The sequence below is a fragment of the Streptomyces sp. NPDC048516 genome (assembly GCF_043199875.1).
In the GTDB taxonomy this organism is placed as follows: domain Bacteria; phylum Actinomycetota; class Actinomycetes; order Streptomycetales; family Streptomycetaceae; genus Streptomyces.
This window is the reverse complement of record NZ_JBICWS010000003.1, coordinates 286,526-342,245: the sequence shown is the minus strand read 5'-3', so window position 1 is coordinate 342,245 and position 55,720 is coordinate 286,526. Positions and strand designations below refer to the sequence as shown.

At 72.6% G+C, this 55,720-nt stretch carries 49 protein-coding genes and 4 tRNA genes (2 of these 53 cut by a window edge); 19 read left to right on the top strand and 34 right to left on the bottom strand.

The annotated features are described in order from the left end of the window. Together ACGFR7_RS08670 and ACGFR7_RS08665 are read right to left on the bottom strand one after the other, a co-directional pair. Positions 1-386, bottom strand: the 5' end (the start) of a protein-coding gene (locus tag ACGFR7_RS08670; protein WP_393314924.1) for a glycosyltransferase family 2 protein. The gene continues 1,705 nt to the left of window position 1, outside the view; only the first 386 of its 2,091 coding nucleotides appear in the window; the start codon lies at positions 384-386; its stop codon lies off the left edge, out of view. Between the two features lie 1,244 nt (positions 387-1,630). Then, a tRNA-Lys gene (locus tag ACGFR7_RS08665) sits at positions 1,631-1,704 on the bottom strand. A 457-nt stretch (positions 1,705-2,161) separates the two neighbouring features. Here ACGFR7_RS08665 and ACGFR7_RS08660 point away from each other — a divergent pair. The 4 genes from ACGFR7_RS08660 (at position 2,162) to ACGFR7_RS08645 (ending at position 6,973) form a co-directional block, all read left to right on the top strand. Beyond that, positions 2,162-2,581 carry an SsgA family sporulation/cell division regulator gene (locus ACGFR7_RS08660; protein ID WP_393314921.1) on the top strand — a complete coding sequence of 140 codons (420 nt, stop codon included), beginning with the start codon at positions 2,162-2,164 and terminating at the stop codon, positions 2,579-2,581. Between the two features lie 488 nt (positions 2,582-3,069). Beyond that, positions 3,070-4,053, top strand: a complete 984-nt coding sequence (locus ACGFR7_RS08655; protein WP_393314918.1) for a hypothetical protein — start codon at positions 3,070-3,072, stop codon at positions 4,051-4,053. Between the two features lie 365 nt (positions 4,054-4,418). After that, entirely contained in the window at positions 4,419-5,012 is a 594-nt protein-coding gene (locus ACGFR7_RS08650) for a lytic polysaccharide monooxygenase (protein WP_393314915.1), read from the top strand. Positions 5,013-5,200: 188 nt separating this feature from the next. After that, entirely contained in the window at positions 5,201-6,973 is a 1,773-nt protein-coding gene (locus ACGFR7_RS08645; protein WP_393314912.1) for an AMP-binding protein, read from the top strand. Between the two features lie 152 nt (positions 6,974-7,125). Here ACGFR7_RS08645 and ACGFR7_RS08640 read toward each other — a convergent pair. From ACGFR7_RS08640 to ehuB, 6 genes are all read right to left on the bottom strand, one after another. Beyond that, positions 7,126-7,199: transfer RNA gene (locus tag ACGFR7_RS08640), tRNA-Lys, on the bottom strand. A 74-nt stretch (positions 7,200-7,273) separates the two neighbouring features. Next, positions 7,274-8,032 (bottom strand): IclR family transcriptional regulator C-terminal domain-containing protein, encoded by a 759-nt coding sequence (locus ACGFR7_RS08635; RefSeq protein WP_350251106.1) that lies wholly within the window; start codon positions 8,030-8,032, stop codon positions 7,274-7,276. A gap of 482 nt (positions 8,033-8,514) precedes the next feature. Beyond that, a complete protein-coding gene (gene ehuA / locus ACGFR7_RS08630; protein ID WP_393314909.1) occupies positions 8,515-9,357 on the bottom strand; it encodes an ectoine/hydroxyectoine ABC transporter ATP-binding protein EhuA in 843 nt (280 codons plus the stop codon). Then, the gene (gene ehuD, locus ACGFR7_RS08625; RefSeq protein WP_393315362.1) at positions 9,347-9,964 is read right to left on the bottom strand and encodes an ectoine/hydroxyectoine ABC transporter permease subunit EhuD; all 618 of its coding nucleotides are present in this window, start codon (positions 9,962-9,964) and stop codon (positions 9,347-9,349) included. Before ehuD ends, ehuA begins: the two co-directional genes overlap by 11 nt. Positions 9,965-9,996: 32 nt before the next feature. After that, positions 9,997-10,728, bottom strand: coding sequence for an ectoine/hydroxyectoine ABC transporter permease subunit EhuC (gene ehuC / locus ACGFR7_RS08620; RefSeq protein WP_393314906.1), 732 nt, complete (start codon positions 10,726-10,728; stop codon positions 9,997-9,999). Next, complete coding sequence (gene ehuB, locus ACGFR7_RS08615) at positions 10,725-11,663, bottom strand: ectoine/hydroxyectoine ABC transporter substrate-binding protein EhuB (protein ID WP_393314903.1); 939 nt, start codon at positions 11,661-11,663, stop codon at positions 10,725-10,727. The genes ehuC and ehuB overlap by 4 nt, the downstream gene beginning before the upstream one ends. 110 nt (positions 11,664-11,773) lie before the next feature. Between ehuB and ACGFR7_RS08610 the strand changes: the two genes are divergently transcribed. Further along, positions 11,774-12,274: a DUF3830 family protein gene (locus tag ACGFR7_RS08610; RefSeq protein WP_393314900.1), complete on the top strand. Its 501-nt coding sequence runs from the start codon at positions 11,774-11,776 to the stop codon at positions 12,272-12,274. 93 nt (positions 12,275-12,367) lie between these two features. Here the strand turns inward: ACGFR7_RS08610 and ACGFR7_RS08605 are convergent, their stop codons facing one another. Then, positions 12,368-13,789 (bottom strand): amidase, encoded by a 1,422-nt coding sequence (locus tag ACGFR7_RS08605; RefSeq protein WP_393314898.1) that lies wholly within the window; start codon positions 13,787-13,789, stop codon positions 12,368-12,370. 79 nt (positions 13,790-13,868) lie between these two features. Continuing rightward, positions 13,869-14,834, bottom strand: coding sequence for a D-2-hydroxyacid dehydrogenase (locus ACGFR7_RS08600; RefSeq protein WP_393314895.1), 966 nt, complete (start codon positions 14,832-14,834; stop codon positions 13,869-13,871). A gap of 208 nt (positions 14,835-15,042) precedes the next feature. On the opposite strand from ACGFR7_RS08600, the gene ACGFR7_RS08595 reads away from it, so the two are divergent. The 3 genes from ACGFR7_RS08595 to ACGFR7_RS08585 all read left to right on the top strand — a co-directional run bounded on the left by ACGFR7_RS08595 (position 15,043) and on the right by ACGFR7_RS08585 (position 18,146). Next, a complete protein-coding gene (locus ACGFR7_RS08595; protein ID WP_393314892.1) occupies positions 15,043-15,957 on the top strand; it encodes a decarboxylase in 915 nt (304 codons plus the stop codon). A gap of 193 nt (positions 15,958-16,150) precedes the next feature. Beyond that, the gene (locus ACGFR7_RS08590; RefSeq protein WP_393314889.1) at positions 16,151-16,876 is read left to right on the top strand and encodes a decarboxylase; all 726 of its coding nucleotides are present in this window, start codon (positions 16,151-16,153) and stop codon (positions 16,874-16,876) included. A 136-nt stretch (positions 16,877-17,012) separates the two neighbouring features. Further along, positions 17,013-18,146, top strand: coding sequence for an LLM class flavin-dependent oxidoreductase (locus tag ACGFR7_RS08585; RefSeq protein WP_393314886.1), 1,134 nt, complete (start codon positions 17,013-17,015; stop codon positions 18,144-18,146). A gap of 55 nt (positions 18,147-18,201) precedes the next feature. On the opposite strand, the gene ACGFR7_RS08580 is transcribed toward ACGFR7_RS08585, so the two are convergent. Then, positions 18,202-20,016, bottom strand: a complete 1,815-nt coding sequence (locus tag ACGFR7_RS08580; protein WP_393314883.1) for a putative bifunctional diguanylate cyclase/phosphodiesterase — start codon at positions 20,014-20,016, stop codon at positions 18,202-18,204. Between the two features lie 360 nt (positions 20,017-20,376). On the opposite strand from ACGFR7_RS08580, the gene ACGFR7_RS08575 reads away from it, so the two are divergent. Beyond that, positions 20,377-21,618 (top strand): M6 family metalloprotease domain-containing protein, encoded by a 1,242-nt coding sequence (locus ACGFR7_RS08575; RefSeq protein ID WP_393315361.1) that lies wholly within the window; start codon positions 20,377-20,379, stop codon positions 21,616-21,618. A gap of 102 nt (positions 21,619-21,720) precedes the next feature. Here the strand turns inward: ACGFR7_RS08575 and ACGFR7_RS08570 are convergent. The 6 genes from ACGFR7_RS08570 to ACGFR7_RS08545 form a co-directional block, all read right to left on the bottom strand. Beyond that, a tRNA-Lys gene (locus ACGFR7_RS08570) sits at positions 21,721-21,794 on the bottom strand. Between the two features lie 56 nt (positions 21,795-21,850). Then, positions 21,851-22,498 (bottom strand): bifunctional DNA primase/polymerase, encoded by a 648-nt coding sequence (locus ACGFR7_RS08565; RefSeq protein WP_393314880.1) that lies wholly within the window; start codon positions 22,496-22,498, stop codon positions 21,851-21,853. Positions 22,499-22,682: 184 nt separating this feature from the next. After that, positions 22,683-23,066, bottom strand: a complete 384-nt coding sequence (locus tag ACGFR7_RS08560; RefSeq protein WP_393314877.1) for a hypothetical protein — start codon at positions 23,064-23,066, stop codon at positions 22,683-22,685. A 185-nt stretch (positions 23,067-23,251) separates the two neighbouring features. Continuing rightward, positions 23,252-24,649: an AAA domain-containing protein gene (locus tag ACGFR7_RS08555; protein ID WP_393314874.1), complete on the bottom strand. Its 1,398-nt coding sequence runs from the start codon at positions 24,647-24,649 to the stop codon at positions 23,252-23,254. Positions 24,650-24,689: 40 nt separating this feature from the next. Further along, complete coding sequence (locus tag ACGFR7_RS08550; RefSeq protein ID WP_393314871.1) at positions 24,690-26,258, bottom strand: hypothetical protein; 1,569 nt, start codon at positions 26,256-26,258, stop codon at positions 24,690-24,692. Continuing rightward, entirely contained in the window at positions 26,249-27,607 is a 1,359-nt protein-coding gene (locus ACGFR7_RS08545; RefSeq protein ID WP_393314868.1) for a hypothetical protein, read from the bottom strand. Before ACGFR7_RS08545 ends, ACGFR7_RS08550 begins: the two co-directional genes overlap by 10 nt. 389 nt (positions 27,608-27,996) lie before the next feature. Between ACGFR7_RS08545 and ACGFR7_RS08540 the strand changes: the two genes are divergently transcribed. Continuing rightward, positions 27,997-28,590, top strand: a complete 594-nt coding sequence (locus tag ACGFR7_RS08540) for a histidine phosphatase family protein (RefSeq protein WP_393314865.1) — start codon at positions 27,997-27,999, stop codon at positions 28,588-28,590. Between the two features lie 209 nt (positions 28,591-28,799). Here the strand turns inward: ACGFR7_RS08540 and ACGFR7_RS08535 are convergent, their stop codons facing one another. After that, the gene (locus ACGFR7_RS08535) at positions 28,800-30,326 is read right to left on the bottom strand and encodes a tetratricopeptide repeat protein (protein ID WP_393314862.1); all 1,527 of its coding nucleotides are present in this window, start codon (positions 30,324-30,326) and stop codon (positions 28,800-28,802) included. A 245-nt stretch (positions 30,327-30,571) separates the two neighbouring features. Here ACGFR7_RS08535 and ACGFR7_RS08530 point away from each other — a divergent pair, with 245 nt between their 5' ends. Then, entirely contained in the window at positions 30,572-31,018 is a 447-nt protein-coding gene (locus ACGFR7_RS08530; RefSeq protein WP_393314859.1) for a hypothetical protein, read from the top strand. 24 nt (positions 31,019-31,042) lie between these two features. Here ACGFR7_RS08530 and ACGFR7_RS08525 read toward each other — a convergent pair whose 3' ends face one another. From ACGFR7_RS08525 to ACGFR7_RS08505, 5 genes are all read right to left on the bottom strand, one after another. Continuing rightward, a complete protein-coding gene (locus ACGFR7_RS08525; RefSeq protein WP_393314856.1) occupies positions 31,043-32,302 on the bottom strand; it encodes an NAD(P)-binding domain-containing protein in 1,260 nt (419 codons plus the stop codon). 103 nt (positions 32,303-32,405) lie between these two features. After that, positions 32,406-33,815, bottom strand: coding sequence for a glycosyltransferase (locus ACGFR7_RS08520; protein ID WP_393314853.1), 1,410 nt, complete (start codon positions 33,813-33,815; stop codon positions 32,406-32,408). A gap of 271 nt (positions 33,816-34,086) precedes the next feature. Next, positions 34,087-35,631, bottom strand: a complete 1,545-nt coding sequence (locus tag ACGFR7_RS08515; protein ID WP_393314850.1) for a sugar transferase — start codon at positions 35,629-35,631, stop codon at positions 34,087-34,089. After that, positions 35,628-36,815 (bottom strand): glycosyltransferase, encoded by a 1,188-nt coding sequence (locus ACGFR7_RS08510; protein ID WP_393314848.1) that lies wholly within the window; start codon positions 36,813-36,815, stop codon positions 35,628-35,630. Before ACGFR7_RS08510 ends, ACGFR7_RS08515 begins: the two co-directional genes overlap by 4 nt. 63 nt (positions 36,816-36,878) lie before the next feature. Further along, positions 36,879-37,151, bottom strand: coding sequence for a hypothetical protein (locus tag ACGFR7_RS08505; RefSeq protein ID WP_393314845.1), 273 nt, complete (start codon positions 37,149-37,151; stop codon positions 36,879-36,881). Between the two features lie 429 nt (positions 37,152-37,580). Here ACGFR7_RS08505 and ACGFR7_RS08500 point away from each other — a divergent pair, with 429 nt between their 5' ends. Beyond that, the gene (locus ACGFR7_RS08500) at positions 37,581-37,898 is read left to right on the top strand and encodes a chaplin (RefSeq protein WP_393314842.1); all 318 of its coding nucleotides are present in this window, start codon (positions 37,581-37,583) and stop codon (positions 37,896-37,898) included. 187 nt (positions 37,899-38,085) lie between these two features. Beyond that, complete coding sequence (locus tag ACGFR7_RS08495; protein WP_393314840.1) at positions 38,086-38,946, top strand: spermidine synthase; 861 nt, start codon at positions 38,086-38,088, stop codon at positions 38,944-38,946. Positions 38,947-39,029: 83 nt separating this feature from the next. Here ACGFR7_RS08495 and ACGFR7_RS08490 read toward each other — a convergent pair whose 3' ends face one another. After that, on the bottom strand, positions 39,030-39,596 hold the full coding sequence (locus tag ACGFR7_RS08490; protein ID WP_393314837.1) for a hypothetical protein: 567 nt from the start codon (positions 39,594-39,596) through the stop codon (positions 39,030-39,032). A 118-nt stretch (positions 39,597-39,714) separates the two neighbouring features. Between ACGFR7_RS08490 and ACGFR7_RS08485 the strand changes: the two genes are divergently transcribed. From ACGFR7_RS08485 to ACGFR7_RS08475, 3 genes are all read left to right on the top strand, one after another. Then, positions 39,715-40,407 carry a response regulator transcription factor gene (locus ACGFR7_RS08485; protein WP_393314834.1) on the top strand — a complete coding sequence of 231 codons (693 nt, stop codon included), beginning with the start codon at positions 39,715-39,717 and terminating at the stop codon, positions 40,405-40,407. Continuing rightward, complete coding sequence (locus ACGFR7_RS08480; protein ID WP_393314831.1) at positions 40,404-41,837, top strand: sensor histidine kinase; 1,434 nt, start codon at positions 40,404-40,406, stop codon at positions 41,835-41,837. Before ACGFR7_RS08485 ends, ACGFR7_RS08480 begins: the two co-directional genes overlap by 4 nt. Before the next feature lie 181 nt (positions 41,838-42,018). Further along, positions 42,019-43,074, top strand: coding sequence for a chitinase (locus tag ACGFR7_RS08475; protein ID WP_393314828.1), 1,056 nt, complete (start codon positions 42,019-42,021; stop codon positions 43,072-43,074). Between the two features lie 224 nt (positions 43,075-43,298). Here ACGFR7_RS08475 and ACGFR7_RS08470 read toward each other — a convergent pair whose 3' ends face one another. Next, positions 43,299-44,210, bottom strand: coding sequence for a helix-turn-helix domain-containing protein (locus ACGFR7_RS08470; protein WP_393314825.1), 912 nt, complete (start codon positions 44,208-44,210; stop codon positions 43,299-43,301). A gap of 122 nt (positions 44,211-44,332) precedes the next feature. Between ACGFR7_RS08470 and ACGFR7_RS08465 the strand changes: the two genes are divergently transcribed. Continuing rightward, positions 44,333-44,983 carry an NAD(P)-dependent oxidoreductase gene (locus tag ACGFR7_RS08465; protein ID WP_393314822.1) on the top strand — a complete coding sequence of 217 codons (651 nt, stop codon included), beginning with the start codon at positions 44,333-44,335 and terminating at the stop codon, positions 44,981-44,983. A 126-nt stretch (positions 44,984-45,109) separates the two neighbouring features. Here ACGFR7_RS08465 and ACGFR7_RS08460 read toward each other — a convergent pair. From ACGFR7_RS08460 to ACGFR7_RS08445, 4 genes are all read right to left on the bottom strand, one after another. Further along, positions 45,110-45,185 (bottom strand) — tRNA-His (locus tag ACGFR7_RS08460). Between the two features lie 162 nt (positions 45,186-45,347). Then, positions 45,348-45,965: an oligoribonuclease gene (gene orn / locus ACGFR7_RS08455; protein ID WP_393314819.1), complete on the bottom strand. Its 618-nt coding sequence runs from the start codon at positions 45,963-45,965 to the stop codon at positions 45,348-45,350. Positions 45,966-45,970: 5 nt separating this feature from the next. Further along, on the bottom strand, positions 45,971-47,257 hold the full coding sequence (locus tag ACGFR7_RS08450) for a helix-turn-helix domain-containing protein (protein WP_393314816.1): 1,287 nt from the start codon (positions 47,255-47,257) through the stop codon (positions 45,971-45,973). A 349-nt stretch (positions 47,258-47,606) separates the two neighbouring features. Then, positions 47,607-47,879, bottom strand: coding sequence for a hypothetical protein (locus tag ACGFR7_RS08445; RefSeq protein WP_393314814.1), 273 nt, complete (start codon positions 47,877-47,879; stop codon positions 47,607-47,609). Between the two features lie 400 nt (positions 47,880-48,279). On the opposite strand from ACGFR7_RS08445, the gene ACGFR7_RS08440 reads away from it, so the two are divergent. Then, positions 48,280-48,801 (top strand): universal stress protein, encoded by a 522-nt coding sequence (locus tag ACGFR7_RS08440; RefSeq protein WP_018093093.1) that lies wholly within the window; start codon positions 48,280-48,282, stop codon positions 48,799-48,801. Positions 48,802-49,281: 480 nt separating this feature from the next. On the opposite strand, the gene glmS is transcribed toward ACGFR7_RS08440, so the two are convergent. Together glmS and ACGFR7_RS08430 are read right to left on the bottom strand one after the other, a co-directional pair. Continuing rightward, a complete protein-coding gene (gene glmS, locus ACGFR7_RS08435; protein WP_393314811.1) occupies positions 49,282-51,111 on the bottom strand; it encodes a glutamine--fructose-6-phosphate transaminase (isomerizing) in 1,830 nt (609 codons plus the stop codon). A gap of 66 nt (positions 51,112-51,177) precedes the next feature. Then, entirely contained in the window at positions 51,178-51,468 is a 291-nt protein-coding gene (locus ACGFR7_RS08430) for a hypothetical protein (protein WP_393314808.1), read from the bottom strand. Positions 51,469-51,657: 189 nt separating this feature from the next. Here ACGFR7_RS08430 and ACGFR7_RS08425 point away from each other — a divergent pair, with 189 nt between their 5' ends. Next, entirely contained in the window at positions 51,658-53,262 is a 1,605-nt protein-coding gene (locus ACGFR7_RS08425) for a beta-N-acetylhexosaminidase (RefSeq protein WP_393314805.1), read from the top strand. Between the two features lie 220 nt (positions 53,263-53,482). On the opposite strand, the gene ACGFR7_RS08420 is transcribed toward ACGFR7_RS08425, so the two are convergent. The 3 genes in view from ACGFR7_RS08420 to ACGFR7_RS08410 are tightly spaced (at most 5 nt apart) and all read right to left on the bottom strand, a layout consistent with a single transcriptional unit that may run on beyond the window. Then, positions 53,483-54,643, bottom strand: coding sequence for an acyl-CoA dehydrogenase family protein (locus tag ACGFR7_RS08420; RefSeq protein WP_393314802.1), 1,161 nt, complete (start codon positions 54,641-54,643; stop codon positions 53,483-53,485). A 5-nt stretch (positions 54,644-54,648) separates the two neighbouring features. Continuing rightward, positions 54,649-55,590: a hydroxymethylglutaryl-CoA lyase gene (locus ACGFR7_RS08415; RefSeq protein WP_393314799.1), complete on the bottom strand. Its 942-nt coding sequence runs from the start codon at positions 55,588-55,590 to the stop codon at positions 54,649-54,651. Beyond that, positions 55,587-55,720: the 3' end of an acetyl/propionyl/methylcrotonyl-CoA carboxylase subunit alpha gene (locus ACGFR7_RS08410; protein ID WP_393314796.1), read on the bottom strand. The gene runs 1,882 nt beyond the window's last position; only the last 134 of its 2,016 coding nucleotides appear in the window; its start codon lies off the right edge, out of view; it ends in the stop codon at positions 55,587-55,589. Before ACGFR7_RS08410 ends, ACGFR7_RS08415 begins: the two co-directional genes overlap by 4 nt.

Below are 55,720 nucleotides of genomic sequence, written 5' to 3'. Positions count from 1 at the left end.
TCGATCAGCCCGATCGAGACCAGCATGACGACGTCCAGCGCCGGAAGGAAGTCGTAGGCGGGGTAGTCGCGTTCGGTCCAGTGGTTCGGCTGCATCAGCCAGACCAGCAGCCCGAACGAGACCAGCGGCGCGGCGCCGAGCAGCAGGGCCGCCCGTATGCGGTGCGGTTCGTCCGCGAGCAGCGAGCGGTAGCGGACCTTGTACGGCTTGTCCGGGTCGGGCCGGGTGAGCGGCCCGGCCAGCCGGCTGTAGTGCTCGTAGTCATAGCGCGGCAGCGGTTTGCGCTGGGTCCGCCGCTGCCGGTGCTGGCGTGGCACGCGTAGGCGCGTCGTGGCCGACGGGTCGTACGGGCGCTGCGGCCGGGAGCCGTCAGGCGGCGACGTCATGAATCCATCCCCCCGCACGCAACGTTGGCTGCGTGCCGTCTGTACTGATGGCCCGAGTCCGCGGTCCCCCGCGACCGACTCGGGCGCTTTGCTGTCGGCCGCCTGCACCGTCGGGCGGTTGGCAGCCGTCCTCCGGTTGCGTATGCAACGCTGCCGCGATCCTGCCAAGCGGCGATTTCCCCGTGTTCACATCACGCCATCCGGCGTGCCCGACTGTTCTCGCTCGGCTGGTTGCGGCCCTCATTTCGCCGAGTTATCAGGTCAGGTTCCCTAACCGCCGTCGTGATGGCAAGAGTTGTCCAGGGAATTGTGTACAAGAGTGCGCAAGATGGGGTCGCGTGTGGCGCAGGGCGCATCACTTTGATACGGGACTGGTGTCAATTCTCCCGCTGTCAACGGATATCGGGGCAATTGCCGAGGCGTCCTCGCTCTGGGTGTCCGGCAGAATCCCGTGCGTAAAGGGGGTGCTCCGGACCGATATTTCCCCGATCGATCCGCCGTCAATCGGTAAAGGTGTGCGGCGCGCCAAGGGATTCGCGGGCGGGGCGCGACGAGGGGCGCGGAGGCCGCCATTCCCCCAACAAACAGCCTGTTCAGGGGACTTGGAGTCCCGGATGTCCGGCAGGGATCGACGTTTGCGGGAATTTACCGGCCGGGCGGTCGAGGGGTGGATCCATGACGGGTTCGGCCCGTTTGCCGACTCTGATGAAGTTACCTCCGAGTATGCCGATTTGGCCGAAGGTGTGGCTACTTCCCGGAGGGAAGGCAAAGGCATCCCCGCTCGCTCGGTCTCTTGGTGCCCCTCGTCGAGGGAGTGCCGGAAGCGCCTTCCGTGGATGACGGCGCCGCGATTTCCGGAGCCCTGTCGCGACGGCGCCGTGGCCGCCTCGGCCGGCTCGAACGCCTTGGCTGCCGGGATGTCCGCCGCCGGTGGAGGCGGGATCCAGGGGTGGGGGCTCGGAGAGGCGTAAGCGGCGGAGTGGCGAGCCTGTGACGAAAGGCCGGGGTGCCGCCGCCGGGGCGAATCTGTGTGCGATCGGTTCATTACCGTTTGTGATCGCAAGGAAATCGACTGCCGCCGTACGGGGGCAGGGGGCAGGGGGCAGGGGAGAGGGGAGAGGGGAGAGGGGAGAGGGGAGAGGGGAGAGGGGAGAGGGGAGAGGGGAGAGGGGAGAGGGATGGTCATCCGTCCGGTCGACCCCATGACTGAGGCCCCCCGCATGGCGAGGGGCCTCAGTCCTACGTGCGCCGCCAGGGACTCGAACCCCGGACCCGCTGATTAAGAGTCAGCTGCTCTAACCAACTGAGCTAGCGGCGCGCGCTGACCTGGAGAACTTTACACGAACGCGAGGTGTGCTCCGTACCCCCGACCGCTGCGCTCACGCGCTCGGGTCATGTGATCCCGGCCACTCGCGGTATCGCCCGGCGGTTTCGCCGTACCTCATCAGGGGGTCGCCTCATAGGGGACAAAAGACCCTTGGTCGGGGGGCCTTCGATTCAGGGTCCGCCCGCATTGGTCCGCAAAGATCGATTTCATCGACTCCATGGCGGTAGGCCATCAGTTGCCCCGTCAACATGCGATATCTCCTGCCGGTTGAGAGGCTGAAGCGAACGTCGGGACGAAAGAACGGAGCGCGCCCGGAGAGTGTCGGCCATGGCGTCCGTCACTCCTCCTCTCCCTCTTGCAACCCCACCCTCCACAGCAACGTCTGCCAGGACGCGCGCCCCGGACCGGGTCCCCGGGACTCGCCCCTCCGTCGGAAAGGTTGATCGTCGTGGTGTCGACAGCCAAGCGCACCCTTGAGATGCAGCTCCTCCTCGGGCCGGACGAAGCGGTTCCGGTGGCCGGCCGGTTCAGCTATCGCAGCGACCGCCCCTACGAGGTCGAGGTCGCGTTCATCAGCCGTGGCCAGAAGGTGGCCACCTGGCTGTTCGCCCGTGATCTGCTGCTGGCGGGGCTGTACGACGAGGCAGGTGAGGGGGACGTACGCGTGTGGTCCTTCCGCCGACCGGGCGCATCACGGCGGGTACACATCGAGCTGTCCACCGATGACAGTGTGTGTGAGCTGTCGGTGCGCGCGATCGAGCTGACCGCCTGGCTGGAGCAGACCACGGCGATCGTCCCGCCCGGCCATGAGGACCGCTATCTCGACATGGACACTCACCTGGCCCGGCTGTTCGCCGGGAAGTGCTGAGGGGGGACAGGGCGATCATGATCACGACTTCGACTTCGACGACGACTTCCACTTCCACTTCGACTGCAACTGCGACCACGGCCGGGGCTGCGAGCACGGCCACGGTCACGACCGCGGCCACGACCGCGGCCCCCACCGCGACTGCTCCAGGGGCCGTGAGTGCGACCGGTGCTGCGGCGGTGCCCGCGGCCCGGTCCACGGCCACGGCTACGAGCGGGGGCGGGGTGCCGGCCGGAACTGCGGGCGTGGCGCCGGCCGCTCCCGGCGCCGGCATACCGCCCGCCGGTGTGCCCGGCTCGTCCGCCGCGACGCCGGTGAGCCCCGGAACGCCGGCCCCGACACCGGACTCCGCCCGCGGCATACCGTCGGCCACCCCGAGCGCCCCGGCCACCCCAGGCGCTTCCGCCGCCTCCGCCGAACCTGCCTCCGCCTCCCCGCACGACCCCTGTGCCCACGGCTTTCTGCCCGAGCGGCCGCCCGTCCGTTCCATGATCGGAACCTGGACCCGGCTGGACGCCATGGCGCGCGCGGCCGCGGTCGCGCCCGACCGCACGGCCGCCATCGCACTCGTCGAACGAGCCCACCGTGCCGAGGAGTTGTCCGCCCTGCGGCAACGCGTCTCCCGCCTCTCCCTGCGCAACGCGGAGGCCGCCGCCCTGCGGATCGCGGTGATCGCGGTCTCCTGCGGCTGGGGTGGGCTCGACCCGCAGGCTCCGGCCGCTCGCGAGGTCGCCGACGAGGCGTTTCTCGATCTGTGGGCGGCGATCGCCCACCGTATCGATCACGATCAGTTCGTCGCCCTGCCCACCCTCGCGCTCCACAACTGGGTCCCCGAACGCAAGCCCCGCCGCCATATCCCCATAGACCAACTGGCCCGCACCGAAGCGCTCGTGCCGATCGTCCGCTGGGCCCCGGAGGGTCAGCCGCTCAGCCGTCTGGACCGGTTGATGCTGGCCGCGACCCGTCTGGAGGCGCACGGGATCTGGCTCTTCCGGCTCGCCGAAACCCTCGCGGGCCGGTCACCCGACGACTCCTCCACCCCGACGGCGCTGCGCCGCCTGGTCCGTGTCCAGCATGCGCTGCGCGCCCAGCTCCTCGCCGAGGCGGCGGAACTGGCGGCCGCGCCGGCCACACCGCAGCAGCGTGCGGTGCTCGGCGCGCTCGCCGAACAGGGCGCTCTGGAGCCGCCGGTCCTCCAGGCGGCCGAAGCGGTGCTGGGCATCGGCGGACGCCGTATGGGTGAGGGCAGGCGCCAGCTGCTGCGACGCCATCTCCCGGCACAGCACCGTGCCTGGCTCAGCGCGATGGACCGCCACTGTGCACCCGTACGGACCCTCGCCCACCGCGGCGGCCCCGATGCCGCCGTCTACCGCGAGGCCCAGGAGTCCCTGATCGCCCTCCGCCGTACCTATACGGCCCTCGTCCAGGTCGCCGCCCGCCCCACCGCGCCCCCGCTCACAGCGGCAGCCTGAGACCTGGCTTGACCTGACCTGGCCTGACCTCCCCTGACCTGCCTGGCTTCACCGTGACCTGGCCTGACCTGACCGGACACCTCCTGACCGGACACCTCCTGACCGGACACCTCCTGACCCGGCTTGCTGCGTCCGGCGCGCCGCTCCCGGCAAGAGCGGCCGGGCGTCCCGGCGCGGTCGCCCCGCCCCGCCGCGGGTCCGTTACGCACCAACCCGAGACAGCTCCGCACCCACTTGCGTGATTGGTCTGGACATGCCAATGGTGCAGTCCTACTCTGCTACTTGGTCTAGACCGCAGAGTCGGCACCGCAGTGCACTGCATTTCTCCCGGCACGGAACTCCCCCACGTTCTTCAGGAGCGAAGCATGCGCAAAAAGATCAGTGCGGCCGTGATCGGCCTCGGCGTCCTCGGTGTCTCCCTCCTCTCGACGGGCAGCGCCTCCAGTCACGGCTACAGCGACGCGCCACCCAGCCGGCAGGCGCTCTGCGCCCAGGGCACCGTCAAGGATTGCGGCGCGATCCAGTACGAACCGCAGAGCGTCGAGGGCCCCAAGGGCTTCCCGGCCGCCGGCCCGGCGGACGGCCGGATCTGTTCCGGCGGGCACGAGAACTTCGCCCAGCTGGACGACCCGCGCGGCGGAAAGTGGCCGGGCATCAAGCTCTCGCCCGGGCAGGGCTACACCTTCACCTGGCGGCTGACGGCGCGCCACTCCACCACGGACTTCGAGTACTTCATCACCAAGGACGGCTACGACCCCAGCAAGCCGCTCACCCGCGCCGACCTGGAACCCCAGCCGTTCATGGCGGTCCCGATGGGCGGCGCCCGGCCGGGCGAAACCGTTCAGCACCAGGGCACCGTCCCCACCCAGAAGTCCGGCCGCCACATCATCCTCGGCGTCTGGAACATCGCCGACACGGGCAACGCCTTCTACGCCTGCTCGGACGTCGACCTCTCCTGACGCCCTGACGCCCTGACGCCCTGACGCCCTGACGTCCTGACGTCCTGACGCCCGGACGCCCTGACGTCCTGACGTCCAACCGGGCCTCCCCGTTCCTCCCGGGGGAGGTCCGGCCGCCCCCTTCCCCTCCTGGGGAGGCCCGGCCCGCCCCTCCCCACCTGACGCCACGTCAGCTACCCTCCGACGCCATGGCAGCCAACGGCACCATCGGTCAGGGACGTTCCGGCGCCGCCACCGTCGCGGAGCTCGTCCAGGCGCAGTGGGGTGATCACCGGGTGGGGGCGAAGTACGAGGACCTGGTGCTCACCCATCACGAGCTGGCGGGCGCCGCCGCCGCGCGGGCGGCACTGCTGGGGGAACTGCTGCCGCGCGGCGCCGAGCCGCACCTCGGGGTGTTGCTCGGCAATGTGCCCGAGTACCCGCTGTGGCTGAGCGCGGCGGCGCTCGCCGGGGCCGCGGTCGTGGGGATCAACCCCACCCGCCGCGGGCCGGAACTCGCCCGCGACATCAGCCATACCGACTGCGCGCTGCTGATCACCGAACGCGCCCTGCTGCCACTGCTCGCCGGCCTGGACCTCCCCGTCCCGCCCGGGCGGATCCTCGTCGTGGACGACCCGGCCTACCGGGACCTGCTCGGGCCGTACGAGGGCACGACACCCGGCGAGATCGCGGCCGGCGGACGCGGACGCGGCGCCGCCGGCACCCCGGCACCCGCCTCCCGGATGCTGCTCTACTTCACCTCCGGCTCCACCGGCGCGCCCAAGGCCGCCCTGTGCACCCAGGGCCGGCTGGCCGCCGCCGGGCACTCGCTGGCCAGGCATTTCGAGGTGCGCCGGGATGACGTCCACTACCTCTGCATGCCGATGTTCCACGGCAATGCGGTGATCGCCGGGTGGGCCCCGGCGCTCGCCGGAGGGGCCGCCGTGGCACTGCGCCGCCGCTTCTCGGCCTCCGCCTTCCTCCCCGATGTGCGCCGCTACGGGGCCACCTACTTCACCTACGTCGGCCGGGCCGTGCAGTACCTGCTCGCCACCCCGTCCGCCCCCGATGACCGGGACCATCCGCTGCGCTGCGGCTTCGGCACGGAGGCGGGCGCCGTCGACGCGGCTCGCTTCGCCGAACGGTTCGGCGTCCGCCTGACCGAGGGGTACGGCTCCTCCGAGGGTGGCGCGGCGATCCGGCGCACCCCGGACACCCCGCCCGGCGCCGTGGGCCGGGCGGCCCCCGGAGACGACCTCGCCGTCGTCGATCCGGAGACCGGTGCCGAGCTGCCGCGCGCCCGCCTCGACCCGGCGGGCCGGCTGCTGAACGGGGGCGAGGCAACAGGGGAGCTGGTCAACCGCGGCCGCAGCTCCTTCGAGGGCTACTGGCGCAATCCCGAGGCGACCGCCGCCCGCACCCGCGGCCGGGGCGAAGGCCGGGTCGGCGCGGGCTGGTACTGGACCGGTGACCTCTTCTTCCGCGACACCGAGGGGTTCTTCCACTTCGCCGGTCGCACGGATGACCGGCTGCGGGTCGACAGCGAGAATCTGGCCGCCGCGGTGATCGAGAACATCCTCGCCCGGTACGCCCCGGCCGCGGGCGTGGCCGTGTACGCGGTACCCGACCCGGTCGCGGGGGACCAGGTCATGGCGGCCCTGGCGCTGCGGGACGGCGCCGTGTTCGACCCGGACGACTTCGCGGCCTTCCTCGCCGCCCAGCCCGATCTCGGGACGAAGATGGCTCCCCGGTTCGTACGGACCATGGAGGCGCTGCCGGTGACCGCCACCCACAAGGTGCATCGTGCCGCCCTGCGGCGGACCGGATTCCGGTGCCCGGAGCCGGTCTGGTGGACCCCGGTAGCCCCGGTAGCCCCGGTCGTCCCCGCCGGCAGCGCATACCGCCGGTTCACCGCCGCGGACCAGGCCGCACTGCTGGCGCTGTACCGCGATCACGACCGGGCCCACCTCCTGGACCGGTGACCCCCGAAGGATGACCCGCCCGGCGATCCCGGGGGCCGGCGATCCTGGAGCCCGGCCAACCGGCCAACCGGTCTACCCCACCCCATCCCACCCCGTCCCGGCACAACAAAAAGTGGGCGTCCCCGGAGAACCGGAAACGCCCACTTGATACGTGCGCCGCCAGGGACTCGAACCCCGGACCCGCTGATTAAGAGTCAGCTGCTCTAACCAACTGAGCTAGCGGCGCGCGCTGACGAAAGAAATACTACCTGGTCGAGAGGGGTGCTCATGACCACGGATGCGGGCCAGGGGCGAAGGACCTCAGATCGCCAGCGACAGCAGTACCGGCGCGGCCTGGCGGTTGAGGGTGTCGGCAGCCTGGCGCAGGCGGTGGGCGTGCTCCAGCGGCATCGAGAGGGCGAGGCAGCCGACCGTCGCGCCGGCGGTGATCGGTACGGCCGCGCAGACCGTGCCGACGGCGTACTCCTGGAGGTCCAGGACCGGAACCGTGGGCGGCTGGCTGTCGAGCTTGTGGAACAGGACCTTCTCGTTGGTGATCGTCCGGGAGGTGAGCCGGGCGGTCTTGTGGCGTGAGAGGTGATCCTTGCGGCCGTCGTGGTCGAGCTGTGCCAGCAGGCACTTACCGACCGCGCTGGCGTGCGCCGTGCGGTGGAATTCGGCCCACTCGTTGACCTTGGGGGCCAGCGGTCCGTCGGCGTAGTGGAGGATCTTCACCTCGCCGTCGATGTACCGGCTGATGTAGACCGCCGCGCCGACCGAGTCGCGCAGGTGGTCGAGGGTGAGCTGGAGCTTGTCGCGCAGCGCCTGGTTGCGGTCGCCGCCCGCTCCCAGGAGCAGGAGCGATTCCCCTACGACGTAAGCGCCGTCGGTGACCTGCTCGACGTAGCCCTCGCGCCGGAGCATCGACAGCATGTGGGCGAGCTGGCCCGGGGACAGCCCCGTTTCGCGGGCGATCTGCGCATCGGTCACACCGTTGGTGTGCCTGGAGATCGTTTCGAGCACGCGAAGGGCGTACTGCACCGAATGGAACGGCGCGGTCGGCTCGGGCTTCAGCGCCACGGTGTCCCCCTAGCAGGTTGTTACCGCTTGCGTCATGACGGTCGTTGGTGGTCTCGGCCGGCGCTTGCGCGACCGATCCCGGACAGCGACGTTGCCCTCACGATAGCGGTCAACGGCCCTCGATGGAGGGGGTCTTGACTGAAAAGAAGCGCGCCTGCCGTTTCTGTACTGGGGCTTGAGCCTTCGGCATATGCCAAGGTCATGATGCCCCCGATGTCCTGGTGCATTACGCCCCACGGCAGTCGTGTGCCCCGGGACGGGGGAGGGGGAGCGCCCCGGAAGGGTACGGAACCGGCCACATCCGTGGCCGGTTCCGCGAGTCGGTCCGAAAGCCGGACGCCGGGCCCCTCGGTACCCGGGGAGCCAAATCCGGCCGTACGACGCCGAGCCGGCTCACGCCAGGCGAACGCGCCTGACCCCGGGAGGGCTGACGGCATCGCGACCGCGCACGACACCGGACTCGGCGCCCAGCGGCCGCCGTTCTACAGCACCGCGCTCAGGAATTCCCGGGTGCGCTCGTGCTCCGGCTCCGTGAAGATCTTTTCCGGGGAGCCGGATTCGATGACCCGGCCCGCGTCGAACATCAGGACGTCGTCGGAGATGTCCCGGGCGAAGTTCATCTCGTGGGTGACGCACAGCATGGTGATGTCCGTGGTGTGCGCGATGTCCCGCAGGACGTCCAGCACCCCGGCCACCAGCTCCGGGTCGAGCGCGGAGGTCACCTCGTCCAGCAGCAGCACCTGCGGGCGCATCGCCAGTGCCCGGGCGATGGCGACCCGCTGCTGCTGGCCGCCGGAGAGCTGGGTGGGGTACTTGTCGAGGTGCGCGGTCAGGCCCACCAGCTCTAGGAGGTCGCGGGCCCGCTCCTCGGCGGCGTCCTTGCTCAGCCCGAGGACGTGCACCGGCGCCTCGGTGATGTTCCGCAGCACCTTCATGTTCGGGAAGAGGTTGAACTGCTGGAACACCATGCCGATGTTCTTGCGGACCTCGCGGATGTGCTTCTCCCCGGCGGGGACGAGCTTGCCGCCCTTTTCCTCGTGGGTCAGATACGCACCGCCGACCTTGATGGTGCCCTCGTCCGGCTTCAGCAGCGTCATCAGCAGCCGCAGAATCGTGGTCTTGCCGGAACCGGAGGGGCCGATGAGGGTGACGTGCTTGCCCGAGGAGACGGTGAAGTCCAGGGAATCCAGGACGGTGTTGGTCCCGAACCGCTTGGTGATCTTGTCGAAGCGGATCAGCTCATTGGCTCCCCCGGACTCCGTCTGGGCGGGGTCCCCGTCCGCCGGGTCGGCCGTTTCTTTCGCAGGGGTGTTGTCAGCGGACAAGGCGACGCTCCAGGGCTCGCAGAAGGAGGGAGGTGGGGTAGGAGATGACCACGAAGAGGATGCCGACGACGGTGATCGGCTCCAGGTAGTCGAAGGTGGTGGCGCTGATGCTGTTCGCCTGGAAGAGCATGTCGGCGACGGTGATACCGGCCAGCAGCGGCGTGTCCTTGAACATCGCGATGACGTAGTTGCCCAGCGCGGGCACCACCCGGCGGAACGCCTGCGGAAGGATCACCGCGGTCCAGGTGCGCCGGCGCGGCAGGCTCAGCGCCGTGGCGGCGTCCCACTGCCCGGGCGGCACCCCGTCGATCCCGGCGCGGTAGACCTCGGAGGTGTACGTCGAGTAGTGCAGGCCCAGGCCGATGACACCGGTGGTCAGCGGCGCGAAGGCCAGACCCCAGCCCGGCAGGACGAAGAACAGGAAGAACAGCTGCACCAGCAGCGGGGTGTTGCGGACGAATTCGACGAAGATGCTGACCGGCCAGGTCACCCAGCGGCTCGGTGCGCGCAGGGCCAGCGCCCACACCAGCCCGAGCGCGAAGGACACCAGCGAGCCGTAGATCGTTGCCTGGACGGTGATCCACAGGCCCTTGAGGATGTCGGGCATGATCTCGCCGACGTAGCTCCATGACCAGTTGTTCACGGCTTTCCTCCGGTGGCCAGTGCCTCGGGGCCCTGCTTCTCGACGGGCAGTTTGCGGGAGAACCAGCCCTCACCCTTGGGCACCGCCCGGCCGACCGAGGCCTTGGCGCGGCGTTCCAGCACCCGCATGATCCGGGTCATCACGAACGCGACCGCGAAATACAGGACGAGGATGATGCCGTAGATCTCGGCGCTCTGGCCCGTGGACAGCCGGGCGAGCTTGGCCTGGAAGGTGAGTTCGCCGATGGACAGCAGCGAGGCCAGCGCGGTGCCCTTGAGCAGTTCGATCAGCAGGTTGTTGAAGGGCGGCATCATCTCGGGGACGGCCTGCGGCAGCATCACCTTCCGCAGCCGCTGCCAGGGCGTGAAGCTCAGCGCGACGGCCGCCTCGCGCTGGGCGGGGGCCACCGCCTGGACGGCGCCACGCACGATCTCGGAGCCGTACGCGCCGTACGACAGGCCCAGCGCCAGGGTGCCGGCCCAGATGCCGACCAGCTGCCAGCCCAGCAGCGGCAGCGCGAAGAACAGCCAGAACATCAGCACCAGGGCCGAGGTGCCGCGGAAGAACTCCACGTAGACCCCGGACAGGAAGCGGACGATCCAGAACCGTGAGGTGCGGGCCAGGCCGATGCCGAAGGCGACGACCGCGGCCAGGGCGGCGCTGTAGACCATCAGCTGGATGGTGATCCACAGACCCTCGAAGAAGAGTTGCCACAGGGCGCCGGTCACTTCTTACAGAGCTCCTTCGCCGTGAGGTCGGTCTGGAACTCCTTGGTGAAGCCGTACGGCCGGGCGATGCGCAGGAGTTCGCCGCTCTTCTTCATCTTGTGCAACTCGCGGTTGAAGGCGTCGCGCAGGTTGGTCTCGCCGATCCGGAAGCCGTAGCCGCCGCCGTCGCGCTGGGGCTTGCCGTCGATCTCCGGGGTGAACGGCCGGGTCATCTCGACCTTGGGGTGGGCGCCGGTCTTCAGCGCCTCGATCATGGTCAGCGCGGTGCCGGCGAAGACGTCGATCCGGCCGGCCTCCAGGGCCTCCATCCCGGCGATCTGGTCGCCATAGGTCTGGATGGTGCTCTTCTTGACGCCGTTGCCGACCGCGTAGTCGATCTCGGCATAACCGATACCGGAACCCATCCGGTAGTGCCCCTTGGCGATATCCGCATAAGTATGGATATTTTTCGGGTTGCCCTTGAGTACGAGGAAGGCGTCCTTGCTCTCGTAATCCGGGTCGGAGAAGAGAACGGCCGCACAGCGGGCCTTGTTGATGAACATACCCGCGACGATCACGTCGTACTGGAAGGAGTGCAGTCCCGGCACCAGTGCGCCGAATTCGACCGGTACCGGCTCGAAATTCTTGATGCCCAGCCGCCGGAAGATCGTCTTGGCGACCGCGGGTGCCTCGCCGGTCAGCTCGCCCTTGTCGTTGATGGAGGCGTAGGGCGGCTCGCTGGCGATGCCCATGCGGACGGTGCCCTTTTTCCGCAGATCCTCCAGTTGGTGTCCGCCTCCGGTCGCGCCGGAGACATCCACCCGGGAGCAGCCCGTGCCCGCTCCCATCGCACCCGCCGTGCCGAGCGCCGCCACCCCCGCGAGCAGCGTTCGCCGCCGGATGCCACCGGCCGATTTTCTCTTGATCATTTTGGTGTTCTCCTGTGGTGGAGCCATGGGCGCGCCGTTACCCGAATGCCTGGCATATATGCCGATCGTTTCCAGCCCTTGATAGAAGCGCCCCGGAGTTGTTCCGTGCGCCGGTATTGCCCACCTACGATCGGGGCATGACCGATCGCTTCATCGAAGTCTCCCTGGACAAGCGCGGCGTGAGCTGCACGGCCAAGTTGCTCGACGACCGCGCGCCGATCACCTGCAATGCCGTATGGGACGCGCTCCCGCTGGGCGGCGACGTCTATCACGCCAAGTACGCCCGCAACGAGATCTACGCCCTGCTCGCGCCGTTCGCCCCGGAGGAGCCGCCGCTGGAGAATCCGACGATCACCCCGATCCCCGGCGATCTGTGCTACTTCACCTTCACCGACACCCAACTGGGTACGAAGTCCTACGGTTACGAGACCCAGGCCAAGCACCAGGGCCGCGCCACCGTTGTCGACCTTGCGCTGTTCTACGAGCGCAATAATCTGCTGATCAACGGTGACGCGGGCTGGGTGCCGGGCATCGTGTGGGGCAGTGTCGTCGACGGCCTGGACCGGATGGCCGACGCCTGCCAGGACCTGTGGCGGGCCGGAGCCCTGGGGGAGAGCCTCAACTTCCGGCGGGCCTAGAGCCGTCCGCGAAGGCCCGTCTGCCTCGCCGTCCCCGTCCTCCGCCCGCAGGCGGACGACGGGGACGGCGCGGTCAGCCCCTGGGGGCAGTGGTCAGCTCCTGGGGGAAGGAGGCGCGGGGATCGCCGCGGTCCCCGCTTCGTAGAGGGCGTGTGCGGCGCGCAGGACCAGCGCGTCCGCGTGCCGCGCGCCGACCAGCTGGACGCCGATCGGCATCCCGTCGCCGTCCGCCCCGCAGGGCACCGTCGCGGCCGGCTGCTGGGTGAGGTTGAACGGGTAGGTGAACGGCGTCCAGCCCGTCCAGCGGGCGTGGCCGGATCCGGGCGGTACCTCGACGCCCGCCTCGAAGGCGGTGATCGGCTCGGTCGGGGTCACCAGCAGGTCGTAGGCGCTGTGGAAGCGTCCCATGGCCTGACCGAGCGCCATCCGCGTATCGACCGCGGCCAGATAGTCCAGTGCGCTGTAGCGGGCGCCCTGCTCGCAGATCTCCTGGAGTCCCGGGTCCAGCAGCGCCCGGTCCGCGTCGTCCAGATGCTGCACCACCCGGGCCGCACCGCTGAACCACAGCGTGTGGAAGGCCTCCACCGGGTCCGCGATGCCCGGGTCGATCTCCTCGACGGACGCGCCGAGCCCGGCCAGCGTGCCGACGGCCCCCCGGACCGCCGCGGCGACCTCCGGGGCCACCGGCACCTCCCAGCCGAGTGACGGGCTGTAGGCCACCCGCAGCCCGGAGACCGGACCCGCCAGCGCCTCCCGGAACGACCCGCCGGCCGGACCGAGCTGGGACCAGTCCCGCCAGTCCGCACCGCAGATCACCTCCATCATCAGCGCCGCGTCCGCCGCGTCCCGGGTCATCGGCCCGACGTGCGCCAGCGTTCCGAACGGGCTCGCCGGATACAGCGGCACCCGTCCGTAGGTCGCCTTGAGGGCGAAGATCCCGCAGAACGACGCCGGGATCCGGACCGAACCGCCGCCGTCGGTACCCAGGCTCAGCGGCCCGGCGCCCAGCGCCACCGCCGCCGCACTGCCGCCGCTGGAGCCGCCCGCGGTGCGCCCCGGGTCGTACGGATTGCCCGTCACCCCGTGCCGCGGACTGTCGGTGACGCCCTTCCAGCCGAACTCCGGGGTGGTCGTCTTGCCGACGAACACCGCCCCGGACTCCCGCAGCCGGGCGACCGACGGGGCGTCCTCCTCCCACGGTCCCTCGGCCCGCACCGTCCGCGAACCGCGCAGCGTCGGCACGCCCCGGGTGAGGATCAGGTCCTTGACGGTGACGGGCACCCCGTCCACCGGCCCGGCAGGCGTACCGGCCCGCCAGCGTTCCTCCGCTTCCTTGGCGGCCGACAGCGCCTCGTCCGCGTCGATCCGGGTGAAGCAGTTCGTCGCGGCCTGGGCGGCCTCGGCGCGCTCCAGCACCGCCCGGGCCGCCTCGACGGGGGAGAACTCGCCGGCCGCGTACCCGGCCGCCAGGCGGGTGGCGGTGAGGTCGGCGAGGTGGGTCGGTTCGGTGGTCATACGTCCTCCGAGCGTTGGCCGCCCCGGGCGGGACGGTGGCGGGGGCGGGGTGGCGCGCCCGGTCCGGCAGCCGGCGCCGTCACCGCACCGGTACGTACCCGAGCCGCTTGTCGACGAGGTTGTGCAGCGGCTTGCCGGCCGACCACTGGTCGAAGTTGTCCTGGAACTGCTCGGCGAGGGCATCCCGCCAGCCCAGGGTGTCGCCACTCATATGGGGCGAGACGATCAGATGCGGAACGTCCCACAGCGGGCTGTTCGCCGGCAGCGGCTCCTGCTCGAAGACGTCCAGTGCCGCCGCCGCGATCCGCCACTCGCGCAGCGCCGCGACCAGGGCGTCCTCGACGACCAGCGGCCCGCGTCCGATGTTGATGAACCGGGCCCGCGGCGGCATCCGGGAGAACGCCGCCTTGTCGAACAGGCCGCGGGTCGCCTCGGTCAGGGGCGCCGCGCAGACCACCCAATCCGCCTGGGGCAGGAGGGCGTTCAGTGCGTCACTCGCATGGACGAGGCCGAATTCCGGGTCGTCCCGGCGCTCCCGGCGGCCGACCAGATCGACCTTGACACCCAGTGCCAGGAGAGTGGTGCCGATGGCCCGGCCGATCGGCCCGGAGCCCACCACCACCGCCCGGCTGCCGGCCAGCCGCAGGGTCTCGCGGTGCTGCCAGCGCCGCTGCCGCTGCAGCTCCCAACTTCCGTAGAAGTCCTTGGCCATGGCGATCACCAGCCCGGCCACATACTCGGCGATCGGCTGCTCGAAGACCCCCCGGGCGTTGGTCACCAGGGTGTCGTCGGCGATCAGCGCCGGGCACAGCAGCTGGTCCACACCCGCGCTCGCGGTGTGCACCCACCGGGGCCTGGGGCCCTTCTCCGGCCAGGCTCTGCGGATCGCGTCGGAGGTGAAATCCCAGGCCAACAGCACGTCGGCGGTGGGGAGTCGGTCAGCGAGCGAATCCTCATCGGTGAAGATCACCCGAGCCCGGCCGGCGAGCCGGTCGAGCTTCGGCGGCGGGTCGGAACCGAGGACGAGGACGGTGCTTTCGGACATGGCCAGAAACCGTTCTGAAACGTGAGCCCCTTTCCATGGAAAGGGGCGCCGACAGATGCCTGGGATGCGAGGATTGACCACGCTAAGAAGTCGTATCTACCGTGTCAACAACGGCTCTGTTCCGACGTCCCGGCTTGATCCGGCTGCACCTCATCCCCGGCCACTGGCCTGGCCATCTCAGCCCTTCGTTTTTGTTCTAGGGGCCTTCATGGACGTCTCTTTTCTGGGTGGCCCACAGCCGCAGCTCGGCGTGGGCGTCGTCGCTCCCTTCGACTTCGCTCTCGACAGAGAGCTGTGGCGCTGGGTCCCCGACGACGTGTCCCTCCACCTCACCCGCACCCCTTTTGTGCCCGTCGAGGTCAGCCTGGATCTGGCCCGTCTGGTCAGCGAGCACGAAACGCTGCACGCCGCCGTCCAGGCGTTGTGCGCGGTATCACCGCAGGTCATCTCCTATGCCTGCACGTCCGGCAGCTTTGTCGCCGGGGTGGCGGGCGAGCGGGCCATGTGCGCCGCCATGGCCCAGGCGGGGGAGGTTGTCTCCCTCACGACATCGGGCGCACTGATCGAAGCGCTGCGCGAGATCGGCGCACGGCGCATCGCCGTGGTCACGCCCTATACGAAATCGGTCACCGACTCCCTGGAGGACTTCCTCGGTGAAGCAGGCATCACGGTCACCGGCCGCGCCTACCTCGGGCTGACCCGGCACATCTGGAAGGTGCCGTACCGCGACGTCGTCGACATGGCCCGCGCGGCCGTCGTCGGCTCCGCCGATGCCCTCTTCATCAGCTGTACGAACCTGCCGACCTACGACGTCATCCCGCAGCTGGAGGCCGAGCTGCGGATGCCGGTGCTGTCCGCCAACCAGGTCACGATGTGGGCCGCGCTGCGTGCCATCGGCGTCCAGGCCGTCGGCCCGTACCAGGCGCTGCTCGATCCGGTGGCGCGCCGCGGGCCGGCCGCGATGACCGGATCGGAGCCGGCCGGACCGGGCGAAGGCCTGACGGGGCCGACCCCCGAGGCCGCCTTCGCCGGATCCGCCGCGGTACCGGACGGGGAGGCCCTCGACGGTCTGGAAACCCCGCCCTATCCGCCCGAGGACACGGGAGGTCTGCCCCCGGTGTGAGACGGGCCCGTGCCTGCCCGCACCACCACGGATGCTGCCGGTGTGGTCCCACCCGCCGGCAGCTCCCCTTCCGCACCCAGCACCACCCGCGTTCACGAACGCACCCGCGTTCACGAACGCACCCGCGTTCACGAACGCACCCGTCTCCACGAACGCCCCTGCACCCGCAGCCGTACACGCAAGGGAGAACTGCATGGCATCGGTCGGCTTCCTCTACCCCGGCTACTCCGCGGAGGATGACTACCCCCGGCTCGAATCGCTCCTGGGCGGCGTGGTCCGTCTGCCGCTCGTCCACACCGACATCGGCGAGGACGCCCACCGGGTCGACGCGCTGCTGGAGATGGGCTCCGCAGGGCGGCTGGCGGCCGGTGTCGACGAGCTCAAGGAGCGCGGCGCCGAGGCGGTCGTCTGGGCCTGTACGAGCGCCAGCTTCGTCTTCGGCTGGGAGGGCGCCCACGAACAGGTCCGGGAGCTGTCCGTCACCGCCGGCCTGCCCGCCTCCAGCACCTCCTTCGCCTTCGCCCATGCCGTCCAGGCGCTCGGCGCCCGGCGGGTGGCGATCGCCGCCACCTACCCCGACGACGTGGCCGAGCGCTTCCACGCGTTCTTGAAGTCCGCCGGCACTGAGGTCGTCTCGACCCGCGGGAGCGGCATCATCACCGCTGCCGAGGTCGGCACCTGGGGCAGCGAGGAGGTGTTGGCGCTCGCCCGGGCGGGTGACCATCCCGACGCCGAGGTGGTGCTGCTGCCGGACACCGCACTGCACACCGCCGAACATCTGCCGGCCCTCGAAGCGGAGCTGCGCAAGCCGGTGCTCACCGCCAATCAGGTGACGGTCTGGGAAGGACTGCGGCTGCTCGACCGCACGATGGCCTGCCCGGTGCTCGGCACCCTCTTCTCGCGGACGGCGCACGCCTAGGGGACCCCCCCGGTCCGACCCGGGAATCCGACCCGGAATCTGACCCGGGATCCGACCCGGAATCTGACCCGGGAATAAGTGGAGAACGTCTCCGGTTGTCCTCCTCGCAGACCACCGACGCGAGGAGGACCCGCACGTGAGCGGCGAGAGCGACAAGGCCCAGGGCGGCGACGAGGCGATCCGCGAAAGCGGTGACGGTATACGGGGCGCGGCACCGGGCACCGCTCCGGTTCCCCTGTCGGTGCTAGACCTGGTGACGGTCGGCGCCGGCCACACCGCTTCCGACGCGGTCCGTACGGCCGTCGGCATTGCCCGGACGGCCGAACGCCGCGGCTTCCACCGCTACTGGGTCGCCGAGCACCACTCCATGCCCGGCGTGGCCTCCTCCTCGCCCGCGGTGCTGCTCGCCCACCTCGCCGCCCACACCGAGCGCATCCGTCTCGGCTCCGGTGGCGTCATGCTTCCCAACCACGCGCCGCTGGTGATCGCCGAGCAGTTCGGCACCCTGGAGGCGATGGCCCCCGGCCGTGTCGATCTGGGCCTGGGCCGCGCGCCGGGCACCGACGGAGCCACTGCCGCGGCGCTGCGCCGGACGGACCGGCTGCACGAAGGGGCGGAAGACTTCCCCCAGCAGCTGGCCGAGTTGACCCGCTTCCTCGACGACTCCTTCCCCGAGGGCCACCCCTACGCCAGGATCCACGCGGTCCCCGGCCCGGTGCAGGCCACCTCGCCCGGCGGGGTGCAGTCCCGGCACCGGCCGCCCCTGTGGCTGCTGGGCTCCTCCGGGTTCAGCGCGCGGCTGGCCGGCTCCCTCGGTCTGCCGTTCGCCTTCGCGCACCACTTCTCCGCGGCCAACACCCTCCCCGCCCTGGACCTCTACCGCGCGTCCTTCCGTCCCTCCGAGGTGCTGTCCGAGCCGTATGCCCTGATCGGAGTCGCGGCGCTGGCCGCAGAGGAGGAGCGGGAGGCCCGCCGCCAGGTGCTGACCGGCGCGCTGTCCATGGTCCGGCTGCGCAGCGGCCGCCCCGGGCTGGTGCCGAGCCCCGAGGAGGCCGAGGCGTACGCCTTCAGCGGCATGGAGCGGGACTTCGCCGACAACTGGCTCGGCAATGTCATCCACGGCACTCCGGACACCGTCCGCCAGGGCCTGGACGATCTCGCCAAGCGCACCGGCGCCGACGAACTGATGATCACCGCCAATGCCCACGGCGGCCCGGCCCGGCTGCGCTCGTACGAGCTGATCGCGGACGCGTACGGACTGCCGGCGTAGGGCGCCGGTTTCCGGCCGCGCCGGCCGCTACCCCGTCCCGTGTCCGCGCGGGCCCTCAGGCACCCGTGCGGCGGCCCGCGTCGAGCAGGGCCTCGACCCGGTCGGGGGCCACGGGACGGGAGTAGAGCCAGCCCTGCCCGGTGTCGCAGCCGATCCGGCGCAGCCGTTCGGCCTGCTCGGTGCTCTCCACGCACTCGGCGGTGACCGTGAGGCCGAGCCGGTGCGCCAGCGCCACCAGCGCCTCCACGATCATCTCGTCCGCCGGGTTCGGGTGCTCCTGCGAGCGGAAGCCGCGGACGAAGGAGCCGTCCAGCTTCAGTACGGACACCGGGAGGCGGCTGAGGTAGGCGAGGTTGGAGTAGCCGGTGCCGAAGTCGTCGATGGCGATCCGTACGCCCATGTCGCTGAGTGCTTGGAGGGCCTGCAGGGGCCGCCCGGCCGAGCCCATCACCGCCGACTCGGTCAGCTCCAGCTGCAGCAGCCGCGGCGGCAGCCCGGTCTCGGCGAGGATCCCGGCGACATCCGCGACCAGGTCGGAGTCCCACACCTGACGTACGGCCACATTGACGCTGACGAACAGCGGCTGGCCGGGGTGCGCCAGCTGCCAGGCCCGTGCCTGGTGGCAGGCCCGCTCCAGGACCCAGCGGCCCAGCTCGACGATCGCGCCGTTCTCCTCCGCCAGGGCGATGAACCGATTCGGCGACAGCGTCCCGAACTGCGGGTGCCGCCAGCGCACCAGCGCCTCCACCCCCTGCGCCCGGCCGTCGTCCAGCCCGACCAGCGGCTGGTACTCCAGGGTGAATTCGCCGCGGTCCACGGCCGGCCGCAGGGTGCTGGAGAGCGCCTGCCGGGTCATCCGGTGGGCGTTGCGTTCCGGGTCGAAGAGCGTCCAGCGGGCCTTGCCGTCCTCCTTGGCCCAGTACAGCGTGGTGTCCGCGGCCTGCATCAGGCAGGTCGCGGTGGTGCCGGTGGCGGTCCGCTCCACGACGCCGATGCTCGCCGACACCGACAACCGCTGCCCGGCCAGGTCGAACGGGCGCTGCAGCGCGTCCAGGACGGACTGGGCCAGCTCGGCCAGCTGGTCGGTGCCGGTGGAGTCCTCCACCAAAAGAGCGAACTCGTCACCGCCCAGTCGCGCGACGAGGTGCCCCGTCCGGCCCGGCCCGCGGTCCGCCGCGCTCTCCGCGCAGCGCGTCAGCCGCTGGGCCACCGCACTCAGCAGCCGGTCGCCGACGCGGTGCCCGAGGGTGTCGTTGACGGCCTTGAAGCCGTCCAGATCGAGGTAGCACAGCCCGATCCGGCCGGTGCCGGACGGGGCGAAGGAGGCGGTCTCCAGCGCGGCGGAAAGCCGCTCGAAGAACAGCGCCCGGTTGGGCAGCCGGGTCACCGGATCGTGCATCTGCAGATGCCGCAGCCGGGCCAGCAGATCGTGCCGGTCGCTGATGTCCGCCGCCGACAGCAGCATCCGCTCCTCGCCGCTGAGCGGTTCCGGCGTCAGCGGCTCGACGGTGACCTCCACCCAGACGGAGTGCCCCTCGGGGTGCTTGAGGCGGCGGGTGCAGCGCAGCCGGTCGCTGCGGCCGCACAGCACCTCGCGGTAGGCGGTCCACACCAGCGGGTCGGCGCCGAGGTCGGTGAGGTCCGCCGCGGTGGCGGCGACCAGCTCGGCCGGGTCGGCGCCGACCAGTTCCCCGAAGGCGGAGTTGGCGGCGAGGACCAGGCCGTCGCGGTTGAGGACGGCCATCGCCAGCCGCGCGGCGTGGAAGGTGGCGCGGTAGTCGCCGAGCGAGGCCGCGGCGTCGTCGCGGCGGCCGGCCGGGGTGCGCCGGGCATCGGCGGATGCATTGGTCGTACCATTACGCTCCGTCACTGAGGGGAGCGTCGCTCCGGGCGTGCGGCCCGGACTGTCGGGGTGTCCGCTCACTGCTCGCTCCCGCATGGCGCTGTCTCGTGATGGAGGGTGGATCTCGCGCTGGAAAGTGTGGCGATCATAGAGGCTGGCGCAACGGCCGATCCAGCGACGCAGCCGTGATCATCCGCTCGCATGACGGATCTTCAGCCATTTCTGCCCGGCTCTGTTCGTACCGAATGCCCCATTGGCTGTTTGTGACTTTCCGTTACGAAGCAATGAAGGCGCGCCGGTCACTCTTCCGGGTCCGCAAAACAGGACGAATAGCATTAAATCGCCACAGGGTAGATGAGGTCTCCGAATCCGTCCCTGGAGGTAGATGTGCCGCGCGCCCGGACACCCGACGGGGTGGATCGCCGCCGTCTGCGGCGCGTCGCGGCCGTCGTCACCTCTCTGAGCGCGCTCATCGCGACTTCCATCGTCGCCGGACCCGCCACCGCCTCCGAGGCCGCCCTCTCCTGCGCCCTGGGGCGCACCGACGCGCACCACTCCGAGGGCCTGGACACCTGGAACGGCGCCTACCCGCGTCCGGACCGTCCGCTCAACGCCGTCATGATCTTCCTTTCCTTCCCGGACGCCCGGCCGTCCGCCGCCCCGCAGGAGCTCTCCCGCGCCTACTTCCCCGCCACCTCCGGTTTCTTCGACCGCGCCTCGTACGGAAGGTTCCGGCTGCGTGAGCACATCCAGCGCCACTGGGTCCGGATGCCCCGCCCGTCCGTCTCCTACGGAATACGGCGCGACTGGGACGCCGGCCGGCGCTCGGACTATCTGCGCGACGCGGTCGCCGCCGCCGACCCGTCCATCGACTTCGGCCGCTATGACGTGGTCTATTTCGTCGCCGACCCGGACGCCCCCGGCGTCGACTCGGACGCCACCAAGGTCGTCAACCTCGAACAGCCGATGCGCGCCGACGACCGCGATCTGCGCCGGTTCGTCACCGTCTTCGAGCAGAGCCCGCCCGACCGCAATGTCCTCGCGCACGAAACCGGGCACGTCTTCGATCTGCCGGACCTCTATCACCGGCCGCGGAGCGGCAAGGGTGACTGGGACACCTACGTCGGTGACTGGGACCTCATGGGCAGCCAGTTCGGCCTGGCGCCCGACCCCTTCGCCTGGCACAAGTGGAAGCTGGGCTGGATCGCCGACAGCCAGGTCGACTGCGTCGATCTGACCAGCCCCGCCCTGCACTCGCTGCGTACCCTCTCCGCCCCCGCGGAGCCCCGGTCCCAGCGCCGGCCGCGGCTCCTGGTGGTCCGTACGGGGCCCGACAGCGCACTGGCCATCGAGGCACGCGGTGCCATGGGCAACGACCGCTCCCTGTGCACCGAAGGCGTCCTGGTCTACCGCGTGCGGAGCGAGACCCCTTCCGGGTCGGGGCCCGTGCAGGTCCTCGACGGGCACCCGGGCACCTCGGCCTGTGGCGGCACCTCCGTCTACCCGCCGCTCGCCGACGCGCCCCTGGGCGTGGGGGAGAGCATGGACGACGCCCGGGACGGCGTGCGCGTCCAGGTCGCGGGACGGACGACCGACGGGGACTGGGCGGTCAAGGTCGGGCGCGGCTGACGCCCGCCGGCGGACCGGGGGCGAGGCGTACGGCGGGCACGGAGCGAGCCGGCCCGGCATACGACGAAGGCCTCCACCGGAGTGGAGGCCTTCGACTGTCTGTGCGCCGCCAGGGACTCGAACCCCGGACCCGCTGATTAAGAGTCAGCTGCTCTAACCAACTGAGCTAGCGGCGCCTGCTGACGGGGAAAACATTAGCATCATGGTCCGGGAGGACAAAAATCGGTTTGTCTCAGCCCGCGGTCAGCGCCGAAACGCGGTGCTGAGCTGTGGTTTCCCGCCCGGGACCGGCCGGCGAGCGGGCGGCGCGCACACAGGCCCACAGCAGTACGTCCGGACCGGGCAGCCAGGGGCTTTGGACGTCCGGCGCCACCAGCCAGCGGGAGAAGGACGGGGCGGCCACGTCCTCGGCGGCCGGGAGCGCCGGGAAAGCGGTGGCGTCGGCGGGCACGTCCCCGGCGGCCGCCCGGCGGGGGTGCAGGGGCGGGACGGTCACCGCGTCGCCGCTGCCGTGGCACAGCAGCGGGGGAACGGCGGCGGCCCACTCCTCCCAGACGAGCAGCGCCGGCAGCCGCTGGGCCGTCCCCGGGGCGGCGAACAGCAGGATGCGGCCGCGGTGTGCCGCCACCGGCCCCGAGCCGGGGCCGTCGGACCATAACCGGTCGACCATGCGCCGTCCGAAGAGCGCCGGGGCGTTGATCACGTCGAAGGCGGTGCCGCACGGCAGCGCGCTGGGGGCGGCCGGGCGGGTGGCCCACAGGGTGTGCATCTCCTCCGGGCGGGGGCTGGCGGAGGCGAGCCAGTCGGCGCCCGCGAGGGTGACGTACGCCGCGGTGGGAAAGGCCAGGGTGCGGGGGGTCTCAGGCAGCCAGTCGGTCATGGGGGACAGGTCTACCGATGCGGCGTCCGGCCGCTGAGCTGATTGGTGGAAAACGGGACGGGGCGCCGCGGGAACCGGTATCTTGCACCCCTTGCATATGCCAGCGGCTCATGATCATGGACCATGAGCCGTAGGGGGCGTGTGGCGCGGAAGCGGTTCCCGGGGCGGCCGGCGTGCCGGGCGCTCAGTCCGTCTCGCCCGGCAGGGTGCTGCCGCTGCGCATCAGGCTGCGGCCGAACTCGATCATTTTCTGTGCGTAGTCCTCGGTCCACTCCGCCTGCTCGGCGAGCGTGGCCAGCGGCATCCGGTCGAACCGGCTGGGGTCGGCGAGCTGGGCGGCGGCCAGCGCCTGGAACTCCGTGGCGCGGTCGGCCGCGGCGCGGAAGGCGAGAGCCAGCTCCGTGGCGCGGCCGAGCAGCTCGCGCGAGTCCTCCATCGACTCCAGGCCGAAGAAGTGCTCGGGGTCGGTGACGGCCTCGGGCGGCTCGAAGAGCAGCTGCGCGGGCTTCATCCGCCGTGGTCCCGGCGCCGTACCACGCGGGTCGGGAGCCGGTCGCGGCTCGGACATGTACCTACCTCCAGATCGTGTGCCGCATTCCATTGTCCCGCCCCGCGCAAGGGGGCAGGCGCGGGTGCCTGCCCCTCCCGTTCCACGGCCCGGGGAGAGGACGGGGACGCCACGCCTCTCGGCACGCCGCGCCTCCTTGAAGGACGCCCACGTCTCCTGACGTCACGCCGAAGACGTCACGCTTCCTAAGGACGCCACGCCACCCGGTGTTCCGCCAGGTGGGCGAGGACGGCGTGGTTGGCCTCCCAGCCGTCCGGGAACTTGACCGTGACGCCGAGGCGGACCGGATCCGTCGAGGGGTGCTCGTCCAGCAGGTCGGCGACGCCCGCCCGGCAGACCACGATGCAGGCGTGCCGGTGGCGGGAGGCGAGCACGCACAGCCGGCCGGTCTCCAGATGGAACGCGGTGGCGTCGGGGCGGCCGGAGAGCGGGTGCAGGACGACCGTGACATCGAACTCGCGGCCCTGGAGACGGTTGGCGGTGTCCACCGCGACCCCCGAAACCCCCAGTTCGGCGAGCGCGGCGCGGACGGCCGCCGCCTGGTCGCGATGGGCCGTGCCGACCGCGATCCGGGCCGCCGTGAGCGGCACCGGGACGGCGGCCCCGCCGTCCGGCTCCCGCCGGGCCTCGCTGGTCGCGGCGCCACCGCGGTCCAGGAGCCGGCGCACGACCTGCGCCACCGCGCGGACCGCCTCCGGGTCCGTACGCGGCGTACGGCGGGCGGGGAGTTCCAGCAGGCCCCAGCCCGACTCCGCGGCCTCGTCCAGGACCCGGTCCAGCCCCGAGCCGTCGCCCGGCACCCCGAACGCCAGCCGGCGGTCGCCGTGGCCGGTGCCGCTGCGGAACGGGGTGTACGGGTAGAACGCGGCGGAGACCAGCGGCGCGGCCGAGGCGGGCAGCCGCCAGGAGACCGGCAGCCGGTGCTGCGGCAGATCGGGGTTGTGGGCCAGGAGGGTGGACACCGCGCTCGCGGACGGGTCGTACGCCAGCCCCGCCCACTGCTCCGCGCCGACCACGCTGAACGGATCCAGCTGGCCCGGGTCGCCGACGAACAGCGCCCGCTCGAAGAGTCCGGCGACGCTCAGCAGGGCGTCGGAACGCATCTGGTAGGCCTCGTCCACGATGGCGTGCCGCCAGGGCTCGTCGACCTTGGTGTAGGCCCATTTCGCGGCCGTCGACACGACGATGTCCATCCCGGCCAGATCGGCGGCCTTCGCGGACGTGCGGACCGCGGGCAGCCCGGCCAGCGCCGGGTCGAACGCGCCGGGCTCGCTGCTGTGCAGCCGGCCCACCGGCAGCTCGGGGTCCTTCTCGGCGAGCCGCAGCACGAGGTCGTCGACCTGGGCGTTGGTCTGCGCGACCACCATCAGCGGGCGTCCGGCGGCGGCCAGTTCGCGGGCCGCCCGCACCACGAGGGTGGACTTGCCGGCGCCGGGCGGGGAGTCGACGACCACGCCGCGCCGGGAGCCGTGCAGCGTGTCGTGCAGGATCGCTTCGGTCGCCGCGGCGGCCGCGGCGGCCGGATCGAAGCTCTTGGCCGGGGGAACGGGGGCGGGAGCGGGGGAGTCCTGAGGGGCCGTCATACGGCAATGCTCTCCGGGGCGGCCGGGCGCCGGGCACGGTTCACAGGAAGTCCTCCGTGGTCACGGGGTCGGGGGTGTCGTACGGCGCCTGCGCGGGGCCGGTGGGGCCGTGGGGACCGGGCGGGGGGCCGCCGTGGGTCCACGGGGTGTCCTCGGGGTCCGGGAGCTCCGGGCCGCCGCGCGGGGCGTGTTCGAACAGCGTCCAGCACACCGGTGTGTCCGGCTCCGGCACCGAACCGGGCTCGGGGGTCTTCCCGCGCCCCATCCCGCCCGTCAGCCGCACCACCAGGGCGCCCGGCTCCCCGGGCACCGGCGCGACGAACTCGGCGGTCTGTGTCTTGCCGTCCGCCAGGGGGCGGTAGAGCTTGCTGCCCCCGGACAGCTGCGGGCGGTCGGCCGTCCGGAGCGTGACCAGCGGGCGCGGCATCGGCCGCTTGCCCTCGGAGAAGGCCATCTCGACGGCGGTGACCGTGCCCTGGAACGCCTCGCCGGCCAGCCGCCGCCCCGCCATCACCAGCGGATCGTCCAGGGCTTCCTGGGCGTCCAGTTGGGCCTGGGCCGTCTCCCGCGCGGACAGTTTCTGCGCGGCGGTGACCGCGTCGTCCTGCCGGGGCTGCGGGGGCTCCCCGGCGCGCACCCGGTCGCGGTGCGCCGTGTACGACCAGCGGTCGCGCTTCCAGCGGTCGGCGACCCGGGCACCCTCGGGGAGCGCCCGCAGCAGGTCGAGACCGCGCCAGACGGCGTCCCAGGTCGGCCGCAACTGCCCCTCCACCAGGGCGCGGAGCGCGTCCTCGGCGCCCGGCAGCCCGGCGTCGTAGCGGGCCATCGCGGGGGCCAGCAGCCGGTTGTCGAACGCCGGGTCGGTGGCCGGGCCGGCCGGCGGGCACAGCAGCTGTCCCGCCGCGTCGCGCGCCGACTCCGCACGCTCGGCCGCCTCCTGGCCCGACATCCCCGGCGGCGGGTCGATCCAGGACAGCAGTGCGCCCAGGTGCTGGTCCTCCAGCACGCTCTGGCCGGTCGCCCAGTGGCGGGTCAGCAGGCCCGTCATGGACAGCAGCAGGCTCGCGCCCGGGACCCGCGCCCGCTCGCCGAAGTGGGTCAGCCAGCGGCCCAGCAGCGGGACGTGCGGCGGCGCGGGATACGGCGCCTCCGGCTCCTGCTCGGCCGTGCGCCGGAACCGCATCGAGCGTCCCAGCAGCCGGACGAACTCGATCCCCGCGGCACTGGGCACGATCAACTGCGGTGCGTCCGCACACAGTTCGACCTGCACCGGGACCTTCTTGCCGGTCTCCGGGTCGGTCTCCTTGCGCTCCTCCCACCCGATGGCGTCCGCGTAGCCGTCCACATACGGCAGCACCGTCTCCGCCAGCTCGGCGAGGAACGCGAACCGCAGATCGCGGTCGCGCGGCTGCGGAACGGCCAGCAGCACCGGCTTCTCGCGGTCCGTGCCGACCAGCGCGCCCAGCGGGGCGCCGGCCTCGCCCGCGGTCGTCAACGGGACGAAGACCAAAGGGCGCTCGGACAGATGGCGGTGCAGGGCCGTGCAGCGCGGCCGCGCCCGGCCCGCGGCGACCGCCTCCATCCGGGCCAGCGTCTCGATCAGTGACATCCCGGCTCCTTTGTCCGCGGTGCCGGCACGGCGGCACAGGCCAGCGCCTCGGCGCGCAGCGCGGCGGCCCGGCGCAGCGCCGCCCCGGCCGGGTCCTCCTCCGCCGGGTCCTCCTCCGCCGGGGCCTCCTCGCCCGGGCCTTCCCCCTCGCCGGGGTCCGCGGGGTCCGCCCCGTCCGGGCGGGCCGCCGTCAGCACTTCCCCGATGGTGCGCAGGCCGCCCAACTCGCCCCGTACGCCCCGCCCCAGCGCCTCCACCGCGCCGTCCTGACGGGCGCGCGTACGGCAGTGGAAGGCCAGCTCGCAGGCGGCCAGGCACTCGGGGGCGTAGGCCGCGCCGACCGCCTCGACGGCCTCGGTCAGCTCCTCGGGCGGGCGGGTCGCGGTCTTCCCGTCGTCCGCGAGCCGCAGGTCGAAGGTGGTCCGTGCGGGCAGGGCGGCGGCGATCTCCTCGACCCGGGTCAGGCGGGCCAGCTGCCGCCGGGTGGTGGCCAGTTGTTTGCGGACGTCGACGGCGGCGGCCGTGGGGAGGTTGGAGAAGTCCTTCGGGCACACCAGCAGCACCCGGTCGCGGACGTGGACCGTGCGGCCGGTGCGCGCGCCGGCGTGCCGGGCCACCGGCTCCAGGGCCAGGACGTACACCGCCGCCTGCCGTGCCGCGGCGCCCACCTTGGCGGCGTCCGCCGAACCGTCGATCATCGGGAAGGACTTGATCTCGACGACCGTCCAACTGCCGTCCGGATGCACCACCACCGCGTCCGGCTCCACATAGGCGGGCGAGCCGGCCACCTCGACGGCCAGCATCGGGTGGTCGAGCAGCGCCCAGGCGCCGGCCGCGGTCGCGTCGCGCAGCGCCAGCGCCGTGCGCGCGGCCCGGCCCGCGGGCCCGGCCGCGGACAGGTCCGGGGTGGCGACCTCCTCGGGCGCGGGGGCCGGGGTGCCGGGTGCCAGCCGTTCGTGGACCAGCCGCAGCAGTTCCGTGCCGCCGTCGGCCTTCACCCGGGCCTCGAAGGCATTGCCGCGGACGAGGGCGAACTGGGACTGGCCGTACGCCGCGGGCGAGCCCAGCGCCCGGGCCAGCGCGCCCTTGTCGATGCCCGCGCCGTCCAGCAGCGCACGGCGGTGGCAGCCGGGGTTGGCGGCCAGCGCGGCCAGGGCGCGGGCGTCGAGCGGGCGGGGGTGTACGCCGGGGCCGCGCAGCTCGGCGAGCCTGGCCCGGCCCACGCGGGGAGCTGCCTCCGGCGGCGGGCTCGGTGCGGCCGTCGGCGACTCGGCCGAGGGCGCGGCCGGCGCGGGGCGGCTGTCGCGGAAAACGTTCACCCGCGGAAGTCTCGCATCCGGCACTGACATGCGGGGGGACCACCCACGGGCCGGCCGTCGGCGCAGACCCCTCCCCGCGGCGGCCGTACGTGGTACGGCGGCGCCGTCCCGACGAGTCCCCGGCACGTCACGGGGCGGACCTCGGGCGGGCTCCCGGCGGGCTCCGGGCGGGCTCCGGGCGGGCTCCGGGCAGGCCGTGGACAGACCCCCGGCAGACCTCGGCCCGCCTCCCCGCCGGACCCCGGCCCGCCCCCTCGCCGGACCGTGCTCCCGCCGGGGACAGGACCCCGCCGCCGGTCAGGGCCGGGCGGCCGCCCCGGCCGGGGACAAATCGACCCGATGCGCGATGATGGAAAGCCCGCGGTCAGCGCCGCCCGCACCGAGAACGACCAGCCGGGAAGCCGGCGAGAGGTACGACCATGGCACCGCGCATTTTCCTGGCCAGGCACGGGCAGACCGAGTGGTCCCTGTCCGGCAGGCACACCGGCCGTACGGACGTCCCGCTGCTGGACGAGGGCCGGCGCGGCGCCAAGCTGCTGGGCGAGCGGCTGCACCGCGCCCCCTGGGACGGCCTGCCGGGCGTCGAGGTCCGCACCAGCCCCCTGGTGCGTGCCAAGGAGACCTGCGAGCTGGCCGGTTTCGGCGACCGGGCCCAGCCGTGGGACGCGCTGATGGAGTTCGACTACGGCGCCTACGAGGGCCTGACGCCGGCCGAGATCAAGTCGGGGCGGCCGGACTGGCTCATCTGGCGCGACGGTGTGCCGGAGGGCGAAACGCTCGCCGAGGTCGCCGCGCGGGCGGACGAGGTCGTCGACTGGGCACGGTCGGCCGACCGCGAGGTGCTGGTCTTCGCGCACGGCCACATCCTGCGCTCCCTGGGCGCCCGCTGGCTGGGCCTGGACATCTCCTTCGCCGCCCGGATCCGGCTGGAGCCGACCTCCCTGTCGGTACTCGGCTGGGCCTACGGCGAACCGGCCATCGAGCGCTGGAACGACACCGGGCACCTGGGCTGAAGAAGGCGGCGGCGCCGGGGGCCTGGGCTCAGGGGCTCAGGGGCTGGGGGCTGAGGGGGGCGGCCGTCCCTCTGGCGCTTCCGCCGAACCCCTGACGCTTCCCCCGCCCCGCCCCCTCCCCCCTCCCCCCTCTCCCCCTTCGGGGGAGGGGCGGGGGGTGGGTTGGGGGGTGGGGGCGGGGGCGGAGAGAGCCGCACCCCCGGCCGCCATCAGCAGCCGGGGCCCGCGCGGCCCGCGCGCCCCGCAAGGCCCGCGCGCCCCGCAAGGCCCGCGCGCTCCACAGGGCCCGCGCGCTCCACAGGGCCCGCGCCCCCCGTGGCGTCCTCCTCCGATGCGGCCGATGCCGCGTGCCGCTCCAGGAAGCCGGCGACCGCGCCGCAGTCGCGATGCGCCCGCAGCTTCCGGGCCGTGCCGTCGAGCATCGCCCGGATACGGGCCGAGCGGACCTGTTCCAGCAGCGTCAGCACCCGGACCCCGGCCGTGGCGGCTTCCTCGGGCTGCCCGCTGTCCGCAAGATCACCCGCGAGCTCCGCGGTGAACAGGGCGATATTGCGGGTGAAGTGGGGGTCCTGCAGCGCCACCGCCCGGCGCGCATGCTCCACCGCGCGCCCCGCCTCACCCAAAGCCGACCAGCACTGCGCCTCCAGCCCCGCCAGTTCGGCCTCGCCGTAGAACGACATCCACTCCGGGTCGCCGTCCCGCGGCCCGCCCGCGAAGTGCCGCTCCGCCCGGGCCAGCGCCTGCTCGCAGCCGGCGCGGTCCGCCAGCACCGCCCAGCCGCCCGCCTCACGCAGCGCCAGCAGCGACAGCAGCCGCGGCGAGGCCAGATGCCGGGCGGCCTGCTGGGCGGCCTGGGCGGCGCGCACCGCCTCGCGCGGACGGCCGGCATCGCGGGCGAGAAAGGCCGTATTGCAGAAGGCGTGGGCTTCCAGGGCCGCATCGCCGCAGACCCGGGCGGTGGCCAGCGCCTCCGCGTAGTGCGAGCGGGCGTCGCCGAAGCGGCCCGAGTCATGCGCCAACCAGCCGACGGTGATGGCGAGTTCACCCGCCCCCGCGTGCAGCCGGTCGGACACCGATCTGCGCTGGACGTCCGCGTCCAGCAACTCGTAGGCGGCGCGCAGCGGCTGGGTGGCGCGGCGGTAGATGCCCTCCGCGCCGTGCCGGTCGTCCAGCAGCCGGATCTGCCGGACCGCCTCCTCGACGGCGGTGGCCTCGGCGGCACCGGCGCGGCCGGCCGCGGCGCGCGGGCCCGGCACATGGGCGGATGTGGCGGCAGTGGCCTCGATGGGGTGTAGTGCGGCAAAGCCCAGGGCTGCCGCCGGGCCGCCGGTGATGAACGCGCGACGCAGCACGTCGCTCTCCTCGTGGATCTGGATACAGGTATCGCGGTGGGCGGGGTCGGTTGCCAGGGGCGCGGCGCTGACCGCCGCGGTACGCGCCCCCCGTCCGCGTACCGCCTCGCGCGGCGTGAAGCCCATGTCGGGCAGCGTGAGGCCGGGGAACATGTGCCGGAACACCCGCTCGTAGGCGTAGTTCGGACACCGGATCTCCCCGGACTCGACGCGGCCCACATAGCGGGCGTCGCACGAGACCTGTTCACCGATCTCACGGGCGGACCGTCGGACCGCCGCCGCGAACTCGCCTGGTGACAGCCGGCCGCGCAGCTGTCGGAAAGCGAGGTTCGGACGGGCGGGTACGGTGCGGGACGACGCTGAACTTGCTGGTGGCGACGCCATGGCGGACCCTCTCCGTGCCCTCTCCGTGCCATCAGGTGACGATGCCGCCTCCTGGCGGTGCGGCGGGTTGACCGTACCGGCTGTGATGGCTTCGATACGCAGAGTTTGGCCACAAATCGGATATCTCGCGTGCGATCTGCCATGAACTGCCATCCTTTGCAGCGTTACGCCGCCGTAGCTGTTGACACGCCTGACCGTTGAAGTCGGTGTAAAGGGTCTGGTGTGTGCAGGAGGAGGGGTTCTCCGTGTGGGAGACCGGCGTGAGCAGGGGCGGCAACGGGTCCGCGGGCCAGGCCGTCGCAGACGGGGCACCGGCCGTACCGGCGCAGGCGTGCGACCTCGTGACGGTGCCCGCCCGGCAGGGGCTGGAAGCCGTGGACATCCTCCGGCTGCGGGACGGCGTCGGCCCGGTCCTGCACGACGGGGTCTGCGACACCCTCGGCTTTCTGGTGCCCGCGGGTACCGCGGCGGGCTGGGACGTGCCGGGCAGCGCGTGTACCCAGACCTCAGGGAGAGGTATCGCGCTGGGTGCGCTGTGCGGGGAAGGGGCCGCGGCGCACCCCCCGGTGACCGGCAGCGGCTGGCTGGTGACCCCGGAGGGCGCGGGCGCCGCGGCCACCGACCCGGCCGTGCTGCGTGCGGCACTGGGCGAGGCGGCCCGCACCATCGAGGCCGTCGACCGCTGTCAGTGAGGCCGGTCGCAGGGCGGGCGCACCTTACGTCCCTTGCGCGGCCGGGGCGCTGTCCCTCGCCGGGCGGGGGATGGTGGTGGCGCCGCGCCGGTCGCCGAGCCGGCGCTGTACGCCGCGCAGCAGCCGCGTCGCGGTGAAGCCCGCGCCGTGGACGAAGCGCATCGACGGGCCGAACGACGGGGCGGTCAGCAGCCCCGCGAAGAACAGCCCGGGCCAGGACGACTCGAAGCAGGAGCTCAGTTCGGGCGCCCGGCTGCCGCCCACCGTCCGCAGCGTGGTGCGCACAGGGGGGACGAGCAGCCGCAGCCGCCCGAGGTCGGGGAGGAATCCGGTGGCCGCCACCACGTGCTGGGTGTCCAGGGTCTCGGTACCGCCCTCCGTATGGGTGAGGTGGAGCCGCACCCCGTCGTGGCGAGCGGCCGCCGCCCGGATCCGGTGGTTCAGCAAGGTGGGTACCGCCTGCTCGAAGCGCTCCCGCAGCCACCAGGCGCCGGACGGCCCCGGCGCGGTCTCGGCGATCCGTACCCGGGTCGCGGCGGGCAGCCGGCGCACCGCCCAGGGAGCCTGTGACCACAGCCGGTTCGGCCAGCCGGTGCCCAGTGCGGAGTGCGGGTCGCGCAGCGCGCGCAGCCGGCCGCGCTCCAGCGGCTGCGGCGGGGGGTTCCAGCGCAGCCGGTCGGCGCGGGCCACGAGGCGGGGCCGGGCGCCCTGTTCGGCGAGCAGGGCCGCGGTCTCCAGCGCGGACTGGCCGGCGCCGATCACGGTGACGTCCTGACCGCAGAAGCGGCGCAGGTCGCGGTGGTCGCTGCTGTGCGAGGCGAGGTGCGGGGGGAGTTCGAGCAGCGGCCAGGGGCGGTTGACGAACGGCATCACGCCGACGGCGAGCGCAACGGTCCGGGCCGCGATCCGCTCGCCGGTGTCCGTGTCGACGTGGAAGCCGTCGCCGTCCGGGCGTACGGAGGTGACGGTGACCTCCTCGGTCTGCGGTACCGCCCGTTCGCCGAACCAGCTGCCGTACGCGGTGAAGGTGCCGAGCGGCAGCGGGACACCGTGCTCGGTGGTCAGGTCGCGGGCGGCGCCGTACGCGGCCAGGGTGTGGCTGCCGTCCGGATCGGAGAGCGGGGAGGCCCAGGGCTCGGAGGTGAGGAACATGCCGTCGGGCATGTGGTCGCGCCAAGTGGCCATCGGCCGGCCCAGGACCCGCAGCCGCAGCCCGGCCGCCGCCGCATGCGCGGCGATCGAGAGTCCGTAGGGGCCGGCGCCCACCACCACGAGGTCGTACATGGAAGCTCCCTGCTCTTTCTCTGGGTGCGGTACGGACGGAAGCGACCGTGGGGGCGGAGCGGGCACACCGCCGGGCGGAAGGGTGTGCCCGCCCCCGGACTGCCTATCTGTTCGAGAGCGGGGAGGGGTCGGGCGACCGGGACGGATCCGGCAGTGAGACGGCCGCCGCGGACAGCGCCGCCGCGCGGCCCTGCGGCGGAGGCACCGCCGCGGGGCTCCGGCGCCGGGTCGGGGCGGCGGCCAGCGCCTGCTCGTACACGGACATCAGCGCCTCGGCGCTGCGGGTGATGTCGTAGCGCCGCACCACCGGCGGAACCGGCAGCCGGCCCGGCCCGTGGCGCCGCAACTCCCTGAGTGCGGTGGCGAGTTCGTGTACGCCGAGGCTGAAGTGCCGGGCGCCGGGGGCCTGGTCGGCGGGCAGTTCGTCGACCGCCGGGCAGCTGCCGTACAGCACATGCAGCCCGGACCCGAGCGCTTCCAGGACGGCCAGCCCGAACGCCTCGTCCGGGGAGGGGGAGACGAAGACGTCGATGGCCGAGAGCAGGCCGGGGATGTCGGGGCCGTCGGATCCCTGGGTGTGGGGCCCTTGGGCGTGGGGTGCCGGGCTGCGGAGTCCCTGGGTGTGGGGTGCCTGGGTGTGGGGTGCCTGGCTGTGGGCTCCCTGCGCGCCGGCGCCCCGCCGGTCGGCTTCCCCTGCGGCGGTTCCCCATGCGGCGGTTGCCCGCCCGCTGAACGCGGCGTCGACCGCCCCGTCGCGCTCGCCCAGCAGATGGATCCGGTCGCCCGAGCCGAACTGCTCCGCCATCCGGCGCAGCGTCTCCCGCTCCGGCCCCGCACCCGCCAACAGCAGGTGGACGCCCGGAAGTTGGGTCACCGCCCTGACCAGCACGTCGAACCGCTTGCCGGGCACCAGCCGGCCGGCCCCGCCGACCACGAACGCGTCCAGCGGCAGCCCCAGCCGGGTGCGGACCAGGGCCCGGGCAGCCGGATCGAACGCAAAACGGCGCGCCTCGATGCCGTTGGGCACCACATGGATCCGCTGCTCCGGTACGCCCCAGCGGCGCAGCCGGGCGGCGACGGTGTCCGAGACGGCGACCGTCGCCGTCCCCAGCCGTTCGGTGGCCCGGTAAAGCGTACGGACGCCCCGGGTCAGCCGGCGGCCCTCGATCACCGCGTCGCCCAGCGAGTGCTCGGTGGCCACCACCGCTCGTACGCCGGCCATCCGGGCGGCGATCCGGCCGTAGACGCAGGCCCGGTAGAGGTGGGTGTGCACCAGGTCGTAGCCGCCCTCGCGGATCAGCCCGGTGAGGCGGGGGAGCGCGGTCAGGTCCCGGTTCCCGGTCATTCCGAGGTGGGTGACGGGGGTGCCGTCGGCCTCGATGCCCTCGGCGACCGGGCCCGGACGGGTCAGGGTGACGACCTCGCAGTGCGCGGGCAGCCGGCGCAGCAGCAACCGCAGCTGCTGCTCGGCGCCGCCCACGTCGAGGCCCGTAATGACGTGCAGAACCTTCACCGGATGCCTCCTGGGGTAGCGGCCGGGGTGGTGGTCTCGTAGGGGGGCAGGGCACGGCGGCGCGGCGGGTGCGGAAGGTGCCTGCGGTGCGGCGCGTGTTTGCGGTGCGGCCGCCAGGAAATGTCCCCGGCGCCGGGGGAGCGGGAGCAGGAACAGGAGCAGGAACAGGAGCAAGAACAGGAGCAAGAACAGGAGCAAGAGCAGCCGTGGCCGGCCTCGCGTACCGCCGTGGTCGTCCGGGAACCGGCGGCGCCGGCCGCCGCGGCCGCGCTCATCCGCCCTCCCGCCGCACCGGCGAGGCCGCGGTGCGCAGCAGGATCCGCAGGTCCTGCCACGGTGACCAGCTGTCGATGTAGAGGTTGTCGAAGCGGGCCCGGTCCTCCGGGGAGGCGTCGCCACGCAGCCCGTGCACCTGCGCAAGTCCCGTCAGGCCCGGCCGCATCCGGTGCCGGGCGTCGTACTCCGGGCAGGCCCGGGCGCATTGCCGGACGACGCCGGGGTGCTCCGCGTGGGGGCCCACCAGGCTCATATCGCCGCGCACTACGTTCCACAGCTGCGGCAGCCCCTCCAGCCCGGTGCGCCGCAGCAGCCGGCCGACCCGGCTCACCCCGCCGTCGTCCGCCCCGCCCCGCCGGCTTGCCTCCTCGTGCGCCGCGGGCCCGCCCCGGCTCGTCTCCTCGTGCGCCGCGGGCCCGCGCAGGGTGCGGAAGGTCAGCAGGGTGAAGCGGCGCCCGTCCCGGCCGGTCCGTTCCTGCCGGCGGAGCACGCCGGGCCCGTCGGCGAGCCGTACCGCCAGCGCACAGCCCAGCAGCACCGGGGCCGCGACCATCAGGGCCGGACCGGCCAGCGCGAGATCCAGGGCCCGCTTGCGCCGGCCGCCGTGCCGTGGCGGGGCGGTGTCCAGCCGACGGCAGGCGAAGCCCCCTAGCTGGTCGGTGCCCCGATGCGGCGGGCGGCCCTCGCGGGCGGCCGCCGGGCCGGCCAGCCAGATCGCCGAGCCCTGGTCGACGAAGCGGCGCAGCAGCGCGGCGGCGTGCGGATCGCCGTACGGCGGCAGCGTGAACACCACGTCCCGCACGGTGTGCTGGATGACGGCCCGGGTGAGGTCCGGCGCGGAGGTGAGCCGCGGCAGCGCCGGCCCCCCGTGGGCCGGGGGAGCGGCGGGGCCGCCGGGCAGCAGCGGTCCCGGCGGGACCAGGCCCACCGGGCGCAGGCCGTACTCGGGGCGGGCGTCCAGCACGGCGGCCAGCTGCCGGGCGGCCGGGTCGGCGCCCACGATCAGGGCGGCGCGCGGCCGGCGGCGGGCGGCGTTGCGGCGCGCCCGGTAGACCGCGGCCCGGCCGCCGCAGACCAGCAGGGTGTGTGCCGCCACCGCGCCCGACAGCACGACCGGTGACAGCGCCCGCCCGGGGTCTACGGCGGCGAGCACCGCGGCCGCCGCGCACCACAGGACGGCGGCCCGGCCCAGCAGCCCCGGCAGGTCGTTCAGCGCGTTCGGGGCGGGGCCGGGACGGTAGAGACCGGCCCGGTGGTGGAGCAGCAGCGCGGCCGGCACCAGGGCGGCGAGCGCCGCCGGCGCCGTCGGCACCGCGGCGGCGCCCAGGGCGAGCAGCGCGGCGCCCGTGGTGGCCAGGCAGTCGGCGGCCAGCAGCGAGGCGACGGTCCGCCGCCGCAGGCCGCGGCCGGGCCGGGGCGGGGGCAGGGTCTTGGGGGCCGGCCCGTGGGGCCGACGGCCCGCGGCGGCCGTCGGCCGGGGTACTGCCGACGGGGGCAGGACCCGGGCGGAACGGGGGGCGTCCGCGCGATCCGTCGTCATCGGCTGATCCGCTCCCTGCTCTCCGGGCACGCCGCACCGAGCAGTTCGCGGTACAGCCCGAGGACGGCCGCCGCGGTGTGCCGCACGTCGTACGCCGCCCGCATGTGCTCCAGGGCCCGGTGGCCCAGCGCGCCGCGCAGCTGAGGGCGGGTCAGCAGACCGCATACGGCCCGGGCCAGGGCGGCCGGGTCCGCGGGCGGCACCAGACAGTGCGGTGCGGCCCCGGGCGGCAGGCTCTCCCGGGCCCCGCCGACATCGGTGACCACCACGGGGCGGCCGCAGGCCATCGCCTCCAGAGGGGCCAGCGCCATGCCTTCCCGGTGGGACGGGAGGACGACCAGATCCGCCGCCCGGTACCAGGGGACGGCGTCCCGTGCCGCGCCCGCGAACCGCACACCGGGTGGTGCGGCGGCATGCAGCAGCTCCCGGTCCGGGCCGTCGCCGACCATCACCAGCCGGGCGTCCGGGACGACCGCGCGGACCGCGGGCCAGGCCCGCAACAGCGACAGCTGGCCCTTTCGCGGACACAGCCGCCCCACGCACACCACCAGGGGCGCGTGCGGCGGCAGATCGCCGAGTGCGGGCAGGTCCCGGCGCAGCGCACGCCGCACCGCGTCCTCGCGGTGGGCGGGCGCGCAACGGTCCAGGTCCACCCCGTTGCGGATCACCGCCCACCGGGCCGGCACCCCCGCTTCGGCGCCCCGCAGCCGTTCCGCCTCGCTCACACACAGCACCCGGTCCGCCCAGCGTGCGGCGTACCGCTCACAGCCGAGCGCCAGCCGCGACGCCGTCCCGTCGGCCGACTCGAAGGACCAGGTGTGCGGCTGATGGACCGTCGGGATCCGGCCCCGGACGGCCAGACGGGCGGCGAGCCCGGCCTTGGCGCCGTGCGTGTGGACGAGGTGCGGGCCGAGCCGCCGGATCAGCCGGGCCAGCCGCCCCCTCTCCCCGGCGAGTGCCGGGCCCGGGGTACGGCGGGCCGGCCACGGCACCACCTCGGCGCCCGCCGCGGCGGCGTCCCGGTGCAGCACCCCACCGGGCGGCGCGGCGACCACGGCCCGCAGCCCCGCCGCCACCTGGGCCCGCACCAGGTCGGTGACGACCCGGGCGACCCCGCCGTCGACGGGACGGGAGACATGGAGAACCGTTGGCCGCTCTTGGCACTGCAGGTCTTGCGGCAGCACGCACTGCTCCCCTGATGACCGAGCTGACAGAACTCTCTGCGGGAATTGCCGGGGCCGCGCGGCTCAGCGCCTGGTACCGGTCCGGAGGAAGAGCGCGCCGAGCAGACATCCCGGATTGCGGGTGGTGAAGCGGAAAGCGAGCCGATAGCCGCCGGACCGCGGTGCCGGCCTGTCGTCGAATTCGCCGGAATCGCATCCGGGAGTGCTGCGGCAGGCGGGCAGCCGCCGTGACTTCCGGCCGAATGCGGTGGCCGCCGGATTGATGGCGACCGCCGGATTCATGATGACCGCCGGATTCATGGCGACCGCCGGATTCATGGCGACCGCCGGATTCATGATGACCGCCGGGTTCCTCACGTCATGAGCCGGACGGACGGCAGCCCGTACCGTGTGCGCGTGATGCCTGCCCGCCCGGATGGAGCGCGCAGCATGTCCGCGGACCAGGTGGAGGTCGGTGCGCATACGACGCCGCGCGTGGTGCGGTCCATCGATTTCCGCATGTCTTCCTCTCCGACTTCAATCAGTCAAACTGGAGAGCACTCTGACAGAAATCATGCCGGAATCCGCGGCAGGCACGCCGGGCCCCCCTCGCGGATTCCGATGAGCGGAATACCGGACTTCGCCGGGGGGCGCCTTACCACCGGACGGGCTAATAGTTACTGCCATAAGAGCTAATATCGTCCCGGACGGGGGAACGCCCGTACCCCTGACTCATTTCGTTCGTTGTGACCGGTTGCCCCATTCACGAACTGAAAGGAGAATGGGATGAAGCGCTTTGTCAAGGCCGCCGCGGTGAGTGCGGCCAGCTGCGCCGTAGTGCTGAGTGGCGCAGGCATTGCCTCAGCCAGCGGGGACGGTCACCACGGCGGTCGTGGTCACAACCACTTCCGCAGTGACCACCGTGCCCTCTACAACCACCGTTCCGGTGCCAACGCGGCGGGCTTTGCCGCAGGCTCCCCGGGCATCCTCAGTGGCAACAATGTCCAGGTTCCGATCAACATCCCGATCAACCTGTGCGGCAACAGCTTCAGCGTTGCCGCGTTGCTGAACCCGGCCTTCGGGAACATCTGCATCAACCGGTGACCCGGCGCCGGTCCGGAGGGATATCGGGCCGGCACGGGTCGTGATGTGCAGTTGGCGGATCACCCTGACCTCGGTCGCGGGTGGTCCGCCACTGTGCCCGATGCGGCCCGGCGCCCTGCCGCACCGGCCGGCAGTACCTCGCTGACCAGCGGATACGGCCTGTGGGGCAGGGGCCATACTGGAGGGCATGGCGAAGAGCAGACGCGGGCGCGGCGGGCCGGAGTCCGTCACCGAAACGGTGGACGGCGGGCTTGCCGAGCTACGGCCCGACCGGGACCGGACGCGCGGCTGGACGCTGCTGATCGACGGTGCCCCGCAGTCGCATGTGGACCTCGACGACCCGGCATATCTGGATTTCTCCTATCAGCGGCGGCTCGGGCACGTCGCCGACCTGGCCGGACCCGCGGGCAAACCGCTGCGCGCCGTCCATCTCGGCGGCGGCGCCCTGACCCTGGCCCGCTATGTCGCGGCCACCCGCCCGCGGTCCACCCAGCAGGTGGTGGAGATCGACGCACCGCTCGTCGGCCTCGTCCGCCGGCAGCTGCCGTGGGACAGCGGCTGGCGGATACGGGTGCGCGGCGGTGACGCCCGGGCCGGCCTGGCGAAGATCCCGGACGGCTGGGCGGACCTGATCATCGCCGATGTCTTCGGCGGTGCGCGCACGCCCGCGCACCTGACCAGCACCGAATTCCTGACGGAGATCCACCGGGCGCTGCGGCCCGGCGGGTTCTACGCGGCGAACCTCGCGGACGGGCCGCCGCTGCGGTTTCTGCGCGGCCAGATCGCCACGGCCCATACGGTCTTCCCCGAGCTGTGCCTGACCGCCGACCCGGCCGTACTGCGCGGCAAACGCTTCGGCAACGCGGTTTTGCTGGCCGCCGACGGGCCGCTGCCGGTCGCCGAACTGACCCGGCGGGCCGCCACCGATCCGCAGACCGGCCGGGTCGAACACGGCCGGGCGCTGCTGGACTTCACCGGCGGCGCGGCACCGGTCACCGACGCCACGGCCCTCGCCTCGCCCGCCCCGCCGGCCGCGGTTTTCGACTGAGGCCGGCCGCGGTTTCCGACCGCCCCCCTGGCCGCGCCGTGCGGCGGTGCCGGGCCGTGGGGCGCCAAGCCGGCCGTAGGGCGCTAAGCCGTGGGGCCGGCGGTCTGCACGGTCGGCGGATGGCCGTTCCAGGTGCAGAAGACGGACGTATGGGTGGCGCCGCCGGAGAAGTCGACCCGGATCCATCCGTCCTGCTTCCACACCTGCATCTCCCAGCCCGAGTTCGGCGTCGCCGACACCAGCTCGGCCGCCCGGCTGCCCATGTCGAAGACCACCCGCCCGCCGGCGGTGGAATAACTCCTGACCCGGCCGTCGGCGGCCGGTACGGAGCCGCCGGGTGAGGTGGCGTCCGGGTACCCCGACCGGGGGGTGGCGCTGTGGGAGGGCGCGGACGGGCGGGACGGCGTGCCGTCGTCCGGCGCCGGGGTGCGGCCGGGTGAACGGGACGGCTTGGGGCGGTGGGTGGAGGAGACGCGCGGTGCGGCGGCGTCCTTGCCCGCCTGCGAGGCCACCTGGCCGGAGATCGGCAGTGCACGCGGTGCGTCGTACGCGGTGGCGGACAGCACGGTGTGCACGCCGAACCACGACAGGGTGACCGCGGCACCGGTCGCCAGCGTCCAGGCCGCCGCGTGAACCAGTCCTCGTTGCATCCACCTCATACTGCCCCACCCGACCGCCCTGTTGCAGCCCGTCCCACACGCCGGAGTGCGCTGCCCCGCCGTCAACTCCGGGCAGGGGACACCGTCCGAATGGCGTACGGTGCCGCCCATGGCACGTGTGCTCGTCGTCGAGGACGACCAGTTCGTACGCTCGGCCCTGATCCGGCATCTGACCGAGGCCGCCCACACGGTACGCAGCGTCGGTACCGCCCTGGAGGCGCTTCGCGAGGTGGCGCACGTCGGCTTCGACGTCGTCATCCTCGACCTCGGCCTGCCCGATCTCGACGGGGGCGAGGCGCTGAAGATGCTCCGCGGCATCACCGATGTCCCTGTGATCATCGCCACCGCCCGCGACGACGAGGCCGAGATCGTCCGGCTGCTGAACGACGGTGCCGACGACTACCTCACCAAGCCGTTCTCCGTCGAGCACCTGTCGGCCCGTATGACGGCCGTACTGCGCCGCTCCCGGGCCGCCGCGGCCGGCGCGGATGCGCCCTCACGGGTGATCCGGGTCGGCGGCCTGTCCATCGACCCGCTGCGCCGGCAGGCCGAACTGGACGGCGTCACCCTCGATCTGACCCGCAGGGAGTTCGACCTGCTGGCCTTCCTCGCCGGGCGCCCCGGCGTCGTCGTCCCCCGCAAGGAACTCCTCGCCGAGGTCTGGCAGCAGTCCTACGGCGACGACCAGACCATCGACGTCCATCTGTCCTGGCTGCGCCGCAAGCTGGGCGAAACCGCGGCGCGGCCCCGGTACCTGCACACGCTGCGGGGCGTCGGCGTGAAGCTGGAGCCACCGCGATGAGATGGGCGCTGGTCAAGGTGGCGCTGGCGGTCACCGCCATGGTCGTGGTCGCGTTCGCCGTCCCCCTCGGACTGGTCGTCAAGGAGCTGGCCCGCGACCGCGCCTACTCCAATGCCGAGCGGCAGGCCGCCACCATCGGCCCGGTCCTCGCCATCACCACCGACCGCACCCAGCTCGAACGCGCCGTCGCCAGCGCCGAGACCGGCTCCGGCGGCCGGATCGGCGTCCATGTCCCGGCGAGCGGCCGGGACGGCAAGCCCGCCGAGATCGGCACCCGGCGCGCGGCGGAAGAGGATGTGGCGGCCGCCGCCAAGCTCGGCCGGGCGTCCATCTCCCCGGTCCCCGGCGGCTCCTCGCTCCTCCAGCCGACGGCCGTCGCCTCCGGTATCGCCGTCGTCGAGGTCTTCGTGCCCGACGCGGCGCTCACCAAGGGCGTCGCCACCTCCTGGGTGGTGCTCGCCGGGGTCGGCCTCGCGCTGATCATCGGCTCGGTCGCCGTCGCCGACCGGCTCGGCACCCGTATGGTGCGGCCCGCCAAGCGGCTGGCCGGCGCCGCTCACGACCTCGGCACGGGCAAGCTCGGCGTCCGCGTTCCGGAGGACGGCCCCAAGGAACTGCGGTCCGCGGCCAGCGCCTTCAACGCGATGGCCGACCAGGTCGTCCAACTGCTCGCCAACGAGCGCGAACTGGCCGCCGACCTCTCGCACCGGCTGCGCACCCCGCTGACCGTCCTGCGGCTCAACGCCGCCTCGCTCGGCGACACCTCGGCCGCCGAGCAGACCCGGGCCGCCGTCGAACAGCTGGAGCGCGAGATCGACCAGATCATCCGCACCGCCCGTGAGCAGAAGGCCCAGACCCGGCAGGCCGCCGCCGCGGCCGGCTGTGACGCCGCCGAGGTGATCCGCGAGCGGATGGACTTCTGGTCGGCGCTCGCCGAGGACGAGGGTCGCACCGTCCGCATCGCCGGCGCGGACCGCCCCGTACGCGTCCCCGTCGCCCGCCCCGAACTCGCCGCAGCCCTGGACGCGATGCTCGGCAACGTCTTCCGCCACACCCCCGACGGCACCGCCTTCGCGGTCGATGTCCACAACGCCGAGGACGCGGTGATCGTGCTGGTCTCGGACGCCGGCGGCGGCATCGACGACCCGGACGCGGCACTGCGCCGCGGCTGGTCGGGCGGTGGCGGCCGGGGGGGCCGCCCAGCGCCGGCAGAGGGCGGCTCCACCGGCCTCGGCCTGGACATCGTGCGTCGGCTGGCCGAGTCCACCGGCGGCGATGTGCGCATCGGCCGCTCCGTCCTCGGCGGCACCGAGGTCCGGGTCTGGCTGGCCCTGGACGACCGGCGCGCCCGCCCCGGTACCCGCCGCGGCCACCGGCTGCGCCGCACGCTCGGCATCCGGCGCCGGCGAACCGCGCGCACCGGCTCCTGACGGTCCGCCCGACGGGCATCCGCCCCTGGTTCTTAACCACCCCCTTCCGCTTCCTTAAGGCGTCCCTAAGTCCCCCAACCTCCGTACCATTACTGACATTTGTCCGCTTCCCTGCCGCTAGCGTGCGGGACGCACCACGGTGCACCCCCGCCCCCCCCATGTGACGACAGGCAGGCACGAGATGAGTTCTTCGGCACACCGCCGGCGCAAGAGCCGCACCACCAAGCTGATCGTGAGCGGCGCGGCCGCCCTGGTCGCGGCCGGCGGCGCCTTCGCCGTCGCCGGATCCGCCCTGGCCGCCAAGGCACCGCGGACCACCGCCGGCGCGCGGGCCCCGAAGGCGGCCACCGGCTTCGCCCCGTACGTCGACACCTCGCTCGCCCCCGCCTACGACCTGGCCGGCACCGCCCGGAAGACCGGGGTGAAGAACTTCAACCTGGCGTTCGTCACCTCCGGCGGCGGCTGTACTCCCAAGTGGGGCGGCTCCGGCGAGCTCGGCGACGACCAGGTGGCCCGGCAGATACCCGCTCTGCGCAAGGCCGGCGGCGACGTCCGGGTCTCCTTCGGCGGCGCCACCGGCACCGAACTCGGGGCGGCCTGCGGCTCCGCGGACGAACTGGCCGCCGCCTACGGCAAGGTCATCGACCGGTTCAAGCTCACCAAGGCCGACTTCGACATCGAGGGCGGCGCCCTGCCCGACGCCGCCGCCAACACCCGCCGCGCCCAAGCCATCACCCGGCTCCAGAAGAAGCACCCCGGTCTCGACGTCTCCTTCACGCTGCCGGTCATGCCCGAGGGTCTGACCCAGGACGGGGTGAATCTGGTCGCCGACGCCAAGAGGAACGGCGTCAAGATCTCCGCTGTCAACGTCATGGCGATGGACTACGGCGCCTCCTACAGCGGCGACATGGGCACCTACGCCATCCAGGCCGCCACCGCCACCCAGGGCCAGCTCAAGAAGGCGCTCGGCCTGAGCGGGGCGGCCGCCTGGAAGACCGTGGCCGTGACCCCGATGATCGGCGTCAACGACGTCCAGAACGAGGTCTTCAAGGCCGAGGACGCCACCCAGCTGGTGAAGTTCGCCAAGAGGAAGCACCTGGCCTGGCTGTCGATGTGGTCCGCCACCCGCGACCAGGCCTGCCCGGGCGGCGCCGGCACCTCGGCGCAGCCCACCTGCAGCTCCGTCCAGCAGAAGCCGCTGGACTTCTCCAAGGCCTTCGCCGCGTACACCGGCTGACCCCCCACCGGCGGTCCGGCCCCCCAACCGGACCGCTCGCCCGAGAGGCGGGGCGCAGCAAAGACCCCCCACCGCTGCGCCCCGCCGTCGGCTGCCTGCCTGTCCCGGCACCTGCCTGCCCCGGCACCCGCCTGCCCCGCACCCGCCTGCCCCGGCACCCGCCTGCCCCGGCACCCGCCGCTCGCGCTGCCCGTGCGCCCCAACTCCCCTACCCGCCCGCGTGCTCAGGCCGCACCGCTGCGTACCGCCGTGCGGAAGGCGATCGGGGTGGTGCCCGTCTGCCGCTGGAAGAACTTGCTGAAGTTGGGGGCGTCGGCGAAGCCCAGCCGGTCCGCGATCCGGGCCGCCGAACGGTCGCCGTGCGCCAGCAGCCGCTTGGCCTCCAGCACCACCCGCCGGTCGATGAACTCCTTGGCCCCCACCCCGGCAACGGCCTCGGTGGCCCGGGAGAGGGTGCGCGGCGCATAGCCCAGCGCGCGGGCGTAGTCGGCGACCCGGCGGCTGCGGGTGAAGTCCCGCTCCACCGCGTCCCGGAAGCGCAGATAGGTCGCGCTCGCCGCACAGGACCCGTCCACAAAGCCGTCCGCCTCCCCGCCCGGATGCGCGGCCCGCAGCACCAATACGGCCAGCAGATGCCGCAGCACGTCCAGGTGGATCTCCAGCGGCAGCCCGCCCAGCGACCCGAACTCCCCGTGCAACTGCCGCATCGCCTCGTCCACTCCCCGGGCCGCGGCGCCCTCGGGATGCCGTACGGTCGGCCCGTACCAGTCCTCGACCCGGGCCGCGGCCGCGGTCGCCGGATCCAGGAAGCCGGCCTCGAAGAGCACCAGACGCCCCTCCGCGCCCGTCAGATCACCGAAGTGCTGGACCTGGCCGGGGCGCGACCACAGCAGGTCGCCCGGCGCGAGGACGTGCTCTTGGAAGTCGACGCTGTGCACCAGCCGGCCGCCGTCCAGGACCAGCAGATGGTGGAAGCCGGGGCGGTGCGGGGCGGACAGCCGGCAGGCGTCCGCCCGGGCCCGCAGCTCCGCGAGCGTCAGCACCTCCACCCCCGTCGGCCGCCCGGCCGGTGCGGAGAACGCCACCTCCGGGATCTCCGGCGACGGCTCTCGGCCGTCCTGTCGCTTTTTGACCATCACCGGTCCCCTCGCCACCCCGAAATGCCCTGCTGATCCCTCTAGCGTAGAAGACGTCAGCCCCACCGCTGACGGAAAACGGAAGTCCTCACCAGGACGTAGAGAACAGCTGGGAGACCACCATGTCCACGATCGCGCTCTTCGGGGCCAACGGCACCATCGGAAGCCGCATCCTCCACGAGGCCCTGCGGCGCGGCCACCGGGTCACCGCGGTCGTCCGCGACCCCGCGAAGATCACCACGACCCACCCGGACCTGACCGTGACCACCGGCGACGCCCTTGACCCGGCCTCCGTCGCCGCCGCGGCCCAGGGCCGGGACGTCCTGGTCAGCGCGGTCGGCGGCGGCGACGGACCGGGGCACACGGCCACGATCAGGCCCGCCGCCGAGTCCCTTGTCGCCGGGCTGCGCATCCTCGGCGACGCGGCGCCCCGGCTGATCTCCGTCGGCGGCGCCGGCTCGCTGCGCACGCCGGACGGCGCGCGGGTCCGGGACGCGGAGGGCCTTCCCGCCTTCCTGCTGGAGATCATGCATGCCCACGGCGACGCCCTGGACTTCTACCGCTCCGTCGACGATGTGCGCTGGACCAGCCTCAGCCCGGCCGCCACCATCGAGCCCGGCGAGCGCACCGGCAGCTACCGCACCGCCCTCGACGACCTGATCACCGACGCCGAGGGCACCAGCCGGATCACCGCCGAGGACTACGCCGTCGCCGTCGTCGACGAAATAGAGCAGCCCCGCCACGTCGGCAAGCGCTTCACCGTGGGCTACTGAGCCGCGGCTCCTCCGCGGCGGCTCCTCTCGCAGCGGCACCCGGCTCCTCGACCGGCCGTGCAGGCCCCTGTTCTCCACGCCCGCCAAAACGCCAAGGCCCCCGACCTGAGGTCGGGGGCCTTGATGTGGGGTGAGTAACGGGACTTGAACCCGCGACATCCTGGACCACAACCAGGTGCTCTACCAGCTGAGCTATACCCACCATGACCGGTGCTGTGTGGTTCTTTTTCCCCACCGGCTGAGAAAAAGTGTACAGGGTCCGAAGGGGTGCTCGCGCCCAGGTTTCGTGTCCCGGGGCCGAGGGCGTGTCGTGCGGGTCACGGCGGACCCGCCGGGGCCCGCACGACACGCGCCCTGTGCCTGACTACGGCGTGGACTGCGGCTCGGCAGGAAGGACGTGCTTGGCGGCAATGGCCTTCGCGGTGTCCGAGTCGGGGCCGGGCTGCGGCACGAAGACCGCCTCCCGGTAGTAGCGCAGTTCCGCGATGGATTCACGGATGTCCGCCAACGCCCGGTGGTTGCCGCTCTTGTCCGGGCTGTTGAAGTAGGCCCGCGGATACCAGCGCCGGGCCAGCTCCTTCACGGACGAGACATCGACGATCCGGTAGTGGAGGTATTCCTCCAGCGTCGGCATGTCCCGCAGCAGGAAGCCGCGGTCGGTGCCGACGGAGTTGCCGCACAGCGGCGCCTTCCGCGGCTCCGGCACATGCTGCTTGATGTACGCAAGCACCTGTGCCTCGGCCGCCTCCAGCGTCGTGCCGCCGTCCAGTTCCTCCAGCAGCCCGGAGGCGGTGTGCATCTGGCGCACCACCTCCGGCATGGTGCCGAGTGCTTCGGCCGGGGGGCGGATCACCACATCCACCCCGTCGCCCAGCACATTCAGCTCCGAGTCGGTGACCAGAGCGGCCACCTCGATGAGCGCGTCATTCGCCAGCGAGAGGCCGGTCATCTCGCAGTCGATCCACACCATGCGATCGTTCATACATCTCACCCTACGGGGCGCTCGCGCTGTCCGGGCAGCACGGGGCGGACGGTTCCCCTCCCCACCGCGGTCTCCGGCAGCCGGGAGGTGTACACATCCGACTGCGGTTTGCCCGCTTCGCCCGCTTCGGCGGACGCCAGGCCGTGGCCGGCCAGCGCGGCGGCGGAGAACCGCTCCGCGCCCGCCCCCAGGGCCGCCCGCTCACGCTCCGGCCGCTCGGCGCGCTCGGCCCGCTCCGGTCTGAGCGCGGGCTCGGCCGCCCCGTTCTGCGGCCGCCGTGCCCGGTAGGCCGCCCGGTAGGCGGCGGGCGAGGCGCCCAGCTGCCTGCGGAAGTGGCCGCGCAGGGCGACCGGCGAGCGGAAGCCGCAGCGCCCCGCGACCTCGTCCACCGAATAGTCGGAGGTCTCCAGCAGCCGCTGGGCCTGCAGCACCCGCTGGGTGATCAGCCACTGCAGCGGAGCGCTCCCCGTCAGGGACCTGAAGCGCCGGTCGAAGGTGCGGCGGCTCATGTACGCGCGCGCGGCCAGCGTCTCCACGTCGAACTGCTCGTGGAGGTGTTCCAGCGCCCAGGCGACGACCTCGGCCAGCGGGTCGGCGCCGATCTCTTCAGGTAATGACCTGTCGAGGTAGCGCTGGTGCCCCATGTCGGAGGCGGTGCGGCGGGGCGGCACGACGAGCCGGCGGGCCAGCGCGTTCGCGGCGTCCGCGCCGTGGTCGGTCCGCACGATGTGCAGACACAGGTCGATGCCTGCCGCCGTTCCCGCGGACGTGAGCACATCGCCGTCGTCGACGAAGAGCTCGCGCGGATCCACGTGGACGGACGGATAACGCTTGGCGAGCGTCGGCGCGTACATCCAGTGGGTCGTGGCCGGACGGCCGTCCAGCAGTCCGGCCGCGGCGAGGACGAACGCCCCCGTGCACAACCCGACGATTCTGGCCCCTTCTTCATGCGCGCGGCGCAGCGCGTCGAGCGCCGCGGGCGGCGGCGCCTGGGTGATGGAGCGCCAGGCCGGTACGACGACCGTCCCGGCACGGGAGATCGCCTCCAGCCCGTAGGGGGCGGACAGTTCGAGCCCCCCGGTCGTGCGCAAAGGCGCATCTTCGCCCGCGCACACAAGTAGCCGGTACCGCGGAACGCCTGCGTCCTGTCGGTCGATGCCGAAGACCGAGAGCGGAATGGAGCTCTCGAAAATGGGGCCGCCGCTGAAGAGGAGCACCGCGACTATTTCGCGGCGTCGTCGGGCGGCGAGCTTGCGTGCGGCATCTGGTACGGCAGCGGAGTCCTGGCTCATGGCACTTAAGCCCCCCTCGGTCGTCTCGCCCTCTCGGTCCTGCACAGTTCCCCCGCCGTTACTACCAAGATCGAATCTACTGTGTTCCGTGAGGATGGAGTGCCAAGTTCACCACCCGCTGGTATGTCGATATGGCAACTTGGCGCGAAGCATTCGATCACGAAGCGTTCCACTCGTCGGGCCTACATGGGAAGTACGCGTCTCGGCTCTGCCCGTTCGTAGTAGGGCACAACCATGCCCAGCGGTCCTTTCCTCCCTGCTCACACCAGGGTTGAGGGGGGCTCGGGGCAAGGTGCGGACCTTGGCCGGAAGTTGGCTGAAAACGGTCGCGCGCAGACTTGCAAGCGCCTCAGTCGACCGGCGTACGCCCTTCGGAGTGCCGACCGCCACCCTGCGCCGTCGACCCCAAATATGCCCTTCCGTCCCGGTGCCTTCCGGTCTCGCGCACGCGGATCCGCGCGGCGGTCCGTTCGGATTGCCGCAGCAGGGCGCGGCAGGCACAGGTCACCGCGGCCAGACCGGCGGCGGTGCCGGCCGCGCCGGTCCAGGAAACGCCGCTGATGATCAGTACGAAGGGCACCAGGGCGCAACTGAAGGCGCCCCAGCGCATGACATCGCTCACTGGGTCGGGTGATCTGTCGGACGGCAACGGCACCGGGTGCTCCCCTCGGACGGGCTGCTACTACAACGCCGGCGGCGATCATGGGTCACCGTGCGGGGGTACGTACGGGGGCAGGCCGGGGCATTGCCATCCGGGCCACGCTCCGGCATGCTCCGGGGAACGTTCGAGGCCCCACCTCACCTCGCACGGGCGCTCCGCGTCCGCAGCGGGCTCTGGGCAGCGGGGGAGTGGCGCCGTACTCTTGGGGTATCGGGTTGGGAAGATGATTCCCAGTCGTATCGTTCCTCTTTGAACTATGGCTCCCGCATCTCGATCGAGCCAGCTCAGTCAACTGCCGGATCAAGTCAATCGCCGTTCCCCGTTCGCCCCTCCGCAAGAGGACGTCCTCGCCGAGACACCAATGGCCGGTCACGAAATCCCCGAACCCGCGGACCGCAAGCAGGTCGCCGATCCGATGGCGGACCTCGAAGCGGCGGAAAAGACGCGCCATTCCTGCGACCCCGCGTTCCGGCACGGCGTCGTGGTCGGCTTCGACGGCTCCATGTCGAGCGAGCGGGCATTGGCGTATGCAATCGGTATGGCCCGGCGCCTCGGCTCCGGGCTGATCATCGTCCATGTGGCCAACCGGCTGCCGACGACCGTCTGGGCGGGCTGTGAGCCCCCGGTCTTCGTGGACGTGCCGGATCACCGCACCGAAGTGCTCGGTCTGGAACTGGCCTGTGCCGATCACCTCACCGAGGTCCCCTGGATCCTCGTCGAGCGCGGCGGCGACATCTGCCACGAGCTGGAGGAGGTCGGCCGGGAGTACGAGGCCGACGCGATCGTGGTCGGCTCCACCCACGGCATCGTCGGCCGGATCTTCGGCTCGGTGGCCGGCCGGCTCGCCCGCCGGGCGCAGCGCCCGGTGATCGTGATCCCCTGACGCCTCCGCGCCGCCCCAACTCCCCGAACGGCGCGCCGCCTTCACTCCGGACTGCCGGCTCTCCGCGGCTTGTGCACAGGTGAGGGGGCGTCATGGGGAGGGTGTGCAGCCGTATTTCTTCCGGCCGGCGCAGGTGAATTGTGTGCCGGTGAGGGGTAGAAAACGGTCACGTGGGCGCGCCGCGTCACGGGCCCGGCGGCCGCGCGCACGGCAACTTCGTGCTGCCGGCCGGGAGGTGACGGTTTCCCGGGGCGGCGGCATCCCGCCGGCGTATGGGCGACGCCGGCACAGGGGAGGCGGCGGCTCCGCGCGCGAGGGTGGCACGCGCGCGGAGCCGCGGCTCCGTTCTCTTGCGCCTGAGCCGGCGCCGCTGTCGCGGAGGCGGTGGCCCGGCGCGGGGGTGCTCCGTTATCGCTTCGGTGGGGTGGGACGGGGGTGCGCCACCGTGACCCCGGAGCGCGACCCCCGCGTGCGCGGCTTCTACTCCACCGTGACGGACTTGGCGAGGTTGCGGGGCTTGTCGATGTCCCGGCCCAGGGCCAACGCCGTGTGGTAGGCGAGCAGTTGCAGCGGGATGCCCATCAGGATCGGGTCCAGCTCGGGCTCGTTCTTCGGCACGATGATGGTGTGGTCGGCCTTCGCCTGCTCCTGGTGCGCGACGGCCAGGATGCGGCCGCTGCGGGCCTTGATCTCCTCCAGCGCGGCGCGGTTCTTCTCCAGCAGGTCGTCGTCGGGGACGATCGCCACGGTCGGCATCGCGGGCTCGATGAGGGCGAGGGGGCCGTGCTTGAGCTCCGAGGCCGGGTAGGCCTCGGCGTGGATGTAGGAGATCTCCTTGAGCTTCAGGGAGGCCTCGCGGGCCACCGGGTAGCCGCGCACCCGGCCGATGAACATCATCGACTTGGCGTCCGAGTAGGCGGCCGACAGCTCCTTGATCTCTTCCTCGCCCTTGAGGATCTCGTCGATCTGGCCGGGCAGCTTGCGCAGGCCCTCGATGATCCGCTTGCCGTCCGCGACGGACAGGTCGCGGATGCGGCCGAGGTGCAGGGCGAGCAGCGCGAAGGAGACCACCATGTTGGTGAAGCACTTGGTGGAGACCACGCAGACCTCGGGGCCCGCGTGCACATAGATGCCGCCGTCGGTCTCGCGGGCGATCGCGGAGCCCACCACGTTCACCAGGCCCAGGACCCGTGCGCCCTTGCGCTTGAGCTCCTGGACGGCCGCCAGCACGTCGTAGGTCTCACCGGACTGGGAGACCGCCACGTACAGCGTGTCGGGGTCCACGACCGGGTTGCGGTAGCGGAACTCGGAGGCCGGCTCGGCGTCCGAGGGGATGCGGGCCAGCTCCTCGATCATCTGCGCGCCGATCTGGCCCGCGTGGTACGAGGTGCCGCAGCCCAGGATCTTCACCCGGCGCACCCCGCGCGCCTCGCGGGCGTCGAGGTTCAGGCCGCCGAGGTGCACGGTGGAGAAGCGGTCGTCGATCCGCCCGCGCAGCGCGCGGTCCACCGCGGCCGCCTGCTCGGAGATCTCCTTGTGCATGTACGTGTCGTGGCCGCCCATGTCGTAGGACTCGGCCTCCCACTCCACGGTGGTCGGCTCGGCCGAGGTGCGGGAGCCCTCGGTGGTGTACGTGCGGTAGTCGTCGGCCTTGAGGGTGGCCATCTCGCCGTCGTCGAGGGTGACGACCTGGCGGGTGTGCGAGACCAGCGCGGCGACGTCCGAGGAGACGAACATCTCGTGCTCGCCGATGCCCAGGACGACCGGGGAGCCGTTGCGGGCGACGATGATCCGGTCGGGGAAGTCGGCATGCAGCACGGCGATGCCGTAGGTGCCCTCGATGTGCCGCAGTGCCTCGCGGACCCGCTCCTCCAGCTTCTCGGCCCGGGAGCGGCCGATCAGGTGGCACAGCACCTCGGTGTCGGTCTCGGAGGCGAAGACGACTCCCTCGGCGGTCAGCCGGGCGCGCAGGTCGGCGGCGTTGTCGATGATGCCGTTGTGGACGACGGCGACCTTGCCCTCGGTGTCGAGGTGCGGGTGGGCGTTCTCGTCGGTGGGCGCGCCATGGGTGGCCCAGCGGGTGTGCGCGATGCCCGTGGTGCCGGCGAACCGCTTCGGCACCCGTGACTCCAGCTCCCGGACCCGGCCCTTGGCCTTGGCGGTCTTCAGGCCGCCCGCGGCCTTGCCGGTGCCCTTGGCGTGGATGGCGATGCCCGCCGAGTCGTAGCCGCGGTACTCCAGGCGCTGCAGGCCCTCAAGGAGCAGCGGAGCAACATCACGTTTGCCGATATAGCCGACGATCCCGCACATACAGTGACCCTCCGAGAAGAACGTTGTGGCAATGGTTCGTGCCGCCCGGCGCCCCGGGCGTGGCCGTCAGCCGTAGACGAGGCGGCGCAGCTGGCGGGCCGAGAGATCGGGCGGGGCCACGGCGCGGTGCGGCAGCTCGTGGCGGATCCGTTCGAAGATCTCCTCGTTGCGCAGTCCCTGGGACTGCAGCTCCCGATGGCGCCGCCGGACGAATTCCTCCGTCGTCTCGTCGAAGTACGCCAGCACATCGAGCACCACCCGGGTGGCTTCACCGCGCTGCAGCGGTGTGCTGCGCACCAGGTGGTCCACCAGGTCATCGTGCGGCGCCTCAGCGCTGCGGTTACGGCGTTCGAGCACCCGTCGATATTGCGGGGCGCCGCGCGGATACGCAAGAAATCTGCCCGATATCGGGCACGTCACTGAATCGGCGGCCGGAAAGTGGTCTACACCTTGACCGGAATCGAGGCTCACGGTACGCATGGTCACCGTTCGGTCGCTCCATGCCATGCACGACGTCATGCACAAGGTTCGCCGAAGGGACCGTCGATGAGACGACGCAGACTGCTGTTCTCGCTGCTGCTGGTCGCGGCGGCGGGGCTGGGAACCGCCGCCGTACCGCCACCGGGCGCCGCGCACGCCGCCGCCCCGGCCGCCACCCCACTGGACCAGGTGATTCCCGCGCCCGCGTCCGTGCACAGCACCGGGGACGCGTACACCCTCGGTGACCGCACCCGGATCCGCGTGCCCGGCGGCTCGGGCGAGGCCAGGAGGGTGGCCGGCTACCTGGCGGGGCTGCTGCGGCCCGCCACCGGCTTCCGGCTCCCGGTGACCACCAAGGACGGCAGGGACGGCATCGTCCTGCGGCTCGGCGGCAGCGGCACCAAGGGGCTGGGGGCCGAGGGCTACCGGCTCACCTCGGGCGCCCGTGCGGTCACCATCAGCGCCGCCCGCCCGGCCGGCCTCTTCCACGGCGTCCAGACGCTCCGGCAGCTGCTGCCGGCCGACGTGGAGCGGGCAGGCGCCCGGCGCGGGACCTGGCGGATCGCCGGGGGCACCATCGCCGACTCCCCGCGCTACGCCTACCGCGGCGCGATGCTCGACGTCTCCCGGCACTTCTTCACCGTCGCGCAGGTCAAGCGGTACATCGACCAGCTCGCCATGTACAAGATCAACAAGCTGCATCTGCACCTCTCCGACGACCAGGGCTGGCGGATCGCCATCAAGTCCTGGCCGCGGCTGGCGACCTACGGCGGCTCCACCCAGGTCGGCGGCGGCCGGGGCGGCTACTACACCAAGGACGACTACCGCGAGATCATCCGCTATGCCGCGGCCCGCTACCTGACCGTCGTCCCCGAGATCGACATGCCGGGCCACACCAACGCCGCGCTGGCCTCCTACGCCCCGCTCAACTGCAACGGCCAGGCGCCGCCGCTCTACACCGGCACCCAGGTCGGCTTCAGCTCCCTGTGCGTCCCCAAGCAGGAGACGTACGACTTCGTGGACGACGTCCTCCGCGAGCTCTCCGCCATGACACCCGGCCGCTACCTCCACATCGGCGGGGACGAGGCGCACTCCACCAGTCATGCGGACTACGTGACCTTCATGGACAAGGTGCAGCCGGTGGTCGCCAAGTACGGCAAGACCGCGATCGGCTGGCACCAGCTGACCGGAGCGCACCCGGCGAAGGGCGCCGTCGCCCAGTACTGGGGTTACGACAAGACGAGCGCGGCCGAGCGCCGGCAGGTCGCCGACGCCGCCGGCAACGGCACCCGGCTGATCCTCTCGCCCGCCGACCGCGCCTACCTCGACATGAAGTACGACAAGAACACGCCGCTGGGCCTGAACTGGGCCGGCTACGTCGGCGTCGAGCGGTCCTACGACTGGGACCCGGGCAGCTACCTCGACGGTGCGCCCGCGGACTCCGTCCTGGGCGTCGAGGCGCCCCTGTGGTCCGAGACCCTGTCCACCTCCGCGCACCTCGATTACATGGCCTTCCCCCGGCTGCCGGGCATCGCCGAGCTGGGCTGGTCCCCGGCGTCCACGCACGACTGGGACGACTACAAGGTGCGGCTGGCCGCCCAGGGGCCCCGCTGGGACGCGCTGGGCATCGGCTATTACCGCTCGCCGGAGGTGCCGTGGCCCGCGAAGTGAGCGGGTGAGCGGCAAAATGGGCGACCGGGGGAACGGAAAAGGAACGGGATAGCACTGCTGTCGCACGCGCTACGGCCGGCCCCGCCGCGCAGGGCCGGCCGTAAAATCCGGCCGTGGAACCGGCCGTACGGCCGCAGGACCGGCCGCAGCAGGCCGGCAGGATCCCGGCCGCAGCAGGCCGGCAGGACCCCGGCCGCAGGGCCGGCCGTAGCGCGACCGGTCAGGCGCCGAGGCCCAACTCGCGGGCGATCAGCATCCGCTGGACCTCGCTGGTGCCCTCGCCGATCTCCAGGATCTTGGCGTCCCGCCACATCCGGGCGACCGGGTACTCGTTCATGAAGCCGTACCCGCCGTGGATCTGGGTGGCCTCACGGGCGTTGTCCACCGCGATCTCGGAGGAGTAGAGCTTGGCGAGCGCGGCCTCCTTCTTGAAGGGCTCGCCGTGCACCAGCCGGGACGCGGCATCGCGCCAGGCCAGCCGGGAGGTGTGGGCGCGCATCTCCATGTCGGCGAGCTTGAACTGGATCGCCTGGTTGGTGCCGATCGCGCGGCCGAAGGCCCGCCGCTCCTTGGCGTAGCGCACCGACTCGTCCACACAGCCCTGGGCCAGGCCGGTGGCCAGGGCCGCGATCGCGATCCGGCCCTCGTCGAGGATGCGCAGGAACTGGGCGTAGCCCCGGCCCTCCTCGCCCACGAGGTTGGCGGCCGGGACGCGGACGTCGGAGAAGGACAGCTCGCGGGTGTCCGAAGCGCTCCAGCCCACCTTGGAGTACGGGGCGCCGACGGTGAAGCCCGGGGTGCCGGACGGGACGATGACCGAGGAGATCAGCGGGGATCCGTCGTCCTTGCGGCCGGTGACGGCGGTGACCGTGACCAGACCGGTGATGTCCGTACCGGAGTTGGTGATGAAGCACTTGCTGCCGTTGATCACCCAGTCCCCGCCGTCCCGTACGGCGGTGGTACGGGTCGCGCCGGCGTCCGAGCCGCCGTCCGGCTCGGTGAGGCCGAACGCGCCCAGCACCTCACCGCTGCACAGCTTGGGCAGCCACTCGCGCTTCTGCTCCTCCGTGCCGAAGTGGTAAATGGGCATGGCGCCCAGCGAGACCCCGGCCTCCAGGGTGATGGCCACCGAGGAGTCGATGCGGGCCAGCTCCTCCAGGGCGATGCCGAGCGCGAGGTAGTCGCCGCCCATCCCGCCGTACTCCTCGGGGAACGGCAGGCCGAACAGGCCCATCCGGCCCATCTCCTGCACGATCTCGTACGGGAACGCATGCTGCTCGTAGTACTCGCCGATCTTCGGGGCGACGACGTCGTGTGCGAACGCCTCGACGGTGCGCCGGAGTTCTTCCAGCTCGGCGGGCAGACGGTGGTCCAGTGACATGAGGGTCACTCCTTGGGGGAGAGGGCGCGAAGGGTGCGGGAGGGACTCGGCCGCCCCAGGACGTCCGCCATCCACACGCTGGTGGCGGCCAGCCGGTCCAGGTCGACCCCGGTCTCGATGCCGAGGCCGTGCAGCATCCACACCAGGTCTTCGGTGGCGAGGTTGCCGGTGGCGCTCTTGGCGTAGGGGCAGCCGCCGAGGCCGCCCGCCGAGGCGTCGACGGTGGTGACCCCGTGCTGCAGCGCGGCGAAGGTGTTGGCGAGGGCCTGCCCGTAGGTGTCGTGGAAGTGCACGCCGATCCGGGAGGTGGCCACGCCGGCCTCGTTGAGGGAGGCCAGCAGGGTCCGCACATGACCGGGGGTGGCCACGCCGATGGTGTCGCCCAGGCTCAGCTCGTCGCAGCCCAGGTCGAGCAGTGCCCGGCAGACCCGGACGGTCTGCGCGACGGGCACCGGCCCCTCCCAGGGGTCGCCGAAGCACATCGAGAGGTAGCCGCGCACCTGCACCCCGGCGTCCTTGGCCCGCGCGATGACCGGCGCGAACATCGCCAGCGCCTCGTCGACCGTGCGGTTGAGGTTGGCCTTGGCGAAGGACTCGGTGGCGCTGCCGAACACCGCGATCCGGCGGGCGCCCAGGGCGAGCGCACGGTCCAGGCCGCGTTCGTTGGGCACCAGCACCGGCAGCCGGTCCGGATCGATGCCGTCCAGCTGCGGGAACAGCTGCTCGGCGTCGGCGAGCTGGGGCACCCACTTGGGGTGGACGAAGCTGGTGGCCTCGACGGTGGGCAGCCCGGCGCCGGCGAGCCGGCGGATGAACTCCGCCTTGATCTCCGTGGGTACGACGGTCCGCTCGTTCTGCAGGCCGTCGCGCGCGCCGACCTCATGGATCCTTACGCGGGTGGGCAGCCCCTGTGCGGTGACCTCCATCGGCAGTCCGGCCGCGGTCATCGGGCGCTCCCCTGCTCGTCCCCGGGCGCCGTCGCGGACGCGTCGGCCTGGCCGGGGGCCTCGTGCGGGGTGATCACGGCCAGGATCTGGTCCATGGCGACGGTGCTGCCCGCGGTGACGTCCAGTTCGG

What these genes read in the sequence shown, in the direction of transcription:
- ACGFR7_RS08470 (WP_393314825.1), bottom strand. Translation starts at nt 44,210, where the DNA reads ATGGTCAAAAAGCGACAGGACGGCCGAGAGCCGTCGCCGGAGATCCCG.
- glmS (WP_393314811.1), bottom strand. Translation starts at nt 51,111, where the DNA reads ATGTGCGGGATCGTCGGCTATATCGGCAAACGTGATGTTGCTCCGCTG.
- ACGFR7_RS08465 (WP_393314822.1), top strand. Translation starts at nt 44,333, where the DNA reads ATGTCCACGATCGCGCTCTTCGGGGCCAACGGCACCATCGGAAGCCGC.
- ehuB (WP_393314903.1), bottom strand. Translation starts at nt 11,663, where the DNA reads ATGGCTCCACCACAGGAGAACACCAAAATGATCAAGAGAAAATCGGCC.
- ACGFR7_RS08440 (WP_018093093.1), top strand. Translation starts at nt 48,280, where the DNA reads ATGGCCGGTCACGAAATCCCCGAACCCGCGGACCGCAAGCAGGTCGCC.
- ACGFR7_RS08535 (WP_393314862.1), bottom strand. Translation starts at nt 30,326, where the DNA reads ATGGCGTCGCCACCAGCAAGTTCAGCGTCGTCCCGCACCGTACCCGCC.
- ACGFR7_RS08610 (WP_393314900.1), top strand. Translation starts at nt 11,774, where the DNA reads ATGACCGATCGCTTCATCGAAGTCTCCCTGGACAAGCGCGGCGTGAGC.
- ACGFR7_RS08505 (WP_393314845.1), bottom strand. Translation starts at nt 37,151, where the DNA reads ATGAATCCGGCGGTCGCCATGAATCCGGCGGTCGCCATGAATCCGGCG.
- ACGFR7_RS08550 (WP_393314871.1), bottom strand. Translation starts at nt 26,258, where the DNA reads ATGTCACTGATCGAGACGCTGGCCCGGATGGAGGCGGTCGCCGCGGGC.
- ACGFR7_RS08565 (WP_393314880.1), bottom strand. Translation starts at nt 22,498, where the DNA reads ATGACCGACTGGCTGCCTGAGACCCCCCGCACCCTGGCCTTTCCCACC.
- ACGFR7_RS08540 (WP_393314865.1), top strand. Translation starts at nt 27,997, where the DNA reads ATGGCACCGCGCATTTTCCTGGCCAGGCACGGGCAGACCGAGTGGTCC.
- ACGFR7_RS08485 (WP_393314834.1), top strand. Translation starts at nt 39,715, where the DNA reads ATGGCACGTGTGCTCGTCGTCGAGGACGACCAGTTCGTACGCTCGGCC.
- ACGFR7_RS08420 (WP_393314802.1), bottom strand. Translation starts at nt 54,643, where the DNA reads ATGTCACTGGACCACCGTCTGCCCGCCGAGCTGGAAGAACTCCGGCGC.
- ACGFR7_RS08500 (WP_393314842.1), top strand. Translation starts at nt 37,581, where the DNA reads ATGAAGCGCTTTGTCAAGGCCGCCGCGGTGAGTGCGGCCAGCTGCGCC.
- ACGFR7_RS08525 (WP_393314856.1), bottom strand. Translation starts at nt 32,302, where the DNA reads ATGTACGACCTCGTGGTGGTGGGCGCCGGCCCCTACGGACTCTCGATC.
- ACGFR7_RS08595 (WP_393314892.1), top strand. Translation starts at nt 15,043, where the DNA reads ATGGACGTCTCTTTTCTGGGTGGCCCACAGCCGCAGCTCGGCGTGGGC.
- ACGFR7_RS08560 (WP_393314877.1), bottom strand. Translation starts at nt 23,066, where the DNA reads ATGTCCGAGCCGCGACCGGCTCCCGACCCGCGTGGTACGGCGCCGGGA.
- ACGFR7_RS08655 (WP_393314918.1), top strand. Translation starts at nt 3,070, where the DNA reads ATGATCGGAACCTGGACCCGGCTGGACGCCATGGCGCGCGCGGCCGCG.
- ACGFR7_RS08425 (WP_393314805.1), top strand. Translation starts at nt 51,658, where the DNA reads ATGAGACGACGCAGACTGCTGTTCTCGCTGCTGCTGGTCGCGGCGGCG.
- ACGFR7_RS08450 (WP_393314816.1), bottom strand. Translation starts at nt 47,257, where the DNA reads ATGAGCCAGGACTCCGCTGCCGTACCAGATGCCGCACGCAAGCTCGCC.
- ACGFR7_RS08475 (WP_393314828.1), top strand. Translation starts at nt 42,019, where the DNA reads ATGAGTTCTTCGGCACACCGCCGGCGCAAGAGCCGCACCACCAAGCTG.
- ACGFR7_RS08495 (WP_393314840.1), top strand. Translation starts at nt 38,086, where the DNA reads ATGGCGAAGAGCAGACGCGGGCGCGGCGGGCCGGAGTCCGTCACCGAA.
- ACGFR7_RS08645 (WP_393314912.1), top strand. Translation starts at nt 5,201, where the DNA reads ATGGCAGCCAACGGCACCATCGGTCAGGGACGTTCCGGCGCCGCCACC.
- ACGFR7_RS08480 (WP_393314831.1), top strand. Translation starts at nt 40,404, where the DNA reads ATGAGATGGGCGCTGGTCAAGGTGGCGCTGGCGGTCACCGCCATGGTC.
- ACGFR7_RS08555 (WP_393314874.1), bottom strand. Translation starts at nt 24,649, where the DNA reads ATGACGGCCCCTCAGGACTCCCCCGCTCCCGCCCCCGTTCCCCCGGCC.
- ACGFR7_RS08515 (WP_393314850.1), bottom strand. Translation starts at nt 35,631, where the DNA reads ATGACGACGGATCGCGCGGACGCCCCCCGTTCCGCCCGGGTCCTGCCC.
- ACGFR7_RS08490 (WP_393314837.1), bottom strand. Translation starts at nt 39,596, where the DNA reads ATGCAACGAGGACTGGTTCACGCGGCGGCCTGGACGCTGGCGACCGGT.
- ACGFR7_RS08605 (WP_393314898.1), bottom strand. Translation starts at nt 13,789, where the DNA reads ATGACCACCGAACCGACCCACCTCGCCGACCTCACCGCCACCCGCCTG.
- ehuD (WP_393315362.1), bottom strand. Translation starts at nt 9,964, where the DNA reads ATGCCCGACATCCTCAAGGGCCTGTGGATCACCGTCCAGGCAACGATC.
- orn (WP_393314819.1), bottom strand. Translation starts at nt 45,965, where the DNA reads ATGAACGATCGCATGGTGTGGATCGACTGCGAGATGACCGGCCTCTCG.
- ACGFR7_RS08600 (WP_393314895.1), bottom strand. Translation starts at nt 14,834, where the DNA reads ATGTCCGAAAGCACCGTCCTCGTCCTCGGTTCCGACCCGCCGCCGAAG.
- ACGFR7_RS08415 (WP_393314799.1), bottom strand. Translation starts at nt 55,590, where the DNA reads ATGACCGCGGCCGGACTGCCGATGGAGGTCACCGCACAGGGGCTGCCC.
- ACGFR7_RS08545 (WP_393314868.1), bottom strand. Translation starts at nt 27,607, where the DNA reads ATGTCAGTGCCGGATGCGAGACTTCCGCGGGTGAACGTTTTCCGCGAC.
- ACGFR7_RS08650 (WP_393314915.1), top strand. Translation starts at nt 4,419, where the DNA reads ATGCGCAAAAAGATCAGTGCGGCCGTGATCGGCCTCGGCGTCCTCGGT.
- ACGFR7_RS08590 (WP_393314889.1), top strand. Translation starts at nt 16,151, where the DNA reads ATGGCATCGGTCGGCTTCCTCTACCCCGGCTACTCCGCGGAGGATGAC.